Origin of the sequence: Bacillus sp. RO2, assembly GCF_012911845.1 — a bacterium.
Taxonomy (GTDB): domain Bacteria; phylum Bacillota; class Bacilli; order Bacillales; family Bacillaceae_I; genus Sutcliffiella_A.
Genome location: NZ_JAAXCU010000036.1, coordinates 57,672 through 115,342 on the forward strand (window position 1 = coordinate 57,672; position 57,671 = coordinate 115,342).

The 57,671-nt window shown below is 39.7% G+C and carries 53 protein-coding genes (2 of these 53 cut by a window edge); 13 read left to right on the top strand and 40 right to left on the bottom strand.

What is annotated here, in order from left to right; genetic code table 11:
• A protein-coding gene (locus HF078_RS08910) for a S66 family peptidase (RefSeq protein WP_169290866.1) crosses the window boundary here: on the bottom strand, positions 1-672 show its 5' portion. The gene continues 306 nt to the left of window position 1, outside the view; only the first 672 of its 978 coding nucleotides appear in the window; it begins with the start codon at positions 670-672; its stop codon lies off the left edge, out of view.
• Positions 673-971: 299 nt separating this feature from the next.
• Between HF078_RS08910 and HF078_RS08915 the strand changes: the two genes are divergently transcribed.
• Positions 972-1,760 (top strand): alpha/beta fold hydrolase, encoded by a 789-nt coding sequence (locus HF078_RS08915; RefSeq protein ID WP_169290821.1) that lies wholly within the window; start codon positions 972-974, stop codon positions 1,758-1,760.
• A gap of 85 nt (positions 1,761-1,845) precedes the next feature.
• Here HF078_RS08915 and rsgA read toward each other — a convergent pair whose 3' ends face one another.
• Entirely contained in the window at positions 1,846-2,907 is a 1,062-nt protein-coding gene (gene rsgA, locus HF078_RS08920) for a ribosome small subunit-dependent GTPase A (protein WP_169290822.1), read from the bottom strand.
• Positions 2,908-3,225: 318 nt separating this feature from the next.
• Positions 3,226-4,422 carry an MFS transporter gene (locus tag HF078_RS08925; RefSeq protein ID WP_169290823.1) on the bottom strand — a complete coding sequence of 399 codons (1,197 nt, stop codon included), beginning with the start codon at positions 4,420-4,422 and terminating at the stop codon, positions 3,226-3,228.
• A 385-nt stretch (positions 4,423-4,807) separates the two neighbouring features.
• Here HF078_RS08925 and HF078_RS08930 point away from each other — a divergent pair, with 385 nt between their 5' ends.
• From HF078_RS08930 to HF078_RS08940, 3 genes are all read left to right on the top strand, one after another.
• A complete protein-coding gene (locus HF078_RS08930) occupies positions 4,808-5,839 on the top strand; it encodes a Rossmann-fold NAD(P)-binding domain-containing protein (protein ID WP_169290824.1) in 1,032 nt (343 codons plus the stop codon).
• 158 nt (positions 5,840-5,997) lie between these two features.
• Complete coding sequence (locus tag HF078_RS08935; RefSeq protein ID WP_169290825.1) at positions 5,998-6,672, top strand: LysM peptidoglycan-binding domain-containing protein; 675 nt, start codon at positions 5,998-6,000, stop codon at positions 6,670-6,672.
• Between the two features lie 66 nt (positions 6,673-6,738).
• Positions 6,739-7,248: an LURP-one-related family protein gene (locus HF078_RS08940; RefSeq protein ID WP_169290826.1), complete on the top strand. Its 510-nt coding sequence runs from the start codon at positions 6,739-6,741 to the stop codon at positions 7,246-7,248.
• Between the two features lie 56 nt (positions 7,249-7,304).
• Here HF078_RS08940 and abc-f read toward each other — a convergent pair whose 3' ends face one another.
• Both abc-f and HF078_RS08950 read right to left on the bottom strand, forming a co-directional pair.
• Positions 7,305-9,029, bottom strand: a complete 1,725-nt coding sequence (gene abc-f / locus HF078_RS08945) for a ribosomal protection-like ABC-F family protein (RefSeq protein WP_169290827.1) — start codon at positions 9,027-9,029, stop codon at positions 7,305-7,307.
• A 371-nt stretch (positions 9,030-9,400) separates the two neighbouring features.
• Positions 9,401-9,847 (bottom strand): NUDIX domain-containing protein, encoded by a 447-nt coding sequence (locus tag HF078_RS08950; protein WP_169290828.1) that lies wholly within the window; start codon positions 9,845-9,847, stop codon positions 9,401-9,403.
• Between the two features lie 97 nt (positions 9,848-9,944).
• Between HF078_RS08950 and HF078_RS08955 the strand changes: the two genes are divergently transcribed.
• Positions 9,945-10,226 carry a hypothetical protein gene (locus HF078_RS08955; protein WP_169290829.1) on the top strand — a complete coding sequence of 94 codons (282 nt, stop codon included), beginning with the start codon at positions 9,945-9,947 and terminating at the stop codon, positions 10,224-10,226.
• A gap of 147 nt (positions 10,227-10,373) precedes the next feature.
• Positions 10,374-10,826, top strand: coding sequence for a VOC family protein (locus tag HF078_RS08960; protein ID WP_169290830.1), 453 nt, complete (start codon positions 10,374-10,376; stop codon positions 10,824-10,826).
• Between the two features lie 463 nt (positions 10,827-11,289).
• Here HF078_RS08960 and HF078_RS08965 read toward each other — a convergent pair whose 3' ends face one another.
• From HF078_RS08965 to HF078_RS08990, 6 genes are all read right to left on the bottom strand, one after another.
• Positions 11,290-12,279, bottom strand: coding sequence for an acyltransferase family protein (locus HF078_RS08965; RefSeq protein ID WP_169290831.1), 990 nt, complete (start codon positions 12,277-12,279; stop codon positions 11,290-11,292).
• Between the two features lie 177 nt (positions 12,280-12,456).
• On the bottom strand, positions 12,457-12,723 hold the full coding sequence (locus tag HF078_RS08970) for an HPr family phosphocarrier protein (protein ID WP_169290832.1): 267 nt from the start codon (positions 12,721-12,723) through the stop codon (positions 12,457-12,459).
• Positions 12,724-12,820: 97 nt separating this feature from the next.
• Positions 12,821-14,353, bottom strand: a complete 1,533-nt coding sequence (locus HF078_RS08975) for an AbgT family transporter (RefSeq protein ID WP_205831568.1) — start codon at positions 14,351-14,353, stop codon at positions 12,821-12,823.
• A 163-nt stretch (positions 14,354-14,516) separates the two neighbouring features.
• Entirely contained in the window at positions 14,517-15,827 is a 1,311-nt protein-coding gene (locus HF078_RS08980) for a helix-turn-helix domain-containing protein (protein ID WP_169290833.1), read from the bottom strand.
• Between the two features lie 42 nt (positions 15,828-15,869).
• A complete protein-coding gene (locus HF078_RS08985) occupies positions 15,870-17,174 on the bottom strand; it encodes an amidohydrolase (protein WP_346775328.1) in 1,305 nt (434 codons plus the stop codon).
• Between the two features lie 12 nt (positions 17,175-17,186).
• Positions 17,187-18,389 carry an amidohydrolase gene (locus HF078_RS08990; RefSeq protein ID WP_169290834.1) on the bottom strand — a complete coding sequence of 401 codons (1,203 nt, stop codon included), beginning with the start codon at positions 18,387-18,389 and terminating at the stop codon, positions 17,187-17,189.
• Positions 18,390-18,619: 230 nt separating this feature from the next.
• Here HF078_RS08990 and HF078_RS08995 point away from each other — a divergent pair, with 230 nt between their 5' ends.
• Together HF078_RS08995 and HF078_RS09000 are read left to right on the top strand one after the other, a co-directional pair.
• Positions 18,620-18,865, top strand: a complete 246-nt coding sequence (locus HF078_RS08995; RefSeq protein WP_169290835.1) for a hypothetical protein — start codon at positions 18,620-18,622, stop codon at positions 18,863-18,865.
• A 13-nt stretch (positions 18,866-18,878) separates the two neighbouring features.
• The gene (locus HF078_RS09000) at positions 18,879-19,121 is read left to right on the top strand and encodes a hypothetical protein (RefSeq protein ID WP_169290836.1); all 243 of its coding nucleotides are present in this window, start codon (positions 18,879-18,881) and stop codon (positions 19,119-19,121) included.
• Here HF078_RS09000 and HF078_RS09005 read toward each other — a convergent pair.
• The 5 genes from HF078_RS09005 to HF078_RS09025 form a co-directional block, all read right to left on the bottom strand.
• Positions 19,118-19,414 carry a hypothetical protein gene (locus HF078_RS09005; RefSeq protein ID WP_169290837.1) on the bottom strand — a complete coding sequence of 99 codons (297 nt, stop codon included), beginning with the start codon at positions 19,412-19,414 and terminating at the stop codon, positions 19,118-19,120. The two genes, HF078_RS09000 and HF078_RS09005, sit on opposite strands and share 4 nt — an antisense overlap.
• The gene (locus HF078_RS09010; protein WP_169290838.1) at positions 19,414-19,821 is read right to left on the bottom strand and encodes a spore germination protein GerPC; all 408 of its coding nucleotides are present in this window, start codon (positions 19,819-19,821) and stop codon (positions 19,414-19,416) included. The genes HF078_RS09005 and HF078_RS09010 overlap by 1 nt, the downstream gene beginning before the upstream one ends.
• Before the next feature lie 248 nt (positions 19,822-20,069).
• Positions 20,070-20,498, bottom strand: a complete 429-nt coding sequence (locus HF078_RS09015) for an Hsp20/alpha crystallin family protein (protein ID WP_169290839.1) — start codon at positions 20,496-20,498, stop codon at positions 20,070-20,072.
• 129 nt (positions 20,499-20,627) lie between these two features.
• On the bottom strand, positions 20,628-21,074 hold the full coding sequence (locus tag HF078_RS09020; RefSeq protein ID WP_169290840.1) for a TlpA family protein disulfide reductase: 447 nt from the start codon (positions 21,072-21,074) through the stop codon (positions 20,628-20,630).
• A gap of 209 nt (positions 21,075-21,283) precedes the next feature.
• Entirely contained in the window at positions 21,284-22,612 is a 1,329-nt protein-coding gene (locus HF078_RS09025; RefSeq protein WP_240951708.1) for an MFS transporter, read from the bottom strand.
• A gap of 218 nt (positions 22,613-22,830) precedes the next feature.
• On the opposite strand from HF078_RS09025, the gene HF078_RS09030 reads away from it, so the two are divergent.
• Positions 22,831-23,253 (top strand): hypothetical protein, encoded by a 423-nt coding sequence (locus HF078_RS09030; RefSeq protein WP_169290841.1) that lies wholly within the window; start codon positions 22,831-22,833, stop codon positions 23,251-23,253.
• 55 nt (positions 23,254-23,308) lie between these two features.
• Here HF078_RS09030 and HF078_RS09035 read toward each other — a convergent pair whose 3' ends face one another.
• Positions 23,309-24,568 carry an ATP-binding protein gene (locus tag HF078_RS09035; protein WP_169290842.1) on the bottom strand — a complete coding sequence of 420 codons (1,260 nt, stop codon included), beginning with the start codon at positions 24,566-24,568 and terminating at the stop codon, positions 23,309-23,311.
• Positions 24,569-24,850: 282 nt separating this feature from the next.
• On the opposite strand from HF078_RS09035, the gene HF078_RS09040 reads away from it, so the two are divergent.
• Positions 24,851-25,399, top strand: coding sequence for a PadR family transcriptional regulator (locus HF078_RS09040; RefSeq protein ID WP_205831569.1), 549 nt, complete (start codon positions 24,851-24,853; stop codon positions 25,397-25,399).
• 49 nt (positions 25,400-25,448) lie between these two features.
• Here the strand turns inward: HF078_RS09040 and HF078_RS09045 are convergent, their stop codons facing one another.
• The gene (locus HF078_RS09045) at positions 25,449-26,744 is read right to left on the bottom strand and encodes an NCS2 family permease (RefSeq protein ID WP_169290843.1); all 1,296 of its coding nucleotides are present in this window, start codon (positions 26,742-26,744) and stop codon (positions 25,449-25,451) included.
• Positions 26,745-27,170: 426 nt separating this feature from the next.
• Here HF078_RS09045 and HF078_RS09050 point away from each other — a divergent pair, with 426 nt between their 5' ends.
• The gene (locus tag HF078_RS09050; protein ID WP_169290844.1) at positions 27,171-27,407 is read left to right on the top strand and encodes an IDEAL domain-containing protein; all 237 of its coding nucleotides are present in this window, start codon (positions 27,171-27,173) and stop codon (positions 27,405-27,407) included.
• 27 nt (positions 27,408-27,434) lie between these two features.
• Here HF078_RS09050 and HF078_RS09055 read toward each other — a convergent pair whose 3' ends face one another.
• Positions 27,435-27,656 carry a hypothetical protein gene (locus HF078_RS09055; protein ID WP_060666815.1) on the bottom strand — a complete coding sequence of 74 codons (222 nt, stop codon included), beginning with the start codon at positions 27,654-27,656 and terminating at the stop codon, positions 27,435-27,437.
• Positions 27,657-28,004: 348 nt separating this feature from the next.
• Between HF078_RS09055 and HF078_RS09060 the strand changes: the two genes are divergently transcribed.
• The gene (locus HF078_RS09060) at positions 28,005-29,159 is read left to right on the top strand and encodes an aminotransferase A (RefSeq protein ID WP_169290845.1); all 1,155 of its coding nucleotides are present in this window, start codon (positions 28,005-28,007) and stop codon (positions 29,157-29,159) included.
• 54 nt (positions 29,160-29,213) lie between these two features.
• Here the strand turns inward: HF078_RS09060 and HF078_RS09065 are convergent, their stop codons facing one another.
• The 11 genes from HF078_RS09065 to HF078_RS09115 all read right to left on the bottom strand — a co-directional run bounded on the left by HF078_RS09065 (position 29,214) and on the right by HF078_RS09115 (position 45,484).
• Positions 29,214-31,430 carry a hypothetical protein gene (locus HF078_RS09065; RefSeq protein WP_169290846.1) on the bottom strand — a complete coding sequence of 739 codons (2,217 nt, stop codon included), beginning with the start codon at positions 31,428-31,430 and terminating at the stop codon, positions 29,214-29,216.
• Entirely contained in the window at positions 31,408-31,746 is a 339-nt protein-coding gene (locus HF078_RS09070; RefSeq protein WP_169290847.1) for a hypothetical protein, read from the bottom strand. Before HF078_RS09070 ends, HF078_RS09065 begins: the two co-directional genes overlap by 23 nt.
• Positions 31,718-32,278, bottom strand: a complete 561-nt coding sequence (locus HF078_RS09075) for an RNA polymerase sigma factor (RefSeq protein ID WP_346775329.1) — start codon at positions 32,276-32,278, stop codon at positions 31,718-31,720. Before HF078_RS09075 ends, HF078_RS09070 begins: the two co-directional genes overlap by 29 nt.
• Positions 32,279-32,675: 397 nt before the next feature.
• Complete coding sequence (locus HF078_RS09080) at positions 32,676-33,815, bottom strand: S8 family peptidase (protein ID WP_169290849.1); 1,140 nt, start codon at positions 33,813-33,815, stop codon at positions 32,676-32,678.
• 120 nt (positions 33,816-33,935) lie between these two features.
• Positions 33,936-35,081 (bottom strand): S8 family peptidase, encoded by a 1,146-nt coding sequence (locus HF078_RS09085; RefSeq protein WP_169290850.1) that lies wholly within the window; start codon positions 35,079-35,081, stop codon positions 33,936-33,938.
• Between the two features lie 264 nt (positions 35,082-35,345).
• On the bottom strand, positions 35,346-37,802 hold the full coding sequence (locus HF078_RS09090) for a S8 family peptidase (protein WP_240951709.1): 2,457 nt from the start codon (positions 37,800-37,802) through the stop codon (positions 35,346-35,348).
• Between the two features lie 24 nt (positions 37,803-37,826).
• The gene (locus HF078_RS09095; protein WP_169290851.1) at positions 37,827-39,254 is read right to left on the bottom strand and encodes a S8 family serine peptidase; all 1,428 of its coding nucleotides are present in this window, start codon (positions 39,252-39,254) and stop codon (positions 37,827-37,829) included.
• A 201-nt stretch (positions 39,255-39,455) separates the two neighbouring features.
• Complete coding sequence (locus HF078_RS09100) at positions 39,456-40,799, bottom strand: sodium-dependent transporter (RefSeq protein WP_169290852.1); 1,344 nt, start codon at positions 40,797-40,799, stop codon at positions 39,456-39,458.
• A 115-nt stretch (positions 40,800-40,914) separates the two neighbouring features.
• Positions 40,915-41,553 (bottom strand): response regulator, encoded by a 639-nt coding sequence (locus HF078_RS09105; RefSeq protein WP_169290853.1) that lies wholly within the window; start codon positions 41,551-41,553, stop codon positions 40,915-40,917.
• Positions 41,546-43,387 carry a GAF domain-containing sensor histidine kinase gene (locus HF078_RS09110; RefSeq protein WP_240951710.1) on the bottom strand — a complete coding sequence of 614 codons (1,842 nt, stop codon included), beginning with the start codon at positions 43,385-43,387 and terminating at the stop codon, positions 41,546-41,548. The genes HF078_RS09105 and HF078_RS09110 overlap by 8 nt, the downstream gene beginning before the upstream one ends.
• Positions 43,388-43,609: 222 nt before the next feature.
• Positions 43,610-45,484, bottom strand: coding sequence for a PAS domain S-box protein (locus tag HF078_RS09115; protein WP_169290854.1), 1,875 nt, complete (start codon positions 45,482-45,484; stop codon positions 43,610-43,612).
• Between the two features lie 272 nt (positions 45,485-45,756).
• Here HF078_RS09115 and HF078_RS09120 point away from each other — a divergent pair, with 272 nt between their 5' ends.
• The gene (locus tag HF078_RS09120) at positions 45,757-46,638 is read left to right on the top strand and encodes an NAD(P)-dependent oxidoreductase (RefSeq protein WP_169290855.1); all 882 of its coding nucleotides are present in this window, start codon (positions 45,757-45,759) and stop codon (positions 46,636-46,638) included.
• 42 nt (positions 46,639-46,680) lie between these two features.
• Here the strand turns inward: HF078_RS09120 and hutG are convergent, their stop codons facing one another.
• From hutG to HF078_RS09170, 10 genes are all read right to left on the bottom strand, one after another.
• Positions 46,681-47,649 carry a formimidoylglutamase gene (gene hutG, locus HF078_RS09125; RefSeq protein ID WP_169290856.1) on the bottom strand — a complete coding sequence of 323 codons (969 nt, stop codon included), beginning with the start codon at positions 47,647-47,649 and terminating at the stop codon, positions 46,681-46,683.
• Positions 47,642-48,898, bottom strand: a complete 1,257-nt coding sequence (gene hutI, locus HF078_RS09130; RefSeq protein WP_169290873.1) for an imidazolonepropionase — start codon at positions 48,896-48,898, stop codon at positions 47,642-47,644. Before hutI ends, hutG begins: the two co-directional genes overlap by 8 nt.
• 6 nt (positions 48,899-48,904) lie before the next feature.
• Complete coding sequence (hutU, locus tag HF078_RS09135) at positions 48,905-50,563, bottom strand: urocanate hydratase (RefSeq protein ID WP_481748008.1); 1,659 nt, start codon at positions 50,561-50,563, stop codon at positions 48,905-48,907.
• A 121-nt stretch (positions 50,564-50,684) separates the two neighbouring features.
• Complete coding sequence (hutH, locus tag HF078_RS09140; protein ID WP_169290874.1) at positions 50,685-52,184, bottom strand: histidine ammonia-lyase; 1,500 nt, start codon at positions 52,182-52,184, stop codon at positions 50,685-50,687.
• Between the two features lie 135 nt (positions 52,185-52,319).
• A complete protein-coding gene (gene hutP / locus HF078_RS09145) occupies positions 52,320-52,760 on the bottom strand; it encodes a hut operon transcriptional regulator HutP (RefSeq protein ID WP_169290858.1) in 441 nt (146 codons plus the stop codon).
• Between the two features lie 92 nt (positions 52,761-52,852).
• Entirely contained in the window at positions 52,853-53,467 is a 615-nt protein-coding gene (locus tag HF078_RS09150; protein ID WP_169290859.1) for a hypothetical protein, read from the bottom strand.
• A gap of 39 nt (positions 53,468-53,506) precedes the next feature.
• Positions 53,507-54,292 carry an SDR family oxidoreductase gene (locus HF078_RS09155; protein WP_169290860.1) on the bottom strand — a complete coding sequence of 262 codons (786 nt, stop codon included), beginning with the start codon at positions 54,290-54,292 and terminating at the stop codon, positions 53,507-53,509.
• A gap of 113 nt (positions 54,293-54,405) precedes the next feature.
• Positions 54,406-54,708 carry an ArsR/SmtB family transcription factor gene (locus HF078_RS09160; protein WP_169290861.1) on the bottom strand — a complete coding sequence of 101 codons (303 nt, stop codon included), beginning with the start codon at positions 54,706-54,708 and terminating at the stop codon, positions 54,406-54,408.
• 81 nt (positions 54,709-54,789) lie between these two features.
• Positions 54,790-56,844: a sigma factor gene (locus HF078_RS09165; RefSeq protein ID WP_169290862.1), complete on the bottom strand. Its 2,055-nt coding sequence runs from the start codon at positions 56,842-56,844 to the stop codon at positions 54,790-54,792.
• Positions 56,844-57,671: the 3' portion of a sigma factor gene (locus tag HF078_RS09170; protein WP_169290863.1), read on the bottom strand. It continues 1,314 nt past the right edge of the window; 828 of the gene's 2,142 nt are visible here — the last part of the coding sequence; its start codon lies beyond the right edge, outside the window; the stop codon is at positions 56,844-56,846. The genes HF078_RS09165 and HF078_RS09170 overlap by 1 nt, the downstream gene beginning before the upstream one ends.

The window sequence follows — 57,671 nt, forward strand, 5'->3', positions numbered from 1 at the left end:
AGATTCTTCCAAACTAGGCATATATTCAGTACCCTGAAGAAGATTCAAGGTACAAAGGTTCCCCCCAACTGCTATGCCCTCACATTCACCCTCATTGATGATTAAATAGCCTTCATTGGGATGAAAATTTCTATTCTCCTGATCCATATACCACGTATCATTACTCCATTCTCTAGAAGGAGCAATTTCTACGAATGTTGTATCATCAAGTAACATCTTTTTGAAGTACTCTAAGGAATATTCGAATCCCTTTACCATACCAAATGAAGAAAAATGAATACCTGAATAAGTGACAAGACCAGTTTTTGCATAAATCGCGTTACCTAGCGCAGTGATATCAGAGTACCCACAAAAGATCTTTGGATTTTCTCTTATAAGATCATAATCAATATAGGATAATAGTTGATTTGCCTGGAATCCTCCTATGGTGGTCAGTACGGCTTTTACATTTTTGTCACTGAATGCCTCATGTAGATCCGCAATTCGAGATTCAATAGAGGACGTTAATAAACTGTTAGATTCATTTATATGCTTCCCAAAGGTCACTTTTAGTCCCAATTGTTCTAGCCTATAGGTCGACAACTCAATATTTTCCTTTGACAGGATAGAATGAGAAGTAGAAGGTGCAATAACCCTCACTTCATCCCCTTTTTTAAGTCTTTCTGGTACCATCATTACCCCAACCTCCATCAAAAACCATTTACCTACTATTCTACCAAACAACCCCACAAAACTTCTATAACTTTCCATAAAACCATAGCAAAAATAAAAACTTTACTAGAATAAGAATATTTATGCAAAAAATGAATAAAAGGGGTCAGACCCCTTTTTTCATTCTTCACAAAATAGTAAGAATTTGCAGGTTGAGAAACGGTGTGTGGTATGTGTATACTTGGTATTACAAGTTTTTTTATTTGTTTTTTTGGGTATTGATTGTTGATTTGAAATATGCAAAATAAGTGAGGACTATTATGTATTATAAAACGCTTACTCATTCGTCGTCGAAAGAGTGGATTGTGCTGTTTCATGGGTTTGGTGGAAATTCATCGATTTTTTATAAGCAGCTGAAAGCTTTCCGCGCTGAATATAATATTCTATTATTAGATCTGCCTGGTCATGGAAAATCTCCATATCCGAATGGTGTAGATCTTTTTGAGTATTCCTCTGAACAGACGATTGGCATTATGAATAAACTAAAAATTGAATCCGCTCACTTTGTTGGCATTTCTCTTGGAACCATTATCATGCAGGAAATTGCGCTCCGCAACCCATCTGTCATTAAGTCTATGGTACTTGGCGGCGCAACACCAAAGCTCAAAAAATGGGGAGAATTTCTTTGCCGACTGTCCGTATTCTATCCTCTGAGAAAAATACTGCCACATATGGTACCTTATCGTATCTTTGCCCGGGTACTTCTACCAAAGAAGAATCACTCAGATTCAAGAAAAGCCTTCATTAAAGAGGCTTATAAACTTTCCAAAGAAACCTATTTAGGATGGGTCCTTTCTGGTCTGAACGGTTACACCACATACGATCGGTTGAAATCAAAAAAGAATAAGATTCCAAAGCTATATATTTCCGGTTCTGAAGATCATATGTTTTTAAGCAATACAAGAGAATATGTTAAGCAGGAAGAAAACTCCACATTAGAAGTTATTCAAAAATGTGGGCATGTATGTAATATTGAAGAAAGCGATAAATTTAATGATCTAGCCGTCTCTTTTATGAAACGCGTGGATAAAATTAGAATTACTGCATAAAAGGCTGGAGGTGACCACTCTCCAGTTTTTTTATGTTAAATAAAAACCACAAGGCACCTAACTCGCACCTTGTGGATTCTCTACCTTATTTCTTTTTCCCCCCACGTACTCCAGTTGTGATTTTCTTCCACTTTTCTTTTTCCGCAAGTTGAGCACGTTTATCATTTTTTCTTTCCAAAAATGCAAGTTCCCGCTGCAGTTTTACATAGCTTTGGTACCTCGTGGCTTCCAGCGTACCTTCTTCAATCGCTCCCCGCACTGCACATTTTGGTTCATTGGCATGCTTACAGTCTCTGAAATAACACTGCTCTGCCAGGTCTTCGATATCTTGGAAACTGTGACTGATCGCGCCATCTGCTTCCCATAATTGAAGCTCCCTCATACCAGGAGTATCCAATACAAGACCACCAGTAGGCAACATATACAACTCTCGGTAAGTTGTCGTATGTTTCCCCTTGTCATCGTCACTACGAACCTCTTGAATAAGTTGCTTCTCTTCCCCAAGAAGATAATTCGTCAACGTAGATTTCCCAGCTCCTGATGAACCTAACAAAGCAACTGTTTTTCCCTCAGCAAAATACGGTTCCAGTTCTTCTAATCCCGTTTCTTCCTTTACACTTACTGCATGAATCGGAACACCAAAGGCAACTGCTTCCACCTCGGCAATTTTCCCAGTAACATCTTCACACAAATCGGCTTTCGTCAAAACAACCACTGGGTTAGCCCCACTTTCCCAGGCCATCACTAGATACCTTTCCAATCGCCTTGGGTTAAAATCATAGTTTAAGGACTGCACTAAAAAAACGGTATCCACATTTGCTGCGACAATCTGTTCTTCAGTGGTTAAACCTGCAGCTTTTCGTGAAAATTTACTGAACCTCGGTAACATGGCATGGATCGTTGCTTTGCCTTCCTCCTGACGTTCACTTAATACAACCCAATCGCCAACAGCCAGGTAATCCTCCCGAGTTACAGCTTCAAATCTGTATTTCCCTGATACTTCCGCAAGACACTCCCCAAAGTCCGTTTCTACTCGGTACAATCTCTTATGTTCAAGCATCACTCTGCCCACTGTAAATCCTTGCTCTTCATATTCAATAAAAGAATTATTTAAAAATTCATTCCAACCTAATTGATTTCTTTTCAATGTGTTTTCCTCCTAATGGAAAGTAGATATTTTTTGGCAAAACAAAAAGACCGTTCGCACGGTCTTTTGCAATACATTTATAAACCATGAGACGTTACGTCACAGCCCCATGGAAATCTACATTCTCATCGGTAAAGGAACATGATAATTTAACGGTTTCCATGCAAGGGCTGTGATTTATTATTTAGTTGAGATAGGTTCACTACAATTAACTTTTTCATAAAACATCCCTCGCTTCCGTTAATTTTTATTACAATATTTATCATATGGTATTATTATCTAAAAGTAAATAGGCTATCTGAATTTTCTTATAAGAATTTAATTTGCTTCCACTTGAGCCAATCTCTTTTTCTGCTTCGATTGCCATGTAACAGAAACAAGGATAGTTATACTCAGAACTAATAAACCTAGTATAAACGGGTAGATGATATTAATATCATAAAGAATCCCTGCAAGTGTTGGCCCCAATACGTTTCCAATACTCATATACGCATTGTTCATTCCCATCGCAAATCCCTGCTCATTGCCTGCCAACTTAGAAATTAATGTATTGATGACAGGTCTTAAGATAGAAGTTGCCAAAAAGATAATTAAAGTGACCCCAAAGAATACACCATAGCTTGATGCAAATAATGAAACAAAGAAACCAATTGCTGCTACACATAAAAAGATGTTTAATACATCGCCTTCCCCAATAGCACGTACAATTCGATCAACGACAAAAAGCTGAACAATTACACTGATTATTCCTGTAGCAGTAATCATTACTGCAATCTCCTGTGGGGTTGCGCCAAATTGATTATCGATGAATAATCCAAGGACAGACTCATAAGCCATTAATCCAAAACTCATCACTAGCGTAATGATAAGTGGTATAAAATACGGTTTGTTAACCGATAATGCCAGCTTTTTGATCATCGGCTCTGGATTTACCTCTTGTGCCAATATCGTTTCCTTTTCTCTGCTTTCTTTTAACACAAGAATAGAGAAAACAGTTGCAACGAGTGAAATCAATGCAGATACCAACAAAGGAGTCTTTAAGCCAAAATCAGCTAAAAATCCACCAATTCCAGGTCCAATTACGATACCCAATGACATGGCAGCGGAAATGTAACTGTTCCCCTTCGCGCGTTGTTCCATCGTGGTAATATCCGCTACATAAGCAAATAGGGCAGGAATTAACAAGGCTGCTCCTATCCCTCCTATGACACGTGAAAAGTAAAGCATCCAAACTGAATCAAATCCATAAAAAACGAACATAGATAAGGTCAACCCCGCTAATCCGAGAATGATCATAATTCGTCGTCCGTATTGATCGGCCCATTTCCCAGCAAGTGGTGACATGACGAACTGCGCACCAGCAAATATGGCAATCATGAGTCCAGCAGCCAATCCGCCTTGCCCGATGGAATCAAGGTATGCCGGAAGAATAGGTATAATTATCCCGAAACTCCCTACGGCAATAAACATATTTATCATTAAAATAATCATTTTTTTACGTTGTTCAGGTGCCATTTTGTCACTTCTTCCTCTTATTTATTTCGTGCCTCTTACTAAATCAACTTTAGTATTTTATGACTTTTAGAGGCCAGTGTCAATGGAAGATGTTATTCCTGATTAGATTACAACAAAAAATGAATCGGGCGGCTTTTCCAAAGTATCGGGCGATAATTGAAGATTACGGGCGATTCTGAAAAATAATCGGGCGATAATTGAAGATTACGGGCGATTTTTTCTACTTTACAGGCGATTATTCAAATAATCGGGCGATTGAGGATTATACTCTGCAAAAAAAGGTTGCATAATACTCCAGAATTTTAGGAGCTATTTTGCAGAAAAGAGGATTATCTGTCTGTTATAGAGAATTAACTTACTATAACCTATTCTTGGAGGCCTACATATGAAAATTTTAGTGATTGGCGGTACTCGTTTTTTAGGCAGGTTTATCGTAGAAGAAGCGTTAAAGCAAGGCCATGAAGTAACGATGTTCAATCGTGGAAATCATCATGATTTGTTTCCACAGGTGGAATGTATTGTAGGAGACCGCAATAAAGACCTTTCCCTTCTTGAAGCTGGGAAATGGGATGTAGCCATTGATACGTGCGGCTTTACTCCGAAAGCTTTAGCTGAATCTACCAGGGTGCTTGCGGATAAAGTAGAACACTATACTTTTATATCAAGCATTTCGGTCTACAAAGATTGGATTCCCCCAAATATTAAGGAGGATTATCCCGTACAATCCTTAACGGAAAAACAAATAGAAGAAATAGGCTTTGGAACACAAGAGCAGATCAATGCCCATTATGGTGCTTTGAAAGCAGAAAGTGAAAGCGCGGCAGAAGAAAATATGCCTAATAAAGTATTGCATGTCCGTTCTGGCCTTCTTGTTGGTCCATATGATTATTCTGATCGTTTCTCCTATTGGGTTAATCGCGTAGCTCAAGGCGGCGAAGTGTTGGCGCCTGGACGAAAAGAGAGAGAAATTCAGTATATAGACGCAAGAGATATGGCTCTATGGATACTGAAAATGGCAGATGAAAAAATAACCGGTACTTTTAACGTAACAGGACCAATAACCCCTGCAACAATGGAGGATTACCTGTCCACTTGTAAAAAGGTCTCAGTTTCAGACGCGGATATTATCTGGGCAGACGAAAGTTTCTTATTGGAACAACAAGTCGCACCTTGGACAGAAATGCCGCTTTGGATTCCAGAAGAGCATCCACTTGTAGAGGGCAGTGAGCCTTGGCGAGGGTCAAGTTCTATAAATATTGAGAAAGCCTTGGAGCACAGATTGGAAGTTCGACCATTAGAAGAAACCGTAAGGGACGTACTTGACTTTGAATCATCAAGAAAAGATGAAGAACGAAAAGCGGGAATTCATAAAGAGAAAGAACAAAATGTGTTGAATGCTTGGAAAACGAGAGCATAAATCATATGATAAAAAGCCTGCGATGGTAGTACTCGCAGGCTTTTTTCATTTTAAATTTAAATAAAATGGGCTTAATTATTTTTCATGTACAAGCGACAAATTTCAACCAACAACGTCAAATTAAGTGTAAACAAATTTACTAAACTGGAGTGTTCAACATGAAAAAACATCAAAGAGCCGTGCTGGCTTTAGCTATTACACTTGGGCTTTCGGGTGCACTTGGTTTCTCATCCTTTGAACCAGCATTTGCGACAAATACTAATGAGGTAATAACCATCAAAAAAGGGGATACGCTGTACAGCCTTTCTAAGAAGTACAATGTCAAAATCGATGAGCTCAAAAAAATGAATGATTTAACAAATTCAAAGATTATTGCTGGAGAGAAGCTCATCATTAAAGAAGTAACAGACATTGTTGTGAAAAAGGGCGACACACTTTACACACTTGCAAAAACTCACGGAACTACCGTAAAGAAATTAAAAGAATGGAATCTGTTAACCTATGAGAATATTTATACCGGTCAAAAACTACTAATTAAAGCTCCTGTCATAATGAAAGTGAAAAAAGGGGATACACTGTACTCCTTAGCCAAACAGTCTAACACTTCGGTAGAGCAGTTAAAGGACTGGAACAATTTAACTTCTGATACCATTAAGATCGGCCAACAACTCTACCTCTCCCCTTCTCCTGAGAGCTTCACTATTACAGTAAAAAAAGGGGACACCTTGTATTCCTTATCTAAGAAATATGGAGTAAACGTTAATGCATTAAAAGAACTTAATAATCTCAGCTCCAACACTATTTATTCAGGGCAGGAATTAAGACTAAACTAAAATAAGATTGAAACTATTTTCCTTCTTAATCGTATTAATAGCTATAGAATAAAGGAGGAACAGCGAATGAAAAAGACTGTCTATTTTTCAGATAACTTCTTCTCTACTGGAGAAACGGAGATATTTGATGAGGATCAAAAAATCATTGGAAAATTAGATTTAAGGAGTGCTTTTTCTGCTGCTGTAGATGTTAATACTCCAGCTGGCGATATTATAGTAAGCGGGAGCTTTGGTTTTTTCTCTAACAAATGGTTTGTAAAAGACCATCAGGAAAACGAGATTGGAGAACTTCGCGAACGCTTTGCTTTCTTTAAGTCCATCTATGAGTACAAAGCACACGGTCGAGGAATTTATAGGTTGGAAAGCCCCGCCTTTTCAAGGGAGTACACATTGTTTGACGAAAACGATGAATTGGCTGCCGAATTTAAAAGAATAGACAGCTTCTTCGAGTCTCCGGCCTTTCAGTTGTCTGATTACACTCCGGATCTTGATACCGAGGAACTCGTCGCAGTGGTGATGGGGATGAACGCTATTCAGAAAAGACGACGCTCACAAAACGGTTCTGCGGCAACATAATTCTATATGGAAAGTGGCAGTCAAAAGATCCGTTTCGACCTCCCGACTGCCATTTTTTATGCTAATTCCTTTTTTAACCTCATCAATTTTAACAACTCATTATCCATAGAGGTATATTCCTCACTATCCCTATTAACCATGCTGATTTTCCCCAATAATTCCGTAATCCTCGCCTCCAAAATCGCAACCTTTTCACTGCTTTCTTTTTCAGAAGATGCCACCTGGCTCCTTCTTTTCTCTTCATACTCTTTTATGCCAGTTTCCACTCGTTTTATTCTCTTATTCTCAATCACCAGCAGTTTGTCACATAGCTTCTCAATAAAATAGCGGTCATGGGAGATAACGATGAGCGTACCAGTGAACGTAGACAAGGTGGCTTCCATCTGTTCTCTGCTTGGTAGGTCCAGATGATTGGTCGGTTCGTCGAGGATTAAAACATCATATTCCTGCATGATCATATGAACCAACTTCACTCTTGTTTTCTCGCCAAGGCTCAGGGTACTAAGTGGTTTGGTGAGATTTTCCTCATGCATTCCCATATTTGCAAAAATGGTTCGAGCTTTGGAAACACGTTCCCAGCCAATAAAATCTAAAAATTCCATGGCAGTTTTATTCATAGGCATGTCACTGACTTCCTGGCTCAAATAGGCAATTTTTAAGGAAGCACTTTTCCACAGTGAACCTTTTGAAGTATATTCCTGTTCCAGTAGCATTTTAATAAATGTGGTTTTTCCTGAACCATTTTCACCAATCAACCCTATTCTCTCTCCATGCTTCACATAAAAATGACTTTTTTCAAAGAGAAGTCGTTCACCAAATTGTTTGGTTAGCCCTTTCGCCTCCAAAATTCTTTTACCTCTTTTTCCGTCCGTTTCAAATTCAAATTTGACCTGGACTTCTTCCTTCGGCTTTTCCACTTTATGTTTAGACAGTTCGAGTTCCAACCTTTTTGTCTTTGATTTAATTTGGTTATCCTTTTTCTTTGCTTTTACCCGTTCAAATTCTTTTAAGCCCATCTGTTTACGCTCACCAGGGTTATCCCTCTTGCCTGCTTCTCTATGCGCCTTTTCAGACCACTGTTTCAAGTTGGCAACTTGATCTTCAATTATTTTAATTTTTCGTTGCTGCTTCCCATAGTCACGGATTTGCTGATCGTGACGACGCTGTTTCTCTTGGCGATATGCTGTGTAATTCCCTTCATACTCCATTAACTTACAATCTTCTATTTCATAAATCTTAGAAACCGTCTTATCCAAGAAATACCTATCATGAGAGATGATGATCGCTGCACCAGCAAATTTACTTAGTTCTGATACTAACCAGTTCACACCTTTCATATCCATGTGGTTAGTCGGCTCATCTAAGCAGAGCAACTGTGGAGATTGCGTCCAGATTTTTGCCAAAGCCAACTTCAGTCTCTCACCACCGCTTAAAGTGTCGCAGGATACTTCATCACGTGTAATGGATTTTGCGAGTCCCAACTCACTTGCCGCACGTAAGAGACCTTTAGCTTCCTCCATCATTTCTTCATCTGTATTAACGGTATAATCGGTGGTTTGAGGAAGATACCCGATCTTTAATGAAGCTGGAAATTTAGAAATACTTCCCGAATCGGGTTTGATTGAACCCATCATTAACTTCATCAACGTTGTCTTCCCCGCTCCATTCCAACCGACCAACCCTATTTTCTCACCATTCCTTATATCAAAGGAAATCTCCTTCAAAATATCCCGTTCGCCAAAACTTTTATTTACTTGTTTCACTTGTAGTATCACTGTCATACATATGCACCTCATTATCGTTTTTTATTTATAAATGAGCAGCCATCGTATCAACCATCACAAAAAACCTCCCCAGAATCCTGGAGAGGTTTAAAAGAAAAGTCGATTGCATATGCAAACTACGCCTATTCTACAAGTAAGTATCACAAAATAACACTAATCCAAAATGGATAGCGAAACAACTATACACAGATACTTATGGCAGGTAAAAATGGGCAGACTAATCCAATTCTCCAGGTTCCTCATTTTATCAATCACATGAGTTCACTCCTAAGAAATAGATTAATTCCACATCGCGCCTTGTACCTTCCTTTTCTCGTATAGTATTGCATTATTAGTATATTTTCCCTTTTCAAAATTGTCAATCGTAATTATAAGCAATGTTTAATAAAATATTCCCTTGTTTCCTCGTGGGCAAGCTTTCTAAGCACCTCTTCTTTTTTGAAAATACCAATCTCACTTATCTCGTCATCTTGTGGCAACCAATCTTTGCTATCCCCTTTATACTCAACAAGAAACATGGTTGTCACTTGGGAATGATATCCTATCCTTTCTGCAATGTCTTGAGGAAATTTAAAGCTTATTTTTTCTTCAAATTCTTTTATAACAACAAAGTTGTCCTTCCCTGTTTCTTCCTTCAGTTCTCTCCGTACAGCCTCGCAAGGAGTGGAATCTGTTTTCTCCACACCGCCTTTGATAAAATCCCATTCACCCTGGATTTCTTTTTTGCCATCTGTCATATTAATTTTTGTTTTTAGTATTAATATGTATTCCATGCCTATTGTTACAATTGCTCCAACTGCTTGTCTAACTCTCATAAGCGTCCTCCTTCACCGTTATCTGAATTTTTTCTCATTTTTATGATATACTATACATAAAGAAACAGAAACCATCATAACGGAGGTTATGCAAGACATGGAATATCTTTTTCCAATGATTGCGCTATTCTTGTTAGGTATGCTTGTTTTTTCAGGTGGCGGATTAATGGCGTACCTGAACAAAAAAGTTCATTTTGTCAGTGTCATTCTAACAATGGTCAGTTTTGGGATCTTTTATAGTCTGATTGCAAGAATTACCGACCTATTGCCCGCAATTATTACGATGTCCACCGTTCTATCGCTGTTAGGGATCTGGGTTGTGAACAACTATCGTACTGTCAAAATGACGGCAAAAGAATTAGATAAACAAACTCCATAAAATAGTGTAACCCAAGCACATAACCACATAAGGTTGTGTGTTTTTCCGTCTAAAGTTGTATGAGGTCTTCGCACTTTTTCCGGAGGTCAGGTTGAGAGACTCCTAATACAATAAAAGTAATTCTTAATTATCAGGAGGTTACTTTCAATGAAGAGCACGGAATTATATGAAACGCATGTGAAAACGGTTGATTTGGAAGCGGCGGTTACATTCTACAAAAGCCTGGGATTGAAGCTTGCTTACTTTTTAGAGGATAGGAGAGTGGCATTTTTCTTTTTAGGTGATGCAGAAAAGAAGCAGCAGATGCTTGGAGTTTGGGAGGTTAATAAACATGAGTTTGTTCGCTCCCATTTTGCTTTCAAGGTCACTCTCGAGCAGTTGAGAAGTGTACCACAATTTTTACATGCAAAAGGTATTGCGCTTTCCTCGAGTTTTGGATTGGACGTAAGTGAACCCGTTGTCCACGCATGGATGCCTGCTGCCTGCTATTATTTCTCAGATCCGGACGGCAATAGCTTGGAGTACCTCGCTCTCCTTGAGCAAGAGCCCAAACCAGAATTAGGTGTCTTACATTTGAGCGAGTGGGAAAAGTTGGGCTAATTACTACTGGGCAGAGTAGGAAGCTGAGGTTACTTGCTTGTTATTTTTCAAGCCGTCGATAGCAAATGTCCGAAGATTTTTGAAAGTTGACCGAAGATTCCGCGTTATTGACCGAAGTTTTTGAAAATTTGTCCGAAGTTTTCCGATATTTGGCCGAACCAAAAATCTAAATGACCGAACCCCAGGTAAAAGTTGACCGAACATCACAGCGATTTGACCGAACTTCCAGTTTTTCAAGGTTTAAATGACCGAAGCAAGGAGAATATTGTCCGAACCATTTTTTCACATCCATAAAGCATCTATTTTCCTTAAAAAAACAACATTTTTTTAAAAACTTTACCCTGCATGCCCTGATGAGTTTATTACTATTTAAAAAAAGCGCAAAAAAGCAGCCCCGTATGTACTACTCCATTCTAAAAAGCCGCCCCGACAACCATAAAGGTTACCAAAGCGGCTCCAATCATTAACCATTCTTCAAAGACAAACTTTCTCTCAGATACCCAAAAGGCGTCTGAATAGCTTTTACAACATATTTATTCCCTGTTACCACTGTCACCAGAATACTCAACAACAGAAGCAACATGTATCCTGCTGGTGAGTTGACTGCTTGGCCAAAGCTCGTTTCAAAGAACCACTTGATGATAAAGCCGTGAAGGATATATACATAAAACGATCTTCTTCCGATGCCGGTAAAGATATATTTATCTTTAGGCACCAATGCGAAGAATGCAATGGTTACAAGCATGCTGCCGGCATATATGCCGATACGCATCAACATATCAGTTAAAGAAGAAAACGTGTAAGTTCCATAAAGAATACTCGCTCCGTCAATTCCGCCTAACCAAACATAAATACCAGCAAACAACACGACAAGAAACGCCGAAGCGTGAACACGGTATGCGCCATTTTTCAATTTCTCAAATAGGTCTGTTCTTGTTAGATAATACCCTATCAAAAAGAATGGGAAGAAATAAAACGTTCGATCTAAGCTTAAGAATCTTTCTGGAATATCAACGAAACCGATTACGATACCAAGTAGTATTGCAATAGGAATACTGTAGCGAGCTTTGAATTTCCCAAACAGGGGCAACATCAGTTTCCAGGCAATCATACTCAATAAGAACCACATTGCCCATCTCGGAGTGAAGTATTCCAAAGTCATAGATGGATCAGCATAAAGCTGACTGTAAAACAACGTATAGATAGTCTGCAAAATTAAATACGGTACTAATAATCTCGTTATAATTTTTACGTAATAGCCTTTTTTATGAAAGTTGGTACTGAAATGACCGGCTAAAAGGATAAAGGCCGGCATATGAAAAATAAAGATAAAATGGTAAATGGACACAAGCCACTCATCATTTGCTCGATACGGCGAAATGATATGTCCAAATACAACAAGAAAAATCAAGATAAACTTCGCATTATCAAAGAAGGAATCGCGAGTTTTCATGGTGTTCTCCTCCATTTCCAGTTATACGAAGGTATTTACCCACATTTATGCACCACATAAACATGGACATATATTCATTCGAAGAGTATAACATGAACTTGTCCGTTGGAGGAATGAAAAAATTTCCTTTCAGCATCCACAAAAAAACAGATGGACCCCTGCATCCACCTGCCACAATCAGTACAATACATCTTCCCCTCTTAAAAACCTAGTCAGCCATTCTACTGCTTCCTTTTCATCCGACCCTTCCGCTTTTACTGTCACAACACTTCCATTAGAGATACCGAGTGACATTAACCCGAGGAAACTCTTAGCATCAATTACCTTGTTATGCCTTACTACGCATATTTCTGAAACGAAACTACTTGCTTTTTCCACAAAGTAGTGAGCTGGTTTTGAATGAAGTCCATTTTCAAGTGAGACTGTTATTTGCTTGGATACCATAAAAAATCCCCCACATTACCAAATTTATATATGGTATGTGAGGGTGAATGACTTCATGAATAATTTTCGTAAAATAGTACTTTTGCCTAAAGGAAACTTATTTAATCATCATCTCTACACCAGGTCCAATCGGGATGCCACCTAGCGCAAAAATAACAAGTAAGATAATCCAGACACCCAAGAATATTAGGCTGTATGGCAACATCAAGGCGATTAATGTTCCAAGACCTGCTTTTCTATCATAATCTTTCATAAACGCTAAGACGACGATAATGTATGGATTCAATGGGGTAATGATATTCGTGGATGAATCGGCAATACGGAAAGCCGCCTGAATGAACGCCGGATGATAATCTAGCATCCAAAACATCGGAATAAAGATTGGAGCCATTAGTGCCCATTGTGCAGATCCACTGAAAATAATCAAGTTCAATACTGCTGCAAGAATGACAAATCCAATGATTCCAGGAATCCCTGTCAAGTTCATACTCTCTAGGAATCCAGCTCCGTTAACAGCAATCCAAATTCCAAGGTTAGACCAGTTAAAGTATGCGATGAATTGCGCCGCAGCGAATATAAGAACGATATATCCTGCCATGTCCTTCATGGATTCTGTCATCAATTTTGGCACATCAGCAGTATTTTTTATTTTTCCAACGGTTATTCCATAAGCAACGCCTACTACAATAAAAAAGAATAGGGTAATAGGTACAATCGCTGTCAGAAACAGAGAAGGAACCAAACCACCGTCTTCATTCCTTAAAATGGAGTCAGGCCAAAATACTCCAATTGCCAAAAGTACTAAATATGCGAATCCTGCCAAGACCGCATTTCTTAACCCTTTGCTTTCAAGAGGATTGGGCTCTTCTAGTTCCTTGTCGACTTTTCCTGTATATGTTCCAAGACGAGGTTCAATAATTTTTTCTGTTATTAAAGCACCTACTATTGCCAGGATAAACACAGAAATCACCATAAAATAATAATTGTCCACAGGTGTGACGATTAACGACTCGTCAAAAGGTTTAATGGCTTCTGTCGCAATCCCTGACAATAATGCATCGGTACCAGCAACAATAACATTGGCTGTAAACCCGGCACCAACACCCGCAAAACCTGCTGCAAGCCCTGCAAGTGGATGCCTGCCTACTGTATAAAAAATCATCGCAGCAAGTGGCGGTACAATAACAAATGCGGCATCAGACGCCAGGTTCCCTAAAATACCAGTACCAACTACTGCATAGGTAATTAAGGCTCTTGGTGCATTTAAAATGGTTTTTTTGATACCAGCTTCAATTAACCCGACCTTATCGGCAAGGCCTATTCCGAGCATCATTGCCAACACTAGACCTAATGGAGCAAATCCTGTGAAGTTTGTTAGCATGGAAGTTAGGATGAATTCAATTCCTTCCCCCGACAATAAACTTTTTATGGCTAGTTCTTCCCCAGTTCCGGGATGTTCAACTGTTACTCCAAATTGATTGACTGCAAAGGAGACTCCAATGATAAAAAGAGATAAATAGACAAATAGCATAAAAGGATCTGGTAGTTTATTCCCTAGCCGCTCGACACCTCCTAAAAATCTATCAAGCATCGAGGTAGTTTTCTCTTGCTGTGTTTGTAACTGACTCATTTTCCTCACTCCTTTTAGGTATAGTTCCTTTTTTGTTCCGAAAATCATTCTAATTTTTGGTTATTTACAATCACATCGTTCTTTACATTTATAATAATATAAATTTTCAGTCATTTTACTCGTTTTTGAGAACTGGGAAATCTAACTAAGATTTCCCACCTATTCACAGAAACGATAGCTTGTATATTTTTCTTGGTCTTCCGCGGTGTCCTGATTGTTCTTCCCCGGAAACTTTTATCAGCCCCGATCGTTCCAGTTCAGTAAGTATTCGACGTGCATTTCTTTCTGTACTTTTCAGCCAAGACGCCAAATCTTGTGATGTTACGACATCTTTTTGATAGAAGTTTGCCAATGACTTTATTCTTGAAACGATGGTTGGGCTAATAGCAAGATCCTTCAACTTTTCTTCCCATTCAACCCCTATAGAGCGAGATTGAAAGGAAAACTTTTCTGTGGTTCCAAAGAATTCAGTGACTTCCCTATCCTCATTAACACAGACAAGTGGGGAAGACCCTTCTTCTCGTGCATGGTGAAAGGCCTGGCGTACATTTTCTTCTGCAGCAAGTACCGTCTCTCCAAACCCTAGTCCTAACCTTACTTTCAGACCACTTTGTACATTGATATCTTCTACCAATTGTAGCAACGAATCTTCTTCAATATGCCACTCAAGCTGCCCTCTTGTAGTGAAGAGAAAAAAGAGCCCGTCCCCAAATTGAACAAATGAACCATTCACCTCTTCTGCGAATCGGAGCATTAATCTTTTTAATTCCAACTCCTTAATTTTCATTTTATGAGAGTAATGCATTTCTTCAAGGGAGGCTTTAGTATGAATGACTTCAATACCGATAATGGCAATTTGGGATTTTCTGTATCGCAATGAATGCGCGCGTTCTATCAGTATTTCTAATGTAGACAATATCGCAAGATCAGAAGGAATGACACGATAACATGGGATGCTTAGTTTCTTCAGTTTTCTATAAACGGCTTGGATACAAGTAAATGCTACTTCTATTTTGTTATTTTCATATAGCTCTTGATGAAAAGAAACTAAGTCTTCTACAGGTACAATCCCCTCATAAGAATAGGAATGAAAGTTGATTGCTTGAAGCGAGAAAAAGTTCCTATTCATTTCAATTCTGTCTTGTCTGATGGTATCAAGACTCACTGTCTCAAGAATCTTCTTTTCTTTTATCTGAGCTTCTAATAAGGTCCCTAGAAAGCTAGAACCATACAGTTCAGCGAATCCACCCTCATTTTTTTCCAGGAGGTTTTGTGACATTGTATACGTGAATGGCACTTGACCAGAAAACATCCATTGGTCGACTGACCCTTTGTTGTTATGGATTATTAGCTCAATTTCTTCTAAAGCTGTATAAGGAAAAGAAAACATTTCTACATTCCTAAATTCTTTTCCTACTAACATAATTCTCTCAATTGAATCGCTTGGACCGATAATTCCTATTTTAACTTTCACTTTTTCACCTCATATAAAGCGGAAATACCACACTTTTCTATTCTAGGATAAAGATAGAATAGAGGAGATATATACGTCAAGTGCCACTTCAAGTACCTTCTCATCATAATCAAACAATGGATGATGATGGCCGGCAGCAAGGGGGGTTCCAAAGATGAAATATGTGGCCTTCCCTCCTCGTTCTCTAACATGGTTGAGCATATATGCTGCATCCTCTGATGCTTTAAGTGGTAAAGTCTCCATTACCTTGTTCACACGCTGGCTGTTCTTGGTTGCGTCTTCTAAAAACTCTTTCCATCCTTGTTCTGACGATGCTTCAACTCCTTTACCCACTAGACGTATGTCACAGTCCACACCATAGATAGCTGCGGTATGTTGAATGATTTTAGTGGCTTCGTCCTCCATATATTGATTGAGGATACCTGTTTCCCCACGCGTTTCCAATGACATGGCCGCATGATCCGGGATGACATTTCTACCGCTACCTGCTTCAAGCAGGCCAACGTTTATTCTCGTTTCACCGCCTGAGTGCCTTGGGATACCGTGTAGGTGTAAGGATGCGGAGGCAGCAGCGAGCAAGGCGTTCCTTCCTTCTTGGGGTTCTACACCTGCATGTGCTGACTTCCCGATGAATGAAACATCTAGTTTGGATGTAGCTAGAAATCCATGTGCAGATGCCACCACTTCTCCAATCGGCATCGGAGTAATCCCAATATGCCCACTTAAAAATACATCTACATCATCCAACCAACCTTTTGCCACCATAGCTTTTGCCCCTCTGCTTCCCTCTTCAGCAGGTTGAAAAAGCAGGGTATAGGTTCCTGATAACTTTTCTTGATAGGTTGCAAGAAAGGTCGCTACACCAAGTCCAATTGCTGCATGTCCATCATGGCCACATGCGTGCATTACGTTTGAATATGATGAGGCAAATTGTATTGAAGTTGGAAAGTGGTCCTCTAAAGACGTTTTATTTTCCGATATAGGAAGGGCATCAATATCAAAACGAAGCGCGATATGCTTTCCCGGTTTTCCTGTATCAAGGGTTGCAACAAGCCCAGTATGGCCACCCTCCATTTTAGATATCCACTCTGTAGGAACCCCGTTTTTGTTAGCTCTATTTTCAACATAACGACGGTCATCAAAAGATGGAACGCCCATTCTTTCTTCCGAGACTAGAGCATCCTTACCCGTGTATAGAGTATATCCAAGCTTATCGAGTTCCGTTGCAATAAAGTAGGTTGTCTCGTATTCAGTCCACCCCAGTTCGGGATACTTGTGAAAATGTCTGCGCCAGGAAATCAAGGAATCCGACATTCTTGTTATATAATCAGAAAGCTCTACAGTCACCTTCTTCGCCTCCTAATTTTTCTTTTGCAGTTTTTCCAAAGCGTTCATTGTGACCCTAACGAGCATGTTTACACCTATTGGTAGAGCTTTTTCATTGAATTCGAATTTGGGGTCATGGAGAGGTTTTTGGACTTCTCTTCCTTCTATGGCGGAGCCCAGCCAAAAGAAAGCACCCGGATACTGTTTTAAGAATCTTGAAAAGTCCTCCCCTCCAAGTGAAGGGTCCACAGTTGGTGTTGCCTCCTCAGAATCCAGTACATCCATCGCTGTTTCTTTGACGACCTCAGCCCACTCAGGTGTATTAATGGTCGCTTCATATCCATCCATATATTCAATTTCAGCAGTTGTCCCCATTGCTTTTGCAGCATGGTCCACTACTTCATGGAATCTTTGTTTCACTCTTGCTTTTGTTTCTTCTTTATAGGTGCGAATAGAACCTTCTAACGTTACTGTATCGGCTATCACATTATATCTGTATCCGCCTTCTATTCTTCCGACTGTTACCACCGCTGCATCGATAGGATTTACATTTCTGCTAACGATGGTTTGTAACATGGTCACCACGTGGTTAGCAGCTATAATGGCATCATTTGTTTGATGTGGCATGCTCGCATGACCGCCCGAACCGTTAATCACAACTTTGAACCGGTCGGTTGCCCCCATCATTTCTTTAGACCGAATCCCAATCTGGCCTACAGGCAGATCCGGCCATACATGTTGGCCAAAAATTACATCAGGCACGTATTCATCAAACACTCCATCATCCATCATCGGTTTAGCGCCACCATTTGGAGAGGCTTCTTCTGCAGGTTGAAAGACTAATAGAACCGTTCCAGATAACTCATTTTTGTATTCATTCAATAAAATTCCAGCTCCTAAAAGCATGGTTGTATGGGCATCATGTCCACAGGCATGCATACTTCCTGTCTTTTGAGAGGTAAATGGCAAATCTGTTTTTTCCGTAATCGGTAGGGCGTCAATATCCGCTCTTAATGCAACAATAGGACCAGGTTTTGCACCTTTAATAACTCCAAGGACACCTGTCTTGGCAAACCCTGTTCTAATTAGGATGCCATGTTTACTCAACTCTGCCTGGATTTTCTGAGAGGTTTCGTACTCTTCACCACTGACTTCAGGAAACTGGTGAAGGTCTCTCCTGAATGCAATTAACTTCTTAAGCAATTTTCCTTCTACTGCCGGTATTGTATGAGACACCTATGTAGCACTTCCTTTCAAGTTGTGTCAGCTTTGTTTGGATTTCTATTGATTCGCATTAAAGGAAATATTCCATAATTATGCCGTAATCACATATTACCATATTCCTTGTTTAATTCAACAAACATTTTTTATTTTCTGTTAATTAAACTCTTTCTTCACGTTCTGTATTTTCTAGGAATACGCTACATAAAAGAAGTCTGAAGAGGCCATGGATTGGAGGGTTCATTTTGCCAGTTTCCATCATTTTCAATCAAATCAATGTCAACAGCATTAGCCAGAGTTCTGCCGTTGCCACAGGTCAGAACAACCAGCCTGATTGGACTACACAAGGAAAACTAAACATGGGGAATGGAATTGAAATAGGAGCGGTAGCAGTTACAAACGTTTGTAATGTAGTATTTGATGCAGACGGTGTCGACACTCCAATTGCCAATCCGGAAATCAACAATCCACAACCGACCGCACAATTCTAAAGGAGGGCTTTTTTTGAAAAAAAAGCATTCGTCGCAAATTCATATTCTACTTGATAAAATAGAAGTCATGTCCATTATGAATTGTTCTGGTATTTTTACAGGGGAAAACATGCAGGCTAACTGGAGATCCTACCAAAAAGCGAATATGGGGTTTGGTTTAATTGCGGGAGTAGATAACCATTCTGATTCCAACATTAACATTGTCCACGATCCTGATATAGTGGATATGCCCATTCAGGATAGTTCTAATAGTTAATCGGTTTCTTCTCCCTCTTGTTTTTCCTCTTCTTTTATCACATTCTGAAGCCATTGAGGAAGTTCTTGCGAATCTGATTGCTCAAACAAATCAATAAAGGAAGAGTCACTAACCTGGCTTTTTGTTCCATGAATGTCATTCTCATCACCACTAATGTTTCCTACTCCCTGGTTATGTTTTTTATGACTTTGAAACTGTGAAGGATAGTTATTGCCCATATTGATACATGAGGCGCTTTCCACCACACCAATCCGTATGCTACCTATAAAGAAATTAGGGGAATAATCAGACATTAAGTTTCCTCCATCCCATTTATTTTTACAGAAAATCCACTTTTACTACTTATAACACTTATGCGCTGATCTTCCTCTTTTTGTTTATGCTTTTTTCTTAAAGGTCGATAAATTGGGACTTCTTTTTTTTGTTCTTTCTTTTTAAAAGTTGGTTCCTGAGGGGAAGTGACATCTTTTGCGTCAAAATTATTTCCGATATTCAGCGTGCCGCTAAGCTGTTCTATTGCGATGCTTTCGAGATGATAGTCAAGTTTATCTATTTGAGCGTTCCCTATCTCCAGCGTGTGAATATGATAGTGGACATCCGGACGCCTTGAATCACCTATCTTATTAACAAGTGTTGTAAGGAGCTCTATTCTCTTTTCTAAGTTTTGAACTCTTTTTTCTAACTCATCATTGTTAGACATGGATCATCACAACCATTTAGGAAGATGTATGTTCGTTTCCGCTACCTTGGCTTTTCACAGTATTACTTGATTGCCGAATTGAGTTTTTTTCGCCGGATATAATTCCGAAGCCTTGGTTTTCGTTCTGGGTTGACTTTGTATTCCAACTGACGTTTTTCCCTTTATTTAAAGACGATGAATTCATCATAATATCCACTTTGAAATCCTTCACCTCAAATTTCACCCTGCCTCCACCTCTCAATGTACTATTATTCTATAAAATCTATTTCAACTGAAACATCTTGTGCATTTTTCTGAAACATGAGTGTCAATAATCCTTGCTTATATTGTGCAGTCAGTTTTTCTGGCATGAATGAAAAGGGAATTTGAACTACTCGCTGAAAGTCACCAAAAAACCTTTCTCCTTGGAGTAGGTTTTCTCTTGGTACGGGGTAAGGATATGGAATATTTCCTTTAATAAAAAGCTGATTGTTTTTAACGGAGATTTGTATGTCTTCGGTAGATTTCAACCCGGGAAGTTCCATTATTATTAGTCCTTTGTCTTCTGTTTCCAATATATCGATAAGAGGGACTCGCTTTGGGATAACCGGTAGCATGTCTTTCCAAAACTTATCTCCTAATACTTCATCAATTTTATCATTCATTGTTTCCCATGGGTTTGTATGCTTCTTTTTCATCAGCCTCCTCCCCAACAGAATTCTCCTTAGTATTCTTTAACTATGTATATGTAGGACGTTCCTGCTTTTATTCGGACAAAAAAGAGAAACCATGTTTACGGTTCCTCTTTACCTGTTGGTTGCTCAATATTATTTTTCTTCTATGCCTAAAACGCGGTTAATTCGTTTTTTTAGCATTTTCATTCCGCTTCCGCCTGCTTGGAAATGACGAAGTTTTCCTTCTTCGTCAAATACGTAATAAGCTGGTACGTATTTATTTTCAAAAGCTTCTGTCAGTTTGTGTTCACTATCTACAAAAATCGGTTGTGTTATGTCGTGACCCATTGCCATGGAACGTATCACACCACTATCAAGGTCATCTTCAGAACGTGGCATGTGTACTGCAATTACGTTTAAGTCGTCGTCATATTCGTCACGCAGTTCATTTATTTCGGGCATGGCTTCTTTACATAAATGGCAGCTAACTGACCAGAAGTGGATAAGGGTTGCTTTTCCTTCTAGCTCGTCCATCGTAACTTCTTCGTTGATCCATTCTGTTGCTCCTGTTAGTTCAGGCATTTGTTCTCTTAATTTCATTCTTCCTTCTCCTTTTTATACGAGTTATCTTTTTATAATTATTATTATTTAATACGTTTTATATTATATTCATATCATTATTTTCTGTCAACCAGATTATACTTATTATCAATAGATAATTAAATTAAATTGCTTATAAACAAGAAAAACCGAGCAAAAACGCCCGGTTTTTTAGTTACTTGTTTTTTTTCCGCTGTTGATTTGCTGTCTTACGCTTCTTTTTTGTATGGTACTTTTAAGGTGATGATTAGGCCGATAAAGGCTAAGACGATTAGGGAGCCTAGGGCTGTTCGGCTTGCTAGGTTTCCGTAGCCTGCAAGTATCAGTGTGATCGTACCATACAGCAGAGGTCCAACAATGGAAGATACTTTTCCGGAAAAGGCGAAAAGGCCAAAGAACTGTCCTCTTTTTCCTTCTGGTGTCAACTCAATGATAAACGTTCTTGATGTTACCCATGTTGCACCAAGTGCTACTCCAAACAAACTTCCTGCAAGCCAAAGCATCCAAGGAGAAATGGCGAATACAGCAAAACATAATGCCACTATTAAGAGTCCCGCTACAGATGCAACGGCGAGCTTGGAGCCAATATTTCTTGAGATATATCCGTAGATAAACGACCCAATTATACTCGAAACAGTCGAGACCAGATAAAGCAGGATAAATTCAGTTGCCGAGAAGCCTCCGATAGCCCTAGCATAAATAGCCATCATCGCAATCGCTGTTGCAATTGCGTCATTGATGAAAAAATAAGCAATCATAAAGAGAAATACAGGACGATACAGGCGCATTTCTTTAAACGTCTGATATATTTCTTTATAACCGCTGAAAAATGATTTTTTCTCTTGTACTTCTTTCGGCTTTTCTTTAAAAATAAAAAACAAAGGCAAGGAGAATAAAAGAAATAATACTCCGGTCGGGATGAAAGCACGATGAAAATCACTATCCCCTACGTATAGGTATACAGTAAGTCCAAGTAATGTCCCCAAATACCCAACGGCAATTCCAAATCCTGATATTAATGGCAGTTCTTTTTTAGTTCCCAGGTCTGGAAGCATCGTGTCATAGAAAATGAGCGAGGAATGGAAGAAAAATTTAGCTACCACAAATAGCAAAAGCACCAAAACAAAACTGATTGGCAATCCGAATATAGTTTGGGAAGTTTGAAGGGATGCAAAGACTCCCATGAAGATGGTAGAAAAAACGGCGATTAAGGTAAAAGGAATGATAAACTTTTTCCTTTTGCCTGTTCGGTCAATCATTACACCGAATAACGGGGAAAACAAAACCAGGAAAAAGCTAGCAGTTGCATTTGCGTACGAAAGAAATGTACTTGCAATTTGATCCATTCTTTCATTTGTCCCGATCACTTCCTGTAGATAAAAAGGGAAAAAAATCGTGATGATATTGGATGAAAAAATAGTATTGGCAAAGTCGTAAAGAGCCCAAGAAATAATAGGCAATGAAAAATAGAGGGCCCAGGGAGATCTTGGTTTTTCTTGTATGCTTCTTTGTTCCATTTTTGGTTCCATATTTGCCATTGATTTTTCCTCCATCTTTAATGTTATAGGAAGACTATTCTCTAATAAACCCTACACTCCTGCTTTCTTCTGTATCTTTTACGAAATATTTACTCCACGCCTCTAATAACGATTATATGCTACTCACCTTCACCAAAAGAGCTAACTTGCATGAAATCTTTCTTCCTACTTCATACTATCAATAATGAACATGGAGAATTATAAGGAAGGTGACTATCTTGAAACGAAAAACGATGTTTATTCCATTAGTAATCGTACTCTTATGTGCTTGTACGAATCAAAACGGAAAAGAAAACGTAAAAGGTCCAACTATAACAGAAGAAAGAAAACAACCTGGCTTGATGTCCAATGATGAGTTAATCAGAGATTCTCGTAATGAAGTATTAATAAACGTAGACAACGCCAGAGACAATAATAACCAGGCTAACATTTCTAAGCAAGAAGCAAAATCAAGTGTAATGGAATATTTGGAGCTCACTAGGCATGATAGTACAAATTTAACTTATGAAGGAACCAACGGGGATTATTATTTATTCCATGCATCAGATCTTGTATATTTTAATAACCAACCTGAGAAATTATCACGAGGATGGTACAAAGTCAATCGATTAACTGGTGAAGTATCTCTTTGGAAAAAATAAAAAAGAGGCTGGAGTTGATAAATTACCATCAACCTCAGCCTTCTTATTTACATAGTTATTTTTTTCCAATAGTTGGCAATACCACAGTGACTTTTGTTCCACTATGAACCTTGCTTTCATAATGAATTTTACCTTTCATTTCATGAATCAACCTGTTCGTTATCATGCTGCCTAATCCAGTTCCCTTTGTTTTGGTCGTATAATAGGGTAATCCGAGTTTTCCTAACTGCTCCTCGCTCATCCCTATTCCATTATCAATGAATGTAATTTCAACCAGCCCTTTTTCATCTGCGGGTTTCTTCAGTATTCTAACATACCCCCCTTGCTCCTCTTCCACTGCCTCAATTCCGTTTTTAATGATGTTCATCAACGCCTGTTTTAAATGTTGTTCATCACTATAGATATAATGTTCTCCTTGTAAATTAAGGTCAATGGAAACATTCCGGTATGATCCGAAAGGTCTAAGCAATTCAACTGAGTCTTGAAGAGCTTTATTAACATCGATATAAGTTAATGTGAAGTTTGTTGGACGTGCTACTGTCAAATAATTTGTAATGATCTTATTGGTCCGGTCCAATTCATCAAGTATCAGTGGAGCAAATTGCTTTAGATTTTCATCTTTAGTGTCGGAGTTGATAAACTGAATAAATCCTCTAACCGTTGTGATGGGGTTTCTAATTTCATGGGCAAAAGCTGCTGCCATTTGACTGACAGTTGAAAGTTTGTCAAGATACAATGTCTCATCAAACTGCTTATTAGCAATGATTAACTTCTCTATTGTATAAATTAAAGCTGTAAAAGTGAGACCGAATGAAAGAAAATAAACCAAGTAAAAATTAATATCCAAAAAAGATACGGTACTAAACAGGATGAAAATATATACCAAATAATAAAATGAGATAGTGATTACTCCATACATCACTTTATTTTTACTTCCGAGAAAGCCGGATTGGAATAATATTCCCACTCCAAATGCCAGAATGGAAACAGCGATACCAATGTAAACATATTCTCCACCAATTAAGTATCTGAGCATTACCACGATAGCCGTACAAAGTAAACCTGGATACCATCCCCCATATAAAGTAACAATAAGGATAGGTATCATCCTAAAGTCAAAGTTGGTGTCTTCAAGTGTTTCAATGGGATATAGCATACAAAGCGTTGCGGAAAATGCACTGAACAGCCCTAGAATAGTTTGCTTATTAAAATTAATGGGTTTTCTTTTACTGAAGGGAAAAAATAGATTTGCATTGAACATTAGAGAAAAGATGATGGTTATATTAACAATTAATGGTTTTATTAGATAAATCATTCACAACAAATCCTCCAATTAATAACAACATTACTTACATTACCCAAACCACTCAATTTAATGGGTAAAGTGTAAAAATTTATATTTCTGCATCTCATACATTATAGGCTTATTGAAAGAGTTCGTCTAGAAGCACACGACTTTTTTCTTAATACTCACCTGAATAGTCGGATTTTAAACAATTGGAATACTTTGTAAAACCCACTATTAGTACCCACTATCCCTTCTTTGCTTTATAATAAAAAGCAAACCACTCTTTCCTGACAAAGGTGTGAACGAATTTTGGCAATAAAACTTGTAATACTGGGTCTTCTTATGGAAGGAGACAAGCATCCCTATGAAATCCAACAAGTGATGCATGAACGTAATATGGAACAATATATCAAAATGGCAAAGGGATCCCTTTATTATGCTGTGGAGCAGTTGCTCAATAAAAAGCTAATTAAAGTAAAACAAGTGGTAACAGATCAGACACGTCCTGATAAGACCATATATAGCATTACCCCTGCTGGAAAAGAAGCTTTTCAACAATTACTGAAAAAACAACTACAAGCGGAAAGTACGCACTTTCATCCAATGTACACCGCACTAGCTTTTATTCATCTTGGAGATGCAAGCCTGATTAGTGAAGCCCTTTCAGAGAGGATTTCTCATACCAAAATGCAACTTGAAATGCTTGAAAGAGTGTATAAAAAATTTGGTGTCCACGCCCCTAAAGGGTCACAAGCTATCATGGAAAATGCCCATGCACTCTGTCAAGTTGAATTAAAATGGCTACAAGGATTGCAGAAAGATGCAGAAGAAGGATTATTTACTCAAGCAGAAAAATAAAAAACAACGCACCCGCATGAATAAGATGGGTGCGTCGTTTTTATATCCTTTAATGTGCCGGAAATAAGATCATTTGGATTAAGAAGATAACTGCAAATACGTAAATGAGTGGATGAACATCTTTCCACTTTCCATTTACAGCTTTCATGATTGGATACGTAATAAATCCAACAGCAATTCCTGTAGCGATGCTTGAAGTCAATGGCATCGTCAAGATGATGGCGAAAGCAGGGAACGCTTCATCAAAATTTCCCCATTGTATTTTTGCCAATCCCTCCATCATGAAGCATCCGACAATAATTAATATCGGCGCAGTGATAGCGGGTAAACTTGAAACAGCCGAAATTGCCGGGGAAAAGAACATGGACAAAAGAAACAAACCAGCCACCACAACAGATGTCAAACCTGTTCTACCGCCTGCGGCAACCCCTGCAGAAGATTCGATATAAGCACATGAAGGACTTGTTCCAAGCGCCGCACCAGCTGTCGTTGCAATTGCATCAGAAAGTGTTGCAGGTTTCGTTCTTGCCAATTTGCCATCCTTCATAAATCCTGCCTGTTCTGAAACTCCCACAAGCGTACCAGTAGAATCAAAAATAGTAACCAGAATGAATGCAAATACAACCGTATATAAACCGTTTGTAACTACTCCACTTAGTGCATCTCCAATATGGATGAATTGTGGTGCAGGAGGCATATCCACAATGCCAGTAAAGGAAAGCATATTAAAGAAATAGCCTGCAACTGCCGTTAAAACCATTCCATAAAACAGAGCTCCAGATACCCTCTTGGCCATAAGAATGAGTGTGATGAACAGCCCACCGATAGAAAGCGCCGTAACAGGACTTGTGAGATCTCCAAGTGTAATCATCGTTGCTTCACTTGGTACTACAATACCTGCCATTTTCAAACCAAGAAACGCAATGAATAAGCCTATTCCCGCTGTAATTCCATATTTCAACGGCGCAGGAATTGCTTCAATTAGCGCCTTTCTTAAATTAGTCAAACTCAAAACAATGATAACAAGCCCTGCTAAAAATACAGTTCCCAACACCGCTTGGTAAGTAAGCCCCTGCGTAGCTACAACACTTGTGAAATATGCATTAAGGCCCATCCCTGGAGCAACCGCAATTGGATACTTTGCATATAGTCCCATTGTTAACGTGCCTATCACAGCAGCGATAATCGTTGCCATAAACACTTGATCAAACGGAATACCTGCCGCTGATAGAATGGCAGGGTTGACAAAAATTATATAAACCATTGTAAGGAAAGTTGTAATTCCCGCTAAAACCTCTTGTTTAATTGATGTATTAAACTTCTTAAAATCAAAATAGTTTTCCAACTTGAAAATCCCCCAAAAACGAATGTATTATTGAAACCTTACTAATAATATTCGTTTTCTATTGATAATTCAAGAGATAATCGAAAATTTTTGTGCAATAAATAATAATTTTTCCGAATCACAAATATCTATACAATTAACTTCCCTTAATTCGACTTTTTTAGATAAATACTCTCCACTTGTTTTCACCATCACAAAGTTGGGTATATTCAAAAATAAGTAACCAAACTAAAATAAATCTTCTGTCACTCATTTACAAAGTTTCCACTATTTTTTCTGATATATCTAAATTTTCTAAAAAATTACTTCACAAACAGGACAAAATATCAGATAATAGGAAAAAGGATGAAGAACCATACTTTCACATCCTTTTCATGATTCACCCGTAATTACGCATTCCAAAATTCCGCACAGGGGGTAGAAATTATGAATAAGCATTTTTCTTTTCAACCTGAACAATCTGTTTCCAATTTCAAAAGCTTTGATATGACCAGAGAGGAGAAAGTCGCTCAAATCATCGTTGACTCTTCTGTCTTTCAATTTCATAAAAACAGGCTGATGAACGAAATAGATCAAGCATTAGGTGATGGTAACCGTCAAAAATTCCAAAACTTATCCAACGAATATAATACCTTATTAAATCAATTCTCACACTTACAGTAAAAGATCAAAAGAAAAAGAAGCGGAAAGTCATTCCGCTTCTTCTTGCTTTTCGGGGAGCTTTTTCTCTTCTGTTTTCGCTTCTGTATGACAGCAGGAACACTTTTTCTTTGTCTCCTTTTCCTGCTTGTACAAGTAAGCGAGCACCCCAATAATCATAAACGAAAAGACCCCTGATGTTGAATCCTGAAAAAACAACTCCTCTGCATACTTTTCCAACAACGTTAACCAAATCTGTAGCACAATATCCATTACACGATCCCCTTTCAGACGGAATCCAACAGACACCAAATCCCAGTAGATCAAAGGTGAAAGGAGCGCAACCGAAGGCAATGGAGTCGGCAACTAAAATTATGTGAATATTCTGTGTTTATAATAATTATAAACCTTATGTAAGTTTTTTCCTATCCTACTAGCTTCTTATTTTTATAGGACTTCCCTCGTACGCCAATGACCAAACAAACGTTTCCCTTCTCTCTCTAGGTATCAAGGAATCCCTCTTCATACCTATAGTTTTACCCCACAAGAATCTCTTGGACAAGGGGAAAAAAGTCGGTTACACTAACTTAAAAAGCTTGAATATATAAAGGGGCTATATAAATGGAACATCTTATCAACTCACATGTCCAGGATATTGAGATTTCAGGTATCCGTAAGTTTTTCAACCTTGTAGCAAAATATGATGATGTACTTTCTCTTACAATTGGGCAACCCGACTTTCCAACACCCATACATGTAAAAGAAGCTGGGAAAGCTGCCATTGAACTGAATAAAACCGTCTACACACCTAACGCTGGCATTCCCGAACTCAGGAAGGCTGCAGCTGATTTTGTTAAAAAGAAATATAACATGGAATATGACCCTGACTCAGAGGTGATTGTTTCCATCGGTGCAAGCCAAGGAATTGACATTGCTTTTCGTACGATATTAGAAGCAGGCACAGAGGTTATCCTCCCTGGACCAGTCTATCCAGGCTATGAGCCACTCATCAAATTATGCGGTGCAACCCCTGTACATATTGATACCAGAGAAACGGGTTTTCAATTAACAGCAGAGCTAATAGAAAGGAATTTAACGAAAAAAACACGTTGTATTATTCTCCCTTATCCATCAAACCCGACAGGAGCAGCAATATCCCAAGCAGAATTGCAGAAGATTGCAGCGCTATTGCAAGAAAAAAATATCTTTATTTTGTCCGATGAAATATATAGTGAACTTGTTTTTGAGGGCAACCATCATTCCATTGCCACTTTGCCTGGCATGAGAGAAAAAACTATCGTCATTAATGGTGTATCAAAATCCCACTCTATGACAGGTTGGAGAATAGGGCTTGTTTTTGGACCCGAATTTGTCATGAAACAGATGTTAAAAGTGCATCAGTACAATGTTTCATGCGCAAGCTCCATCTCCCAATACGCCGCATTGCAAGCATTAACAGCAGGGATTAATGATGCAGAGGATATGAAAGTACAGTATCAAGAAAGAATGAACTATGTTTATGATCGCCTATTGAATATGGGGCTTGAAGTAGTGAAACCTGCTGGCGCGTTTTACCTTTTCCCCTCTATAAAGAAATATAATATGAAGTCATTTGACTTTGCGTTGAAACTTGTAGAAGAAACTGGAGTTGCTCTTGTACCAGGCAGTGCATTTTCCGAACTAGGAGAAGGATATGTAAGACTTTCCTACGCGTACGACATGCCAACGCTTGAAAAAGCCATGGACCGTATAGAACGTTTTTTGAAAGACTTGTAAGACACAAATGGAAAAGGAACGACTCTCTTCACCAAAGTCGTTCCTTTTTTCTTTCTATTTCCTCAACTCATTCACAAATCTTTTCAATTCATCCTTACTTGTGCTATTCAACCATTCTTCCAATCTTTTATTTTCTTCTTGTATAACCCACCCCATCACTTTTTGGACTTCTCTTATATATCCGTCAAACTGTTCCTCTTCCGTTTTGAGGTTTTTCAACAAAATCTCCCAATCCATCCTCTCATCATAGATGCCCTGCTCTGGATGTTCTCTCGCCAATTCTGAAACTTTTTCCAAAGACTCACCTAAAAACAGTTCTAATGCAATCCACTCACTGATGTATTCATGTCGATAGCCTTGCTTCATCACCAATTGAAATTGTAATCTTGCCTCTTCATACTTTCCTTGTTTTAATAGCGCTACGGCGCGATTTCCCTCTATATACTCGTTTAGTATATCTCCCTTAATATCCCCAAACTTCTCATACCATTCCTCATAGGATTGCCAATCCTCTTTTTCTAAGTAGTATTGGAGGATATCAAGGAATAATATTTCATTAGGCGATCTTCGTGCTAATTCCTCTAGGTAGGGAATTGCTAGCTCATTTGATGGTTTGTTCATCATTACCGCTTCAACACCGATGATTTTGCTAATCATCAGCAAACTATGCAGATCATCTGGATTATTCTCATAATTTTGCTTATACAATTCCAATGCTTCTTCCGGTTTATTTTTCAACAACACTCTATCAGCTTTGGTCAATTCTCTATTCTTCAAATAAAATGTCGGCAGGTTCCCAAACGTGTCTTCTCCTAACCGATAACCTTGGCTTTGGGTAATCAAATCTCCTTTTTCATTATGGGCCTGAACATTCCAAAAGAAACGTCCCCTAGGATCGGCAAAACCAAGCACAGATGAGTAATCAATCCCTTTCCAATCACTTTCTTCCAAAAACTGAATGCCTCCTTGCGAGAAATAAAGGTCTTCTACTGGCACAGTTAGCTGTGTAGTTTTGATTCCACTCTTTAATCCATGTGAAACAGAACCACCTTCCACCTCCCTGCCGACACTGATACTGTAGTATGCGGCTCCATCGACTGGTTCCCATGAAAACTGGATCTTATCTTCTATTATTTCTTTAGAATTTACAGGATTGTATATTTCTATTAATGGATGAATCATGGAGTCATTTGCCACAACATTCTCATTCTCCACTTCAATCCAAGGATTTGATGGCATGGAAACTGCATAGCCATCTATTTGATCAAAGGTAAACCCAAAATGCAGCTGATAACTACCTGGTGGGACATTTTGGAAAATGTATTCTCCGTTTTTATTTGTAACTGCATGGTATTGTTCTTCTGAACCAATGCTATAATTCAAATTGTTTTTATCACGAAGGAATACTCCCACACCTTGAATTGGTGTTTCTCCATTAGATTTGTATATTTTTCCTCGTACCGACTGGAAAGAATGTTGACCGTTTTGTATCCTGTCCATTATCTCTATGAGTTGCTTCTCTTCTGAATAAACTTCTTTGTCCCGATCTTCCCTTTCCTTTTTCACCCGCCTGATATCTTCCAAAGTCTTTTCCACTAGCGCAATTACTTTGTCATGCTCACCTTGACTAATGAGAATATCTGCATGGGACTTAACTGCTATTGTTTTTGAGTAGGTGTCGTCTTCAGAAACAATAGCGTTGAATTCTTTTATATACGTTAAGGCCACCTCATATTGCTCGTTCTGAACCGCCAAGTCGATTTGTTTTGTTGCTAAATCTGATCTGAAATACGTTTTAAATCCCCTGTCTAATGCAGTTTGAAGAACTTCATCGCCTTTTTGCCATTTCCCTAGCTGGCTGTAATAATCTGCTAGTTCCTTCGCCGCTGACTCCATGTATCCGTCAGTAGGTCCTTCTTCAACGTATTCCAACAAATAAGGTAGGCGTTCTTCTATAGAAAACTTTACTTTTGCTTGGTTTGGGTCTGACCAATATGTCGAGGTAGATCCAACATATACATCATATTGAAGAGTGTAGACGTCTCCTATAAAAAACTCCCTGATAAGAGCGAACCTTTGCTCTTTAAAAATGTTTCCATTTTCAAGCAGGTCTATTACTCTCTCTTTTCCCAATTGCTCCCCGTTTGCCATTTGTTGTTTGACCATGAATATGCTGTACTGAGGTTGTATTAAATAGAAGAATATTGGCAGAAATAATATAAGTGCAGCTACTGACAACACTATGTGTTTAATTTTTATTTTTATTTTCATGCTCCTTCACCACTCTTTCATAGTCATCCTTCCAATAGGTGTACCCTGCTATCTGGATTATTTCACGATCTGCCTGTGTAGTGATGACCTCGTTATCCCTATCATCCCTTAGCGAAATGGTTGAAAGAATTAACACTGTGGCCACAACGACTGGAAGAATGGGTATTTCAATTTCCTTATTCCAGAAGGATGAAAGTTTTTCTGTGAAACTTTTTGGATGAGTTTTCTGTAATACTTTTTCACACCTTGTAAAATGGAAGTCCTTTAATTCATGGTCAAGTTTTTCTCTAACCGCTTGTTTTTCTTTGTGTTGCACTTCCATCCTCCCCTTTCTCCATCATTTCTTTTAAACGGGAACGTCCTCGTTTCAACCTTGTCTTCACTGTACTTTCTGCAATAGCTAACATCATTGCAATTTCGCTTATTTTCATCTCATTGAAATAATAAAGAATGATCACTTCTCTGTACTTATAATCCAACTTTTGTATCAACTGACTTAAGGATTGATTTTGAAAATCTATTAATAGCATTGCCTCGGGACCTTCTGCTTGATCGTCTTCCGTAATCCGTTCAGCAAATTCAAAATTTAGGAGGATGCGCTTAAAGCTCCACTTACGCATGTGCATTTTGCATCGGTTGACCGTAATGGAGGTGAGCCAGCTTTTCAGTTTTTCTTCCTCATCTAATTGATGAATCTTTTCATAGGCGGTGATAAAGGTGTCCTGCACAACTTCTTCAGCAAGGTGATTATCTTTTACCAGTAAGTAGGCAGTCCTTAATAGATAGTCTCCATAAAGAGTCATCAATTCTTTTAATGCTGATTCTTCTTTATTTATCAAACGTTTCACTAGGTGCAAATCATGCTCACCCCCCATTTTCTTTTAAGGTCTATACTTTAGATGCAAGGTCTTTAGAAATAGTTTCAACTTTTTGCAAAAAATGTTTTTTGGTATATATATATTACCGTAGCATAAAGATGGAGGGTCTGTGGGGGATTTTTTATTAAGATAATTTTTTGTTAAGCACCTCGCTGTTGATTTATGCACAAGGCCTCGCTTTCCTAGGGGCATTTGGGGAGTCTCCTCGGAAAAGCGCCTCCCGCGGTCTCCACAAAACGCTATCTCCCTCAGAAGTCTTCTCCTATTGTTCCAATCAACAATAGTATACTTAAACAGAACCTTTTAAAAAGAAAAACCCATCCCCTATAAAGGGACAGGCAATATTGTAGCTTAATTGTTTGGTAGGTTATTGTAATGCTGCTTCAAGGTTGATGACACCGTAGCCGTAGTTGAAGGATGATCCTAAATTGGTTGCCGTATTTCGCAATCTCTCGCGAACTTCTACATTTGTCATATTGGGATTTTGTGCTAACAATAATGCTGCTGCACCAGCAACATGAGGAGAAGCCATGGATGTTCCATTTAATTCCCCATATTGGTTGCCTGGCAATGTACTGTTGATGGAAACTCCAGGAGCCATCACTTCTAGCTGGGAACCAACACTTGAGAAGGAAGCACGGTTATTGTTCGAATCAACCGCTCCTACCGCGATTACCGAATCATATCTTGCCGGATATCCGATTGTGTTAACTAATCCAAAGAAGGAACCGCTGTTTCCAGCTGCAGCCACTACAACAATTCCACTGTTGTAAGCATTGTCGCTTGCCTGCTTCAATGTACTTGAACCTGTGCTGCCACCTAAACTCATATTGATGACGTCCATATTATTATCAATTGCCCATTCAATTCCTTGTGCAATTCCTGCTAGCGTACCGCTTCCACCAGAACTTAATACTTTTACCGCATAAAGATCAACATCGTAAGAAACACCGAGTACTCCTGTATTGTTATTTACTGCTGCGATAGTCCCAGCTACATGTGTTCCATGGCCGTTGCCATCTGTCAGGGCATCCGGTTCTTCAGGTACAAAGCTTGCTCCTCCTGCCACCTTTAAATCTTCATGGCTTGCATCAATCCCTGTATCCAGCACAGCTACTTTTACTCCAGATCCTGTAATGCCTTGAGCGTGTGCCACATCTGCTTTAATATGGGGTAATCCGTAAGGAACAGTTTGTGCTGTCGCATGCATTTCCACATTTTCTTCCACGTATTCTACTAACGGATTTTTCTCCAGTGCAGCTGCTGCCACTTCCGGCAACTTAATATGTAACACTTTCATATGCTTAAATTGATGTTCAACCGAACCGCCGAGAGTTGCCACTAATGTATCCGCCTTAGCAATAGAAGGACCAGCTTTTAAGCCGATCAAATACTCCTTCAGTACCGGCTTTCCTTTTGCGCTTGCATCTGCTGATGTGAATGAGAAGGATAGAACCATCATTACAGCTAAAGATAAGATAGTTAATTTTCTAAAAAACTTGTTCATTAAACTCACACTCCCTTAATTTTTCTAACATACATGTTAATGATAAAGCACCAGTGTCATCTCCAATGTAAAGATTCGATCTGGTGCTTCTATTCAAATTGGGGGAAATCTAGTTATTTATTACTGCAATGCACTTTCAACGTTAATAACACCCTGCCCATAATAGAACGGATCACCGAGATTAGTGGCAGTACTTTTTAGTTTTTCACGAATTTGTACATTCGTCATATTAGGATATTTGCCTTTGATTAATGCAGCCGCTCCTGCAACATGAGGAGAAGCCATTGACGTTCCATTGAAGGAAGAGTAGTTGTTTCCAGGTGTCGTACTAAGAATGTTTACACCTGGAGCCATAACTTCAAGCTCTCCACCAACACTTGAGAAAGATGCACGGTTATTGCTGCTATCGACGGCACCAACTGCAATTACGGAGCTGTACTTAGCAGGGTAACCAATTGTATTTCTCTTACCCTTCGAACCGGAATTTCCAGCAGCTGCAATTACTACAATTCCGCTTGCATATGCATTGTCACACGCTTGTTGAAGTGCTGTGGACCCAGAACTTCCACCAAGACTCATATTAATAACATCCATGTCATTAGCAATGGACCATTCAATTCCTTGTGCAATCCCGCTTAAAGTACCACTACCAGAAGCGTTCAGTACTTTAACAGCATAAAGATCAGCATTGTAAGCTACACCAAGCACTCCTGTCGTATTATTAAGAGCAGCAACAGTTCCTGCTACATGCGTTCCGTGACCGTTACCGTCTTGTAGGGCATTTGGTTCACCTGAAACGAAGCTTGCCCCGCCTTTTACATTAAGATCAGCATGATTTGCGTCGATCCCAGTATCAAGGACGGCGACTTTCACTCCACTTCCTGTCACTCCTGAAGCGTGTGCTTTGTCTGCTTTAATATGAGGAATTCCCCATGGCGTTGTTTGTGCTGTTGCAAACACTTGTGCATTTTCTTCTACAAATGCAATGTTTGGATTTTTCTTTAATGCTTCTGCCGCTTTTTCAGGTAAGCTCACTTCCACGACATCCATGAATTGGAATGTATGTTGGATATCGCCACCAGCTGCTGTAATTAGATTTTTGGAAGACTGTGCATTTGCTTTATTTCCTTTTGCAAATCCCACTAAGTATTCTTTCTTGGTATTAGCACTAGGACCCGAAGCTTCTGCTTGTGCAGATCCAAAAGCTAAAGAGAAAGCAAGTATTGCAATAAGTATGACCGATAAACCTTTCGTCCACTTTTTCAATAAATCCACTCCCCAAAAATTTTTTAACAATTCTCACTATTAAGAATCGTTATGGTCAGTTTACCATCTGTCAGCCTAATTTCATATTGGGAAAGCGAGAGGTGGAACAGGTACTTAATAAAGAAAAAGAGTACCTATTTTCCCAATGAAAAAAAAAGACTGCCTATTACATCCCAATAAAAAAAGAGAGAAGCCCATGACATCAACTTCTCTCTGCTAACATGTATATAAAATTATAGTTTTGATATAAGCAAAGTAAAACTCTTATTTAAAGAACACATTATAATATCTAGTAAATGCTACGGCGAAGTCTCCTCGAGTCACTTCTTCCTTCCCATTGAAAGTAGCCTCAATTTTGGGTTCCAGATCATATCTCCCCTGTGTTACAGAGAAATTAGCGTTCAATATATTAAGATCTAAAGCCAATTGCACATACCCTTTCAAATTCTCTGGAATATCACCCTGATCCTTCAACACTACTTGTTCATTTTTATATGTCACTTTAATGTCACCAGTATGGGCTAACGCCTCTTTTTCTAGTCCTAAGCTTTGGACTAGGGAGTATGCCAATTCTGCTTTGGTTAATGTACCTTTAGGCACGAATTTTCCATCTTGCTTTGGTAACATTACTCCGTTATTCTTCTGTGCTTGATCTCTAAAAGCTGCTCCTTTTGCCATTACTGCTTCTGCAAAAGCCAAATCTGAATTTGAAGTATCTCCAAAGCTCGGAACGTTCGGTAAAGACTGCCTAATTTCTGCTCCCATCACTAAGTATTTCGCAAGATCTAATCTTGTCAGGTTCGCATCAGGTTTAAAATAGCCATTTTTATTCCCATCGAATAGTCTTTCATTTACTCCCTGCTTGATAGCTTCTTCTGCAGGGTGACCGCTTATATCATTTAAGCCTGAAAATCCTTCAATTTTCGTAAAAGTTAAAGATCCTTCTACAGTTTCAGGTAATGCTATTCCGATAGGATTAAGCTCAGCACCTCGAAGTCCTCTAATCTCCGCTTTCCATGTACCTGATTGCGGGGAATCAACAAGAACTACACGATCAGAATACAATGGAAATAACAAACTGACACCAGAACTGTACTCTGTTCCATCTGGAGCAGTTAAGACAAGGTTAACAGGATTTCCTGTAGCCTCCATCACACCTTTTCCATCCACTCGTGCAAGAAGGCTGGTTAAACCTTCTTCGACGGAAAATTCATAAGCGCCTCCTGTTAGCGTGGAGTATTCTATTTGTAAATCTTCCCTCGTTGTTGACGTTTCCACATTGGAGTGGAATGTTTGATTCCATTTCAATGTAGATCCATATGATTTATTCTTAGAAAGAGTGGCATCAACCGCAGCATAAGCGTTCACATAACCTGCTCCGACTTCCCAAGCTTCATATCCCGGCATATTAGTAGCTGTTTGTTGAATTATTTCTTTTACCTCACCTGGAGATAAGGTTGTATCAGCTTCCAGCATCAAAGCCACTATTCCTGCCACATGTGGTGTAGCCATAGAAGTTCCGCTCATACTCGTATAGTATGGAAGATGTTGAGGTTCAATTAGTTCCGCATCTTTTTCTGCCGCCAATGCTGAAAGCGGGGCCACTACCCTTGTAGAAACGATATCCACACCTGGCGCAGTAATGGTTGGTCTATCTTCCCATGTCCATTCCTCCCCGTCCATGCTGAAGGTCCCTCCAACACCTTTTGTTCCACGGGAAGAGAAATCAGCCAACGTGCCGTCCTTCACTCCGGCTGCAACTGAAATGACCCAAGGTGCTTTTGCATAAGGATTATGAGTGTTTTCAGCAGGTCCTTCATTGCCTGCAGCAAACAACACAACGATCCCTCTATCATACGCTTTTTTACTTGCTACATTTATTGGGTGGTTTGGATCAAAATCACCACTTGATCCCCATGAATTCGTAATGACTCTAATACCATATTCCTGTTGATGAGTAATGGCGTAGTCAAAGCCCCCAATTCCGTCAAGTATGAACAACGCACCTCCAGAACCGTATCCGATCAAGTCAGCACCTGGTGCGGCTCCCTCGTATTTTCCTCCAGACATCGCTCCTGTTCCGCCAACAGTTCCCGCGACATGTGTGCCGTGACCAGAGTTTGTATCTGTATTCGGTACATTTTCCGTGTAAGAGATTGGCAGGATTCCGGTTATCCCTTGTAGATTAGTGGAACCAAGTACATTCTGGACAAGATTGCGGCCAAATTCATGATCTTTATGCGTGCCATCCACTCCACTATCATTCACAACTACCCCTATCCCTTTACCCGAGATAGGCATTCCACCGTTCCCCTTGGTCATTTCCTTGTCGGTTCTGACTTTGTTCACACCTGTAATATCTGTTGATTCTGCGTTATAGTACATTACCTTCTCATTAAGGTAGATGGATCTTACTTCCGAGGATTTTGCCAACGCTTCGACCTGCGCCTTTGTTGCCACAGCACCTGCGATAGGTAATTCATTCATGGTGACTGCTTTAGTAATCCCAAGCTCATCCAACAAATCAATCTGAGTGGCTGTTGGTTTCTGGTCTCCATTAAAGGTAATAATAATTTGAGCCGTACTTGTCGCATCAGTAAAAACAGACCATACTTTTTCATCCACTATGGAGGAAGGAGCTTCTCCTTGGGCATTTACACTAGAAAGTGAACTCAGCATTAACAATACCGCACATACAACCGCAAACCATCTTTTCATCATTTCCCCTCTTTTCTTATGATTAGTTTATTGCATTGCCTTTAAGACAGCTTTGTAGGCATCCACATAACCGGCACCCGTTTCCCATTTTTCATATCCTTGCATCGGTGTCGCTGTCTCTTCCAACATTCCTTTGATCTCCATTGCATCTAATGTTGGATTCACTTCTAACAATAATGCAATGATTCCTGCGACATGAGGAGCAGCCATGGATGTCCCACTGAACGTTGTGTAGTAAGGCAAATGAGCTGGTGATATATATTCCAGATCTTTCTGTGCGCTGAGTGCGGATAGCGGTGTGAATACTCTTGTAGAGACAATGTCTACACCCGGTGCAGTTACTGTAGGGCGGTCTTCCCATTTATACTCCGTCCCATCTATTACAACAGAGCCTCCCATTCCTTTCTTCCCTCGTGATGAAAAATTAGCAAGCTTCCCATCCATATCGCCCGCTGCTACTGTGATAACCCAAGGAGCTTTTTTGTAATTTCCTGAAATCGTTGCTTCATTTGGCCCTGAGTTCCCTGCAGAGAATACAGTAATGATTCCTCGATCATATAACTTTTTAATGGCAATATTGATTGGATTGCCGGGATCAAAGTTTGTACCGGCATCACTTGTTGCACCCCAAGAATTTGTAATGATTCGTATGTTGTATTCCTGCTGATGAGTGAGCGCATAGTCAAATCCACCTAGCGTATCTAGCATCGCAACAACTGCTCCAGAACCATATCCAATCAAATTAGCTCCAGGTGCCACTCCCTCGTATTTTCCTCCCGACATAGCTCCTGTTCCACCAACGGTACCAGCTACATGTGTGCCATGCCCAGAACTTGAATCAGTATTTGGTACATTTTCCACATACGATACTGGGAGAATTCCTGTAACCCCATTAAGATTTGTGCTACCTAGAACATTTTGTATTAGGTTTCTACCGAATTTTATATCATTGTGTGTTCCATCGACACCACTATCGTTAATAACTATGCCAATACCTTTTCCACTCACAGGCATCCCATTATTCATTTTTTGGATATTAGAGTCCGTACGAACTTTATCCACGCCTGTGTATGTAGTCGCAGCATCGTTTTCATATTGAAGGGTTTGATTGTAATAAACAGAGATCACATTATCCCATGTCACTATTTGATCAACCTGCTCCTTCGTTGCGATAGCACCTACAAAAGGTAAGCTATTAAATGTAACAGCTTTGTTAATCCCAATGTCTTCAAGGAGCCCAACAACGGGGGAGGTTATTCCGTCTTGGCTGTCAAACGTAATGATTACCTCCACGGGACCTTCCTGTGTTGCAAAAATATGCGTCAACTTCTCATCCATTTTCTCAACCATACCAGGATTGGCATAAACAAACTGCGAACCTTGCAACCAAATCGCATTCATTATCAAGCCTAGTACAAGAATTCCAATGGTAAAAACAGTAACTTTTCTTTTCATCACTTAACCCCTTTCTGAATTTTATTAATTATTAGACTATATACCCCATTCTTTCACATCCTTATATGACTTTCTATTAGGCATACGTTGTAAAAAAACAGAGTTTCTGTACTATTTTGATTACTACTTTAGTTGTAAGTGACCTTTTTCAAACACAAAAAAACGCCGGACTTTTAGCCCAGCGTTTATCTGTCATTTATATTAAAAAACTCCTAAGGATTGAAGGAAAACAAGTAAGATAGATATAGGAATCACATATCTGATGAGGAAATACCATATTTGGAACAATCCTTTTTTAACGGTAGAACCTTGAAAGAATTCATCCTCCAATATATTTCTCGGAATCCGATGCCCCACAAAATAGGAGATTAACAATGCACCCAGGGGAAGGCCGATATTACTCACTAGGAAATCAGCTGCATCAAAAAATAGTAGTCCTAGAATATTTATGTCAGATAGTACTCCAAAGGATAGTGCAGAAGGAATCCCCATCACAAAAATGACTAAACCAGTAATGACTGCTATCCTTCTTCTTTTTTCTTGATTATCTTTTACGATAACTGCAACAATAATCTCTAATATAGAGAAAGCAGAAGTCAAGGTAGCAAATAATAATAATATTAGAAACATCGTCAAGAATAACCCACCAAGCGGCAGTTGATCAAACACTGCTGGTAAAACGACAAAGACAAGACCAGGACCTTCATCCGGCTGCAGTCCTAACGCAAACACAGCAGGGAAAATTACTAAACCGGAAAGAAGTGAAATGATAATGTTAAGTCCAACTACAGAACCAGCCGATCGTACTAGGTTCTCCCCTTTCTCCAAGTAAGAGCTGTACGTTACCATAATAGAAATACCAACACTAAGAGAAAACAGAGCCTGTCCGAGGGCCATTAGGAATGTATTTGGAGTAATTAAGGATGGATCAGGCTGTAAAAAATACAAGATCCCTTCCGATGCACCTTCCAAAGTGAGCGATCTTACCAATAATACGATAAAAATAATAAATAATAATGGCATTAAAATCTTGCTGGCTTTTTCAATTCCACTTTGAACCCCAGCCTGGACAACCCAAATAGTAATGGCCAAGAAAATGAATTGTGCAAGCAAAACTTGAACTGGATTGGATATCGTCTGTTCAAATAATGATCCGTATTGCTCTAATGAAAATTGAGCTAAACCGCCTGTCATGCTTTTCCACAGATAAGTTACAATCCATCCACCTACCACACTGTAAAAGGATAAGAGAATGAAGGATGCCGTTACTCCGAGCACACCGATGAAATACCATTTCTTTTTCGGAGCTAGAATCTTATACGCTGTGATGGCGTCCTTTTGGGTGGATCTTCCCACAATAAATTCCGCCAATAGCATTGGTGCACCTATAAGAATGGTGAAAAGAATAAATAAAAGAAAAAATATACCTCCCCCATTCGTACCGGCCATATATGGGAATTTCCATATGGCCCCTAAACCTATTGCTGATCCTGCTGCTGCTAAGATAAAGCCAATTTTTGATGTCCATTGCTCATGTTGTTTCATAGTTTATAACTCCTATTTAAAAGATTAGTCTATTATGATACTATCCTTTACTGAAAATGTATAGGGAATTTTCTGTAAAGTCTAGAGATGGCTTTATGACTCTATTAGAAGCTATTTATGGAAGGGACACAAGTTTATGTTGCACCGCATAGATAACCACCTGTGATCGGCTCTTCACATTTAGCTTTTTAAATATTTTACTTACATGTATCTTAACCGTTTTATCACTAATATATAGACGTTGCGCAATTTCTTTATTAGATAATCCCTCTACTAAACACACTAGCACTTCCTGTTCTCTTTCCGTAAGATTTGTGTCCTCTGTTTGTTGATTCCCTTGTTGATGATAATCAATCAACTTTTTGGTCATGGCAGGGTGAATGATGGATTCTCCTCTGTTTACCGTTCTAATGGCATCTATAACTTGATCAGAATGGGAATCTTTCAGAAGATATCCATCTGCCCCTTCCCTGATGGCAGACATAAAATACTCGTCATGTTTATACATTGTCAGGATTAACACTTTTATCTCCGGATATTCTTTTTTCACTTTCTTTGTGAGTTCAATACCATCTTTATCAGGCATATTAATATCCATAACAATTACATGAGGACGTTGTCTTTGCAGGAGCGCGTCCATTTCTTTCTCTCCTGTTGCCTCACCAATCACTTTCATGTCACTTTCCAACGAAATGATGGTTTTCAAGCCGTCCCGTAAGATAGCATGATCATCTACTAGCATGACGTTAATCATTGTGATTCTTCCCCTCTAATCCAAGTTTAGGTACTGTCAGTATTATCTCTGTCCCCTCATTCGGTTTACTCTCAATCTGAAGGGCAGCACCGATTTTTTCAGCTGCTTCATTCATTTGAAGTATTCCATAATGAGGCTGATTCATTGCTTTGATCATGGCATGGTATAGCGAAAATCCGATTCCATTATCCGTCATTTTTAATAATATATGATCCCTTTTGTAGCTTACTAAAATGTGCAATTCCGAGGCCTTCGCATGTTTGATACAATTTTGTACACTTTCTTGGAATACGTCAAACATTACCTTTTCCGTCATGGGACTTATAGGGCCTCTTTCTCCTCTAATTTCTAATTCAATTTTCAGTGTGAGTGTTTGGTCTTTCTTTAATTCTTTTATTTTTCTTTCAACAGCAGTATGAAATCCCAGCTTTTCTGTTGGGTAAGGTTTTAAAGCATAAATGGAATCTCTTACATCTTTCAAACTATCCCTTAATTGTTTATTACTTTCCGCTATTAATTGTTTTGCTTCCATGGGATCCGTATTTAATTTCCTTATGGATGTGTCAAGTTTCATGACCGCACCGGCAAGTGACTGTGCGATGCCATCATGGATATCATGAGCAATTCTGTTCCGTTCTTCGAGAATTACTCTTTGCTCCTGTTCTTTGAGAAGTTGCTTCGTTTTAAAAAAGCCAGCCAATTGATTGGCGATCGTTGCAACAGCCCTCGTGTCCTCTATCGTGAAGCTTTTTGTACGAGTTTTAGTTACGACAAAACAACCAATCACTTCGTTCTCCACTAACAAGGGTGCATATAGCACCGATCTTGATTGTGGACGAATATAGGAAGTCAATGGTCCCATATCTGAATCTTTTCTATCAAAGACCATCAGGCTCTCCAAGCTCTCCATGCGAAAGAATACTTCATTTTCTATCACTTGTGACGTCAACTTGCCATTTAACATGGTAAGTTCCCATTTTGCATCTTGGGTTCTAAGAAAAAGAACGCAGTCCTCATGTATCATTATATCACCTATCAATTTCTTGATTAGGTCCTCCCAACTTCGAGAGGTAAGTGACTTATTTAATTCAGAAGAAAAGTCAAATAACGCCTTAATACGGTTCTTTTCAACCTTTAACCTCGCAATGATGGAGCTGAGCAAGGACAATCCAACAAGAGGGGAGAAAAAGAAAAAATAAGAAAAACTGTCCACTTCCCCACGGTTTTGACTTCCAAGATAATGAATCAGACAACCGTAAATAAAGGCAATGGCATAACTGATTATCTCCCCTTGATTTTTCCCTATCCAAAAGTGAAGAGGGTATTTTTCAGGGCGTAACCATAACACGATGTCGACAATAAAATTATTGATGAGATAAAAAAAAGAAATGATGAGAAAAAAACCTACTATCTCAATTGTTAGAGGGGAGTACTGCGAAACCACAATCTTTTCTAATATAAAACTGTGTATGATATGCGCAAGATAAAAGCTAATTATTAATTGTGCAGGATTAAATAATAGGATCCGCAAAGGCCTCCGGTGAATGAAATTAATGGCAAGGACCGTCAGCCCATAAATAAGAATGACTATGTCTATACCAAAAACCACATACATCATATAAATGATGGGAAACGTTAAAGTACTTTGACCTCTTGGCATTGGCATTGGGTAATATTCACAGACAAAAAGGAATACAACCAACAATACGAATGTCAAAGAAATACTAACACTTTGGTGTACCACTAAATGATACCCAAACAATGCCAGTCCAATTAGTGAAATGAGCCCCATATATAGTTGAGAGACGTGATATCCCTTCCAGTGCATCTGCATCTTATCAACCATCCTGATCATTTAGTAGTCATGTAAAGTTTTAAAGTTTTAAAGTCTTAAAGTTTATTGAAATCAAAATAAAACTCCAGCTGGCATAATGATAAACACTTCCCAACTGAAGTTCTACTGTACTCTATCAATAAATAAAGTACTCTTTTATCATAAGCGATTTACTGCGTTGTTACTATTAGGTAAAAGAAATATACAACTAGTACAAAAGTATTACTTTTCATTATCTGTCTTTTTAAAACGTACTTCGATGGTAGTTCCTTCATTCTTTTCGCTGAAAAAATGGACTGTTCCATGGTGATTTTTAATTATATTAAACGTAATCATCAGCCCTAACCCTGTCCCAGTCGTTTTAGTAGTAAAAAACGGCTCTCCCAGTCTTGAGATTATATTTTTTGGAATACCGGTACCTTCATCGCGCAAGGTAATGACAATATCCTCTTCCTCATTCTTCGTATCAATATACATGGTACCGCCTTTTGGCATCGCTTCAATTCCATTTTTCAGTAGATTGATAAACACCTGTTTCATTTGATTTTCATCACATTTTAAGGTAGGGAACTCCGCCTTTAATTTTAAGTCAAACCACACATTATTCATAATCGCCTGCGTTTCCAATAGTGTCGTTACATCTTTAAGCAGGGAATGAACGGAAACTGGATGAACAAATACTTGATGAGGTTTGGCAAGTAAAAGTAATTCACTTAGTATAAGTTCGATCCTACTTAACTCCGAATCAATTATATCGAAATACTCCTTCTTTTCTTCCCTCTCCCTTTCTAAGAGTTTGAAAAAGCCTTTGATAGCTGTAAGGGGATTACGAATTTCGTGCGCAATGCCAGCTGCCAATTGACCTGCGACCGTAAGCTTTTCCGATTGCAGCATTAACGCTTCTGCTTGTTTACGTTCTGTGATGTCCCGGATAATGACTTGCATGGCATCTTTTCCCAGATAGCTGGTAGGTATTCCTACAAGCTCTGTATGAATGGCGTTTCCTTTCATTGTCTTCCATTCTTGTTCAAATGTCGGCAATTTCGTTCCATTATGTTGCTCAAGTACTTCTATCCATATCTTTTCAAAATCTTCTTTAGGTAGATTAGCGTAAATGCTTTTCCCAAATATTTCTCCATAGTTATCCACTTCAAGCATCTTCATTCCGGACTCATTAATAAACGTCCATTTTTCTTCACAAATCACCCCGATTGTATCAATCGAATTCTGTACGAGCTTTCGAAAGCGTTCGCGACTGTTTTGTAAAATTTTATGAAAGCTCTTCCGGTGTGAGATATCCACCAGCATAACAAAAGAAGCTGGCTTTCCCTTGAAAGTAGTATGGTTTGAAGTGATTTCCACATCGATTGCTCTTCCATCAAACCTCTTCCAGCGTTGCTCCATCTGCCCCACTCTGTACCCTTGTTGCACGGACTTAATTCTTTTTCCCACAATTTCATGGTAGTTTTCTTCTATGTATTCATATACCGAGGTTTCAAGAATCTGCTCCTTATGGCACGCCCCAAGCATGGATGTACCTGCTTCATTTACATACTTAATGATTCCATCAACAAAAATGAACACACCGTTTGGAAGATATTCAATAAGGTCATAGGCAGAATAATCCTCGTCTATTTGTGGTTCTTCACTTACACCGTTTCCGTTTATTTTCCTTTGGCTAGTAGGCATCGTGATTTTCGTTCTACTATCTGAATCCGTGGAATTCTGATAATCCGATGTACGGGAAAGCATCATAACGATTTCTTTCTCTTCCCCTAAAGATGATTTGACTTCAGAAAGTACCGCTTCCATCCAAACAAGGTCCCCATCCTTTTTTTTCATGCGAAAATAACAGTGAGTTTGATGGGAGGGCTGGTAGATTAAGCTCTCTATTAAATATAGGTCTTCTGAGTTGATCCAATTCTCTAATCTTGTATCTATCAGATCCGTCCTGGCATATCCTAATAATGCTTCACACGTGGAAGAAACATACTGAATATCTCCTACCTCTGAGATTACAATGATAAGCTGGACTTTAGTAATAGATTCAACTGCTGGTGTGTGCTCCTTCTTTAATAAAGAATCAGGGGTACTCATTACACATTCCTCCCTTCGTAATCTATCGCTAACTCTCTTGCCGCTCAAAAACGTACGTAAAACTAAATCGTCCTTAACTTCCAATATCCCCTATTATACTACAAATTTCTTTATTTTTCTAAATATTATAACTAATTATCCTAGTTCTTTCCTCCTAAAATAAAAATTCTCATCCACCTAGCAATCTACCAGAACACTTAGGAAAGCTGTATAATGAGAGAAAAAAAGAAAAAAAAGAAAAAAAGGGGTCAGACCCCAGGAGGTATTTTCACATGAACAGAGAATTACATAAGGTTGCTTTTGTTGGTACGGGTGTGATGGGTAGTAGTATGGCAGGGCATTTGTTAGATCGTGGGTTTGAGGTTAGTGTGTTTACGCGGACGAGGGAGAAGGCTGAGGGTTTGGTTTCGCGCGGCGCGGTGTGGAAGGGCAGTGCAGGGGAGGCTGCACGCGGTGCTGATGTTGTAATTACAATGGTTGGCTACCCAAAAGATGTGGAAGAAATCTATTTTGGAGATAACGGCATCTTAACTAATGCCGAAAAAGGTGCATACCTAATTGATATGACCACCTCCACTCCTACACTTGCTAAACAGATTTACGAGCAAGCGCAAGAACAAGGATTATATAGCCTTGATGCTCCTGTCTCTGGTGGTGATGTGGGGGCTAAGGAAGCTCGTTTAACAATAATGGTAGGTGGAGATAAGGCCGCTTTTGAGTCTTGCCAGCCAATTTTCCAAGCATTAGGAGCAAACATCATTCACCAAGGTGAAGCTGGAGCCGGACAGCACACTAAAATGTGCAACCAGATTGCCATTGCCACGAACATGATCGGTGTTTGCGAAGCTTTGGCTTACGCAGAGACAGCGGGACTTGATCCTGAAAATGTCCTAAAGAGTATTTCTAGCGGGGCGGCCGGAAGCTGGTCCCTGTCTAATCTTGCACCTCGTATTATCTCAGGAAACTATGAGCCTGGCTTTTTCGTCAAACACTTCATCAAAGACATGGAAATCGCCCTTGATGAAGCCGACAAAATGGGACTTGACGTTCCAGGTCTTTCCTTAGCCCGTGAAATGTATGTGAAACTTTCTGCAATGGGCGAAGAAAATAGCGGAACACAAGCACTTTATAAGCTGTTCCAAAAAAATAATTAAATGATAATGGCGACTGCACTCAACCTGCAGTCGCCATTAATTTTATCTGTGTAACAAACTTCTGCCCCTTAAAAATTCCAACAGACAGTGGACTGCTACTCTACTAGTCATATCGCGAAAATCAATCGTTGGATCTATTTCCACAATGTCCAAACCGCATACCATTTTCTCTTTTCCTAAAAGATTAATAGCTTCAAGGAGCTGCTCGCTTGTCATCCCACCTGGGCCAATTGCAGGACAGCCTGGTGCAAATGCCTGATCAAGTACGTCCATATCGATGGAAAGGTAAATGTGCTCAACCTTATCTTTTAGGTATTGAACAGTTTCACTGATAACCTTCACAATTCCGTTCTTCTTTACATCTGCCATGGTATAAACTTTTATCCCGTTTTCTCTTGCATACTGATGATAATAGGAACTGTTAGAGTAGTTTCTAATACCAACTTGAACAAGTTGATTACCTTCTAACACGCCTGCCTCCAGAAGTCTCCTGAATGGTGTCCCATTCGTTGGACCACCATCCTCTGTGTTCCTTAAGTCATGATGTGCATCAAATTGAATGACTCCGATAGTACCCGTTTTGACCGCAGACAATCCTTTAAGTGTAGAAAAAGAGATAGAATGATCGCCACCGATAAAAAGCGGAATGCAATCTTTATTTTCCCCTAAGATAGATGTTACCGTCTCTTCAATTCTGCGATACGACTCCTTAATATCCGTTGCGTGCATATGAATATCCCCAGCGTCCATTAGCATCGACGAATCCCTAAGGTCAACTTCCCCTTCCAAAGCATAAGTGGAGTAGGATTGCATCAATTTCCTGACAACACCAGGAGTAAAACTCGCTCCTGAATGACTAATTGAAGGTTTGGACAGAGGGACTCCGATAATGGTCGTCCCATGGAGCATACTCTCTCCGTCCCATGGTTGCATCAGCTCGGTTGCCTTAGGAAAATGTCTATCCACAAATGGAGGAGCACCTGTGGTTTGCAAATAGGATGGCCTACTCAAGAAAAGCTCCTCCTTTCGCTACTTTCTCCCCTTTTATAAATACGCTGTGTACGTGGTTAACACCATAATGATACGGGACGTACTGATAATTCGGAGCATTCCAGATGACCACATCTGCTTGACGACCCTTTCGAAGTCTTCCTGCAACATCATCCTTATGGATAGCTTTTGCAGAGTTGACCGTGACCGCGTTCCATATCTCTTCACAAGTCATTTTCAGCTTCAACATCGCGAGATTCATAATAAACTGGATGTTTTCAGTCGGCGAACTTCCTGGATTAAAGTCGGTAGCCAATGCAACCGCTCCACCACTATCTATCATTCCACGGGCATTTGCATAGGTATCTTTATTTAAATAAAAGGTCGTACCTGGCAAAAGTACCGCGATGGTGTCGGAAGAACCAAACATGCTGACTGCTTCATCTGACGCTGCAATCAAATGATCAGCAGAGGCTGCTCCGAGCGTAATGGCAAGCTCCGTTCCGCCTAGAGATACAATTTCATCTGCATGGATTTTCACAGCAAATCCTGCTTCTTTTGCTTTAGTTAAATATTCCTTTGATTGTTCAATGGTAAAGACACCTTCTTCACAGAAAATGTCCACAAACTCAGCAAGATCTTCTTCTTTTAGTGTGGAAAATAATTGTACCATTTCTTCTAAGAAACGTTCTGGATTCTCTTTACGTTCCTTTGGGATGGCATGGGCCCCCAAGAAAGTCGATGCCATGGTCATGGAATACTTTTTTTGAAGTTCCTTTGCCACCTTTAATTGTTTAAGCTCTGTTTCCGCGTTTAGTCCATAGCCGCTTTTTGCTTCGACTGCAGTGACACCATAACTAAGAATTCGTTTCAGATGAAATTCCGCTTTCTCCAACAACTCTTCAAAACTTGCCTCTTGTGTTGCCTTAACAGTAGAATGAATGCCTCCACCTTGCTTTAAAATTTCTAGGTATGGAACACCTTGTTGCTTTAATGCAATTTCGTGCTCCCTGGACCCACCGAATACAAGGTGGGTATGAGGGTCTACGAGTCCAGGTGTCACAAGCTTTCCTTTGCAATCTATCACGTTTTCACATTGCATATCTTTCGCCTCATCAGTGGTTCCAATAAAAGATATTATTCCGTCCTTCCAGCCGATCGCTCCATCTTTAATGTGCGGGAGAACTTTCATCTGTTCTCCTTTCACCATATCCGATTTATGATCCATTGTTAGCAGTTGTCCGCAGTTGATCAGAAGTGTATCCAATATCATGTATTACTCACCCTCCTTTAGCAAAGGAATGTGCACGCCTTTTTCTTTGGCAACTTTTTTCGCAAGATCATACCCTGCATCTGCATGTCGCACAACACCCATTCCAGGGTCTGAAGTCAACACTCGCTCCAAACGCTTTCCTGCCTCTTCCGTTCCATCGGCTACAATGACCATTCCTGCGTGAAGAGAATACCCCATTCCTACTCCACCACCGTGATGAACGGAAACCCAACTCGCACCATTTACGCCATTGATGAGCGCATTCAATATCGGCCAATCCGCTACTGCGTCACTTCCATCAAGCATTGCTTCTGTTTCACGATTAGGCGATGCCACAGAGCCACAGTCCAAATGATCGCGACCGATTACAATAGGTGCAGAAAGCTCGCCGCTTGCTACCATTTCGTTAATGATTTTTCCAAAACGGGCACGCTCACCATAACCAAGCCAACAGATTCTTGAAGGTAGCCCTTGGAATGCCACTTTTTCCCTTGCCATCTTAATCCAATTGCAAAGATGCTTGTTGTCGGAAAATTCTCTTAAAATAACTTCGTCTGTTTTATAAATATCTTCCGGATCACCAGAAAGTGCCACCCAGCGGAAAGGACCTTTTCCTTCGCAAAACTGTGGACGGATGAATGCCGGAACAAAGCCAGGAAAATCAAAGGCATTTTTCACACCCTCGTCCATAGCGACCTGGCGGATATTGTTGCCATAATCAAATGTAATGGCGCCTTTTTGTTGTAGGTCAAGCATTGCTTTCACATGCACTGCCATGCTCTCTTTTGCCAGTTTCACATATTGTGGTGGTTCTTCTTTTCTTAGTTTTGCTGCTTCTTCTAAAGTCGTTCCAATTGGAATATAACCATTCAATGGATCATGGGCAGAAGTTTGATCCGTCAACAGTTCTGGTGTAAATCCTCTTTCGACTAATTGTGGAAGGATCTCAGCTGCATTTCCTAAAAGTCCAATAGATAAAGGTTTTCCTAGTTTCTTATATTCCTCCGCTTTTTGAATGGCTTCATCCACTGTTTTCACCTTTACATCGCAATATCTCGTTTCAATGCGGCGATCAATACGTTGTTCATCCACCTCAATGGCAATACACACTCCACCATTCATCGTGACGGCAAGCGGCTGTGCACCGCCCATCCCTCCAAGGCCAGCCGTTACAGTAATCGTGCCCTTCAGTGTATTGTTAAAGGATTGTTTAGCTGCTTCTGCAAATGTTTCATAAGTGCCCTGTAGGATTCCTTGAGTACCGATATATATCCAAGAGCCTGCTGTCATTTGGCCGTACATCATCAGCCCTTTTTGATCTAGCTCATGGAAGTGCTCCCAATTTGCCCACTTTGGCACAAGGTTGGAGTTTGCCAATAAAACACGAGGCGCATCTGCATGACTGCGGAACACAGCAACCGGCTTGCCTGATTGTACTAATAAGGTTTCGTCTTCTTCCAAGTTTTTAAGCGATTCCACAATGGCGTCAAAACTTTCCCAGTTTCTTGCCGCTTTCCCAATTCCACCGTACACCACTAACTCCTCCGGGATTTCTGCCACTTCCGGGTCTAAGTTGTTCATCAACATACGTAATGCAGCCTCCTGCACCCACCCCTTCGTATTTAACTCACTGCCCCTAGGAGCACGAATAACCTTCACCATTTCCTTTTCCATTTCAGTTCATCCCCTTTGATAGAAATATTTATTTTGGTTTTTTGGTAATGTTACAGAATTGTTGCGGGAGTATTAAATTTCTGAGGGGGGTCAGACCCCCCTAGGAATTTCACGCTCTACATAGAACGCTGCCCTCATCCTTCATCCACGCAGCCAAAGCTTCGATGTCTTTGGAGAAAATGCGGTCTTCGGTGATGCTTGGGACGATGGTGCGCCCTTCTTGGTACCATTTTTGCATGAGTGGTGCAGAAAGGAAGACTCCTCGGAATTCAAGGGCTTGCATGGCACACATCCATTCGATGGCAAGTACCCTCCGCACATTGGCGACTATTTGATAGGCATGCCTTGCTCCAATTGTCCCCATGCTGACATGATCTTCTTGATTGGCAGAGGACGGAATGGAGTCCACGCTTGCCGGGTGAGCTAACGTCTTATTCTCTGAAACTAGCGATGCAGCACAATACTGCATGATCATTGCTCCTGATTGAAGACCTGGCTTCGGACTTAAGAATGGTGGCAAGTCATTTAATTGCGGATTAACCAACCGTTCAATTCTGCGTTCAGAAATATTAGCAAGCTCCGCCATCCCAAGCTTCAGAAAGTCCATCGCAAAGGCAATAGGTTGCCCGTGAAAGTTTCCACCTGAAATCACCTTGCCTCCATCATCGAAGATCAAAGGATTATCCGTTGCTGCATTGATTTCTATCTCCAGCTTCTCCTTCACATAACCCAGAACCTGCCATGATGCTCCATGCACTTGTGGAATACACCTCAATGAATAGGCATCCTGCACACGCTTCTCTCCCTGCCTTGTCACAAGTTTGCTTCCATCCAACAACTTCCGAAACCTCTCCGCTACATCCACTTGTTCCTGATAACCGCGAACCCTATGAACATCATGATCCAAGGCATCCACAATTCCCTCAAGCCCCTCAAAAGTCATTGCTGCAATCGACTCCGCTTGGAACGCTAACTTCTCTGCTTCTAAGTATGCGACAACCCCTACAGCAGTCATCGCCTGAGTCCCGTTAATTAAAGCAAGGCCTTCCTTTGCCTTCAGTTCGATTGGGGTAATCCCTTTTTCAGCCAAAACACTTGCAGTTTCTCTTCTTTTGCCTTCATAAAATACTTCCCCCTCACCAAGCAAGGTCAATACCAAATGGGACAATGGCGCAAGATCTCCGCTTGCCCCAAGCGACCCTTGCTGGGGAACCACAGGATGTATTCCTTCATTCACATATTGTAAAAGACGTTCAATGACAATCGGACGGACACCGGAATACCCTTTTAAAAGGGCATTTGCGCGTAATACCAACATCGCACGCCCTATCACCTCATCAAATGCTTCACCTACTCCGCAAGCGTGAGAGTGAATGAGATTCCGTTGCAAGTCTGCCGTTTCTTCAAATGGAATCAAAACATCGCTGAATTTACCAAAGCCAGTTGTGATTCCGTAAACCACTTCCCCTTTATGCACAATGTTTTCCACCGCTGCCCTACTAGCGACAACCTTTACCATTGCGTCCTGGCATGGTTCCACCTGATCGTTTTCAAATAAAATTCTATTCAACTTTTCAAGCGTCAACGATTCGCCATTTAATGTAATCATTGCGACTCTCCCCTTTTCCCGCTGTTTCTCCATAGACAACTTCCCCCTTTTCCCACACAAAAAGAGGCCATACTTCGACCATATAATATGTTCAAAGTACAGCCCCCTATTTATCAGCAACTATGGGCAAAATATTTAAATGTGATTTATTCCAAGACCAATGGTTTCATGCTCCGATCCCCTCACAGGAGCGCCAATCGTCCCATAAAGCGCAACTGCAATCCAGTCGCCTTCCTCTAGATCCTCATAAGGATTTCCCCTTACGACAGCAAAACGCAATCCTACAGTCCGCATGACAGAGCCTAGCTGCACTTGACCGCGTGTCACTCCACTAAGAGCATCCATGATGGCATGATAAAGTGCATGTGTTTCCCGGTATCCATCGGATTTGATGATACCTTCCCGCTTAGCAGCAGTTTCAATGGCTGCTACCACTTTTTGCGAATCCATGGAACCGACTTTGCCCATACAGCTTTTCCATTGTGGCGGAGTTGCTACCGGCAATTCCTCCTGGTCACCGTTCATTGCAAGAAGTATTGCATACTTGCCAATTCGTCGATCTATCGCTAGTACCATATGCATTACCTCAATACTGAAAATTTTCTAATAACTAATGTCTACATCAAGTGTAAATTTGTCCGTGCCTTCCTGTCAAGGAGTTTCTCTGTTTATATTTCTTGAAACTCCTTGAACATCATATAATATTGCAAGCCTTTTGTGGACGCTAATGCCTGTTCCTTCTTTTCATTAGCAAGTGTATAATTTTTACGGCTTAGAGCAAGTTCCGTGTCGATGGCAAATTTCATCCAATCTTTTCTTAATTCCCCTTTTAGCTCTTCTGCCTTCTTATAATCTTTCTCTGCCACTGCAATTCCTGCGGTTATATACGTCCTTATCTCAGCCTGATCGACTTTTGCAACTTGTTCTTTCGCCTTTGAATAGTTGCCAACCCTTAAGTAATATTGAGCCCAAAAGACTGCGGTCTTTTTCCCTTTCCACTTCCGTTCAAGCTCCTCCAACTCTTTCTTGGCACCAGTCAAATTACCGTTTGCCAACTCTAAAACAAACCCATAATAGGGCTCATGACGCTTTTTATCTAAATATTTCTCTATTTTCTCCACATCCCGGGACAAAAACATATATTTAACATCCTTGTAGGATAAGGCGATAAATGCTAAAACAAGAAGGACAACAAATATCCAGAAGTTGAATTTGACATTCAAAACTCCTAAAATTATTCCTATTGCAAACCCTCCAAGTATCAACAGTAATAAATTCTTCATAACACCCTAGCTTCCCTTCTCTCTATCAATAATCATTATTTAAATAGATTTGACCATCCCGCCATCTACCAAGAAGGAGCTGCCAGTCATATAGCTGTTTGCATCAGATACTAAAAATGTTACCACTTTTGCAAATTCTTCCGGTTCACCGTAACGACCAAGCGGAATACCCGCTTTGACTTTCTCTTCCATCTCCGCTTTCGTAATACCCTGTTTCTCCGCATTCACTTCATCTAAAAATGCCACTCTGTCTGTAGCAATTCTTCCTGGTGCAACAGTATTAATCAAAATATTATCTACCGCTAACTCACTTGCAAGCGTCTTTGTCAATCCAACGATACCTGTGCGAAACGTATTGGATAGCAGTAGACCTGGAATTGGTTCCTTGATGGAGGAAGAAGCGATGTTGATGATTTTCCCTCCGTTTTTCTTGAGGTGGGGAAGTGCTTCCCGAATGGTTCTTATATAGCTTAATAGATTTAATTCAAAAGCTTGCTGCCACTGTTCATCAGTGATTTGTTCAAATGAACCGGCAGGGGGCCCCCCAGCGTTATTCACCAAAATATCAAGTCGACCATATGTATCTACCGTATGTTGAACGGCAAGTTGAATTTGAGAAGAATCTGTAATATCTGTTTGAATATAGGAAGCTCGACCACCATTGTTTTTCAATAGTTCACTTTGCACATCAGCTAATTTTTCTTCATTTCTGCTCGCAAGGACCACATTGACTCCTTCTTCAATGAAAGATGCGGCAATTGCCTTTCCAAGCCCTTGGCTAGAAGCCATAACAAGAGCTGTTTTTCCTTTAAGATTCATTTCCATCAAACAACACGCCCTTCCTTATAATACTACTATTATAACGTTTTCAAATTGCGTTGTAACGAATTATAACCTAAAGAAAAACAGCCACATCTAATGGCTGTTGTTTTTACTTACTATAGACATTCACTCTCAACAATTTCAATCAAATCCTTAAGCATTGCAACAGATGTTTCCAAACTCAAAGAGTAAATCCGTTGCGTTCCTTTTTGCTCAATTTCGACAAGCTTATTATCACGTAATATTTTCAAATGATGAGAGATTGCAGGCCTGGAAAGTCTGGATGCTTCTGCAATTTCTGTAACAGTCAATGCTTCTTTTTCTGCCAACAGTAAAATAATGTCCTGTCTTGCTTCGTCCGCAAGTACTTGGAATAGCGGGATACAATCTCGAAATGTTTGAATTGCTTTTTTATTCATATAGAATACTCCTTCATCGTCCACTTCATCTTTATCCCATTATACCAAGAAAACTGAACAATTGGGACAACCAACACCAACTTAATCTAGCGGGATTCTATGTTCCTTTTCTGTAAAAAGATAATCGTTTGAGATTTGAGTGGCTTGTATCATTAATTGCGAATCTTCAGCATCAACATCCACGTTTATCAATTCTAATTTGCTTATCCTGTTTTCACGATCCTGCCAGCCGTAGTCAGCCGTATTGTATACACTCAAACTTTGCCCATTCTCATCAAAGAATTCCCAATGGAAAGAACGAATTTTATCATTTTGTGTTCGTTCACCTGAAATAAGTACATTGGTTGGTTCCCCTTCCTGCCTTTTCACAGAAAGCTCGTTCATTGTGTATCCATCTAAATCTATATTCAATGGTTGCTTTGTTGTTTCTTCTAAAGGGACGGTAAGAGAGTAAAAACCTGGTTCATGATAGTAAATGGCTCTAATCTCTGCAAACAGCTTCTCCCCTTCATCTGCTTCCCCTTTAAGTTTCATAAAGTTCCGATCGGCGTATAGATTTGAAAATTCAAGCTGGAAAGGAGCGCTCTCATTGTTAAATGAAGGATAGCCGATTGGAACAAGATACTCATCTTCATTATTGACAAGGAGTACTGAGGCAAACACGTCGTGGTAACTCATGAAATAGTGCTGATCATATTTCTGGTTCGTCCTTTTAAGGTTGGTTTCAATCCGCTTTATTTCTTCTTCTTTTAGCCTTACATCATATTTCAACCTGCTACCATGCTTCCCTTTTTCTAAAGTAAGCACCTCTACCTCTATTTTCTCGTCAATAATTAGTATTTCATTCAATTCCATCACTTCTACTTCTCCCATGGCCTTATCATATTCTATTGGAACCTCAATCTGCCAATATCCACCCCATCCGTTCAACATGTGATATTCAATACTAAGTGTGAACTTATCCGGCAATGCTTTTTCATTTAGTGCTCTCACATAAAACTTAGAGTCAGCTAAACGTTCCTGGAATGGTCCACTCATTTCCATAAGACTATCATTGGCTGAGGCCGCCTCCATGGGGTAGGTGTTACCCTCTTCATCTACTGCATGAACGGAAAACCTGTCAACTCCACCAGCACCTCCTGCCTTGTCTGCACTTAATACCTCATAGTTAACCACCATATGTAAAGGGTCTACTTCTATGCCGGTAATTTCAACTGTAATATCATTGTCTGTGGCCGTGTAAGTTCCATCTGCCCACACATTATAAAAACTGCCATAGTTTAAATAATTGCTTACCATCGTTGTCCAGGGGATAATAGTCGGCAGAACAACAAACCCACCTACAAATACAGCAATCATTACACCAATAACACCGAACTGATACGCCCATGTCCTTTGTTTAGGTGTCTTGACTGTGTATGGTGTCAACTGTTCTAAGATACTTACATTAAACTCCCCATCCAGGGACGGCGTGTGTATGACATGCTGCAACGTACTCTCTTCTCGCTTTAGAAACTGAAGCAGTTCCCTGCATTCCGGGCAGAATTCCAGATGGTCGTCCATTTGGTTCTTTTCCGAACTTCCTAGAATTTCAACCTGATAATGTATAAGTTCTTCCATCTCCAAGCATGCTTCTGTAGACTTCTTACTTAGAGTAACAGAGTTGTGACGAATTACTTTTTTCGCTTCAAATAAAAACTGATTGTAATCTATAAGACTATTTTCAGAAAGACACGCTTTCTGTTCATCATTTAATTCTATAAGTAAATAAGATAATAGTAAGGGAACTCTACACTCCTTACGTAGAGATAAAACCTCTTCTTGCAATTGTATATAATGCGGGTTATGAGATAGCCAATTGCCAAAGCCCCCTCTATTCTCTGATACAGGAAATTCTTTCAGGAGTAGTAACACCTCCTTATACAGCCAAAACGAGAACAATTCCTTTTCCTGAAAGGTTGATAGTTGATTATATACTTTTACAAAGCAGTCGTTTGTTACTCTTTCTGCAAGTTCTGGACTACCTGTCCACCAGCATGCCAGCCTATAAACGCTGTTTTTATATTTCTCAATGATTGGTTCAAAAGCTTGCATTTCACCTGCTAGTACTTTCTTAACATTGGCTAATTCATCCATCAGTCTGTCTCACTATCGTTTATTACCCCTTCGTTAAACAAAGGGAACTTTTGATCTTCTATGTCATTGTAATAAGTGTAAATGTAGTCCGCATTTATCACAATATTTTCAGGGAACTCACCTTGTTCGTAATTTGGAACAATTTCAACATGAAGTAATCTTTTGGGACCTTCATTGTGCATGTCTTCATGATGATACCAGCCTTCTGTGGGGATGTAATTGCCAGATTTATCGGTTATATTCCAACCAATATCTCCGTTCCCTCCGCTTTGTTGACTTTCTCCATTAATTATTAAGGTGTATTTGCTGACATTCCCTGAATAGTCCTTAACAGGTGTAAGACTGTAATCCAACAATTGATAACTATTAATTTTACCATTTAAAGGTGTAGCTTCTGTTTCTTTAAGAGGGATTTCCATGGAGAAGAATGCTGGCTCCTGGACGGAAGCCCCCATCATCTGTATATAAAGTTCTTCCATTGGATTTTCTAGTTTTCCCTGTAGATGGTGTTCCCCCATACGTTGCTGTTCTTCATTCCCCATATAATAATGCGAGTAATGTACTTCAATCGTTTCATTAGGTTTAGGAGGTTCCATAAAATGATAGTAGTTAGGCAATACAAAGTGTTCATCTTCCGTTGTTACATATAGACCGACATGACGTCCCTGAATTATTTCTTGCATTCTATATTCCTGATCATGTTCTTTCAGAAGCTCCATTAATCTGGCTTCCTCTTCTTCTGTATGGTTGACGGAATACCTTATTCTAGTTCCGTTTTTACTATAGGTAGCATCCATTAGTTCGACCACTATTATATCTGCAATGGT

Excerpts from the sequence above, each read along its gene's own strand:
- HF078_RS08915 (WP_169290821.1), top strand. The coding sequence starts at position 972 with ATGTATTATAAAACGCTTACTCATTCGTCGTCGAAAGAGTGGATTGTG.
- HF078_RS08925 (WP_169290823.1), bottom strand. The coding sequence starts at position 4,422 with ATGGCACCTGAACAACGTAAAAAAATGATTATTTTAATGATAAATATG.
- HF078_RS08930 (WP_169290824.1), top strand. The coding sequence starts at position 4,808 with ATGAAAATTTTAGTGATTGGCGGTACTCGTTTTTTAGGCAGGTTTATC.
- HF078_RS08935 (WP_169290825.1), top strand. The coding sequence starts at position 5,998 with ATGAAAAAACATCAAAGAGCCGTGCTGGCTTTAGCTATTACACTTGGG.
- HF078_RS08940 (WP_169290826.1), top strand. The coding sequence starts at position 6,739 with ATGAAAAAGACTGTCTATTTTTCAGATAACTTCTTCTCTACTGGAGAA.
- abc-f (WP_169290827.1), bottom strand. The coding sequence starts at position 9,029 with ATGACAGTGATACTACAAGTGAAACAAGTAAATAAAAGTTTTGGCGAA.
- HF078_RS08950 (WP_169290828.1), bottom strand. The coding sequence starts at position 9,847 with ATGAGAGTTAGACAAGCAGTTGGAGCAATTGTAACAATAGGCATGGAA.
- HF078_RS08955 (WP_169290829.1), top strand. The coding sequence starts at position 9,945 with ATGGAATATCTTTTTCCAATGATTGCGCTATTCTTGTTAGGTATGCTT.
- HF078_RS08960 (WP_169290830.1), top strand. The coding sequence starts at position 10,374 with ATGAAGAGCACGGAATTATATGAAACGCATGTGAAAACGGTTGATTTG.
- HF078_RS08965 (WP_169290831.1), bottom strand. The coding sequence starts at position 12,279 with ATGAAAACTCGCGATTCCTTCTTTGATAATGCGAAGTTTATCTTGATT.
- HF078_RS08970 (WP_169290832.1), bottom strand. The coding sequence starts at position 12,723 with ATGGTATCCAAGCAAATAACAGTCTCACTTGAAAATGGACTTCATTCA.
- HF078_RS08975 (WP_205831568.1), bottom strand. The coding sequence starts at position 14,353 with ATGAGTCAGTTACAAACACAGCAAGAGAAAACTACCTCGATGCTTGAT.
- HF078_RS09005 (WP_169290837.1), bottom strand. The coding sequence starts at position 19,414 with ATGTCTGATTATTCCCCTAATTTCTTTATAGGTAGCATACGGATTGGT.
- HF078_RS09010 (WP_169290838.1), bottom strand. The coding sequence starts at position 19,821 with ATGTCTAACAATGATGAGTTAGAAAAAAGAGTTCAAAACTTAGAAAAG.
- HF078_RS09015 (WP_169290839.1), bottom strand. The coding sequence starts at position 20,498 with ATGAAAAAGAAGCATACAAACCCATGGGAAACAATGAATGATAAAATT.
- HF078_RS09020 (WP_169290840.1), bottom strand. The coding sequence starts at position 21,074 with ATGAAATTAAGAGAACAAATGCCTGAACTAACAGGAGCAACAGAATGG.
- HF078_RS09025 (WP_240951708.1), bottom strand. The coding sequence starts at position 22,612 with ATGGCAAATATGGAACCAAAAATGGAACAAAGAAGCATACAAGAAAAA.
- HF078_RS09035 (WP_169290842.1), bottom strand. The coding sequence starts at position 24,568 with ATGATTTATCTAATAAAACCATTAATTGTTAATATAACCATCATCTTT.
- HF078_RS09050 (WP_169290844.1), top strand. The coding sequence starts at position 27,171 with ATGAATAAGCATTTTTCTTTTCAACCTGAACAATCTGTTTCCAATTTC.
- HF078_RS09055 (WP_060666815.1), bottom strand. The coding sequence starts at position 27,656 with ATGGATATTGTGCTACAGATTTGGTTAACGTTGTTGGAAAAGTATGCA.
- HF078_RS09060 (WP_169290845.1), top strand. The coding sequence starts at position 28,005 with ATGGAACATCTTATCAACTCACATGTCCAGGATATTGAGATTTCAGGT.
- HF078_RS09065 (WP_169290846.1), bottom strand. The coding sequence starts at position 31,430 with ATGAAAATAAAAATAAAAATTAAACACATAGTGTTGTCAGTAGCTGCA.
- HF078_RS09080 (WP_169290849.1), bottom strand. The coding sequence starts at position 33,815 with ATGAACAAGTTTTTTAGAAAATTAACTATCTTATCTTTAGCTGTAATG.
- HF078_RS09090 (WP_240951709.1), bottom strand. The coding sequence starts at position 37,802 with ATGATGAAAAGATGGTTTGCGGTTGTATGTGCGGTATTGTTAATGCTG.
- HF078_RS09095 (WP_169290851.1), bottom strand. The coding sequence starts at position 39,254 with ATGAAAAGAAAAGTTACTGTTTTTACCATTGGAATTCTTGTACTAGGC.
- HF078_RS09100 (WP_169290852.1), bottom strand. The coding sequence starts at position 40,799 with ATGAAACAACATGAGCAATGGACATCAAAAATTGGCTTTATCTTAGCA.
- HF078_RS09105 (WP_169290853.1), bottom strand. The coding sequence starts at position 41,553 with ATGATTAACGTCATGCTAGTAGATGATCATGCTATCTTACGGGACGGC.
- HF078_RS09110 (WP_240951710.1), bottom strand. The coding sequence starts at position 43,387 with ATGCAGATGCACTGGAAGGGATATCACGTCTCTCAACTATATATGGGG.
- HF078_RS09115 (WP_169290854.1), bottom strand. The coding sequence starts at position 45,484 with ATGAGTACCCCTGATTCTTTATTAAAGAAGGAGCACACACCAGCAGTT.
- HF078_RS09120 (WP_169290855.1), top strand. The coding sequence starts at position 45,757 with ATGAACAGAGAATTACATAAGGTTGCTTTTGTTGGTACGGGTGTGATG.
- hutU (WP_481748008.1), bottom strand. The coding sequence starts at position 50,563 with ATGGTGAAGGTTATTCGTGCTCCTAGGGGCAGTGAGTTAAATACGAAG.
- hutH (WP_169290874.1), bottom strand. The coding sequence starts at position 52,184 with ATGATTACATTAAATGGCGAATCGTTGACGCTTGAAAAGTTGAATAGA.
- hutP (WP_169290858.1), bottom strand. The coding sequence starts at position 52,760 with ATGGTACTAGCGATAGATCGACGAATTGGCAAGTATGCAATACTTCTT.
- HF078_RS09150 (WP_169290859.1), bottom strand. The coding sequence starts at position 53,467 with ATGAAGAATTTATTACTGTTGATACTTGGAGGGTTTGCAATAGGAATA.
- HF078_RS09155 (WP_169290860.1), bottom strand. The coding sequence starts at position 54,292 with ATGGAAATGAATCTTAAAGGAAAAACAGCTCTTGTTATGGCTTCTAGC.
- HF078_RS09160 (WP_169290861.1), bottom strand. The coding sequence starts at position 54,708 with ATGAATAAAAAAGCAATTCAAACATTTCGAGATTGTATCCCGCTATTC.
- HF078_RS09165 (WP_169290862.1), bottom strand. The coding sequence starts at position 56,844 with ATGGATGAATTAGCCAATGTTAAGAAAGTACTAGCAGGTGAAATGCAA.